Raw genomic sequence first — 56,370 nt, forward strand, 5'->3', positions numbered from 1 at the left:
AGGGCGGGGACGACGAGGCGATCCTCGTCGACCTCCAGCGGGTACCGGTGCACATCGACCAGATCGTCTTCACGGTGAACTCCTTCACCGGCCAGACGTTCCAGGAGGTGCAGAACGCGTTCTGCCGCATCGTCGACGAGACCAACGGCCAGGAGCTGGCCCGCTACACCCTCGACGGTGGCGGCCAGTACACCGCGCAGATCATGGCGAAGGTGTCCCGCGCGGGCACCGGCTGGCAGATGACGGCCCTCGGGAACCCGGCCAACGGCCGTACGTTCCAGGACCTGATGCCCTCGATCCTGCCGCACCTGTAGCAGGACCGGACAAGAGAAGAAGGCACGGGGGAGGGGCTGCACGATGACGGCCGAACTGGTCCGGGGGCAGAACCACCCCGTGTCCCGGAGTCGGGTGGAGATCAGGGTCTCGGCGGGCACACCCGTGCTCGCCCTGGCCTCGCTCGCCGACGAGCAGGGCCGGTTCTCCGGCTCCGAGGTACTGGCGCACCCGGGCGCCCCGTCCCTCCCCGGCGTGCGCGCGCCGGGGGAGCTCGCCGCCCGGCACACCTTCGCGGTGGACCTCGACGCCGTCGCGGCGGACGTCCACCGGGTCGCCGTGCTGCTGGTGCTGCCGCCCGGCGGCCCCGTCGGCTTCGGCGCGGTCCCGGCCTCCCACGTGGCCGTGGCCGACCCGGAGGGGGCCGAGCTCGCCGGGTACACCCTGACCGGGCTGGACGCCGAGACCGCCGTCGTGGCCATGGAGCTGTACCGGCGCCAGGGTGCCTGGAAGGTCCGCGCCGTGGGCCAGGGCTACGCGCGGGGCCTGGGCGCCCTGCTGGCCGACGGCGGACTTCCCGCCCCGGCCGCCACCGCGCTGGCCTCCGCCGTGCTGGCGGCGGCCGCCCCCGCAGCCGGGCGGGGCCACGGCACGCGCGCCGCCCTGCCTGCCCCGGTGGCCGACGTGCGCGCGCCGCAGGGCGGCGCCCGGCCGCCCGCACCGACCGGGCCGGACCCGGTGCCGGTCCCCGGCGTCCCGTACCCCGGCGCGCCCGGCCCCCTGCCCGCCGCGGACGGCGCGGACACCCCTGCCGACTCCGGCCCGGCCACCCTCAGCTACGTGCACCCGCGCCGCCGCCGGGCGAGCACCGAGCCGCCCGAGCCCGCGCCGCGCCCGGCGCCGCCCGCGCAGCCCGGCGAGACCCCGCGCCCGGTCGCGGGGGACGCCAGCGGCTGGTCCATGGAGGAGCGGCTCTACAACCAGGTCTGGGGCATGTTCGAGGACATGGCCCGCTCGGTCGCCGCCTACCGCAGCGCCGTCGACTTCGCCGACACCCGCCTGGACCGCGAGCTCGACGAGGCCCTGTCCGACCCGCGCCACCGGCTGGGCGGCTCCGGCAACGCGGCCCGCGACACCGCGCGGGCCCGCCGCGACGAGCTCGTGGCCCAGGCCCGCGCCGTCCTCGACCGGGACCTCGTCCAGCTGGCCGCCGAGTGCGACGTCGTCGAGCCCGCGCTGCCGGCCGCCTGCGCCCGCTGGGACAACCCCGTCTGGCAGGGGCACCGCGTGCCCGAGGAGGCCCCGCTGGCCCTGCGGCTGGGGGACCTGCACCTGCCCGAGCGGCCCGACCTGCGGATACCGATGCTGGTCCGGGTCCCGCTGGAGCGCGGCCTGTGGATCGACAACGGCCGCACCGGCTCCGAGGCCGCCATGGCCATGGACACCGACCGGCTGCGCCGCGCCGCCATGGACATGGCCGTGGCGCACGCCGTGCGGCTGCTGGCCGTCCACCCCGGTGGCCGCTTCTCCGTCCACGTCATCGACGCGGCCGGTGCCGGGTCCGCGGCCTTGGCGCCCCTCGTGCGCTCCGGGGTGCTGGCGGCTCCGCCCGCCGCCGGGGCCGCGGGGGTCACCCGGACCCTGGCGGACCTGACCCGCCGGGTGGACCTCGTGCAGATGGCGCTGCGGGCCGGCGCTCCGGAGGACCTGCCGCCGGACGTGGACACGGCGGACCAGCTGCTGATCGTGCACGACTTCCCGCACGGTTTCGACGACCGCTCGGTCACCCAGCTGCGGTACCTGGCGGACGAGGGTCCCGCGGTCGGCGTGCACCTGCTGATGGTCGCGGACCGTGACGAGGCCTCGGCGTACGGGCCGCTGCTGGATCCGCTGTGGCGGTCGCTGATGCGGTTGTCGCCCGTCCCGGACAACCACCTCGCCGATCCCTGGGTCCACCACGCCTGGACCTTCGAACCGGACCTCCCCCCGCAGGGCAGCCGGGTCCTCGACCAGGCACTGGACCGGGTGGCCGAGGGCCGTCGCTGACCAGCCGCTGACCAATCCTTGGGACTCCCTTTACCTTTACCGGCTCCGGCGGGTACCCTGGTGCGTGCGGAGGGGAGTATTCCTGCTTTCCTGCTACGACGTACCCGTCAATACGGACCACTCGGTTGCACAGCGCAGTCGGTCCCGGGGCGTCGGCCCACGGCCTCCAGGCCGCCCGGGTGGAAGAGACCTCCGGCAGCGATGACGCTGACGAAGTGCTGAGCCATCCGCCGGAGGCGTGTCAACCGTGGAAGTTTCCTGGAATCTGTGGGTCCTGACCATTCTCGGTCTGTCCCTGCTCATCGGCGCCGATTTCTTCATCGGCCGCAAACCGCACGACGTGTCCATCAAGGAAGCGGGCATCTGGTCGATCGTCTGGATCGTCCTCGCCGGACTGTTCGGCCTCGGCCTGTGGTACTTCGGCAACGGCCAGGCCTCCCAGGAGTTCTTCGCCGGCTTCATCACCGAGAAGTCCCTGAGCGTCGACAACCTCTTCGTCTTCGTCCTGATCATGGCGAAGTTCGCGGTGCCCTCCCACCTCCAGCAGCGCGTGCTGCTCGTGGGCGTACTGATCGCCCTGGTGCTGCGCGCGATCTTCATCGCGGCGGGCGCGGCGATCATCGCCAGCTTCTCCTGGGTGTTCTACATCTTCGGCGCGTTCCTGATCTACACCGCCTGGAAGCTGGTCCAGGAGGCCCGCAAGGACGAAGTGGACGAGGAGTTCGAGGAGAACCGGCTCCTCAAGTCCGTCGAGAAGAAGTTCGGCGTCGCGGACCGGTACCACGGCACCAAGCTCTTCATCGAGCAGAACGGCAAGCGCGTACTGACCCCCCTCATGGTCGTCATGCTCGCCATCGGCACCACCGACGTGCTGTTCGCCCTGGACTCCATCCCCGCGATCTTCGGCCTGACCCAGGACCCGTACATCGTCTTCACGGCCAACGCCTTCGCCCTCATGGGCCTGCGCCAGCTGTACTTCCTCATCGGCGGCCTGCTCAAGAAGCTGGTCCACCTCAGCTACGGCCTGTCGATCATCCTGGGCTTCATCGGCATCAAGCTGGTGCTCCACGCCCTGCACGAGTCCGGCGTCCACGTCCCGGTGATCTCGATCCCCGTCTCGCTCGGCGTCATCTGCGGTGTCCTGGTCATCACCACGATCACCAGCCTGATCGCCTCCAAGAAGCAGGCGGCGGCCGAGACCGCCGCCCGGTCGGAGAGCATCGACGCCTGAGCGCCTGAGCGCCTGAGCGCCTGAGCGCCTGAGCGCCTGAGCGACGGGCGCGGCGCTACGGGGCTACACGGGGGCGGCCGTTTCGGCCGCCCCCTTCTCCATGGCTCCGTCGGCCTCCGCCCGCGCCCGCACCACCTTGGGGCTGGTCTCCGGCAGCAGCGCGAAGCAGCCGAGGCTGACCAGGGCGATCCCGCTCAGGTACGCCGCCACGCCCCACGGCGGCCCGGACCCGTCCGCCAGCGCCGTCGCCACGATCGGGGTCAGCGCCCCGCCCAGCACCCCGCCCAGGTTGTATCCCACGGCCGCCCCCGTGCAGCGGATCCGCGGGGCGTACAGCTCCGGTAGGTACGCGCCGACCACCGCGAACATCGTCACCATCCCCAGCAGGGCTCCGACGAAGCCCGCGGTCATCAGCACCGGGTCCGCCGTACCGAGCAGCGCCACCAGCGGGAACATCCACACCGCGCACACCGCGCACCCCGCCAGGCACAGCGGACGGCGCCCGTAGTGGTCGCCGAGCACCGCCACCAGCGGGGTCACCAGGCCCTTGAGCGCGACCGCCGCCATGATGCAGGCCAGCATCACCGTGCGGCCCACACCGAGGTGCTCGGTGGCGTACGCGAGTGACCAGGTGGTGACCGCGTAGAAGACGGCGTACCCCACGGCGAGCGCCCCGCCGGTCAACAGCAGCAGCCGCCAGTGCCCGCGTACCACCTCCGCCAGCGGGGCCCGGGCCCGGCCGTCGGACTCGGTCAGCTCCCGGAACTGCGGGGTCTCCTCGACGGTGCGGCGCAGCCACAGCCCGGCCAGCGCCAGCACCCCGGCGGCCCAGAACGGCACCCGCCACCCCCACGAGGTGAACTGGGAGTCGGTCAGCAGCGCCGACAGGGCCAGGATCATGCCGTTGGCCAGCAGGAAGCCCACGGCCGGACCGGTCTGCGGGAAGCTCGACCACAGCCCCCGCCGCCCCTCGGGGGCGTGCTCGGCGGTGAGCAGCACCGCCCCGCCCCACTCGCCGCCGAGCCCGAGGCCCTGGAGGAAGCGCAGCAGGAGCAGCAGGACCGGCGCGGCCGTGCCGATCGACCCGTACGTGGGCACGCAGCCGACCGCCACGGTGGCGAGGCCGGTGAGCAGCAGCGAGCCGAGGAGCACCGGGCGGCGGCCGTAGCGGTCGCCGATGTGGCCGAAGACCGCCGAGCCGAGCGGGCGGGCGAGGAAGCCGACGCCGAAGGTGCCGAAGGCGGCGAGGGTGCCGGCGAGCGGGGAGAAGGACGGGAAGAAGAGCGGGCCGAGCACGAGGGCGGCGGCCGTGCCGTAGACGAAGAAGTCGTAGAACTCGATGGCGGTCCCGGCGAGGGAGGCCGTGGCCAGCCGCAGCATGGAGGGGGGCGGGGAGGGATCCTGGTGCATGGTGCAGCAGTTACCCCCTCCCCGGCCCCCACGGGGTGGGTTCGGTCGTCATCGACCGGAAGGAGTGCGCCCGGCGGCGAAGTTGACGGATTCGGTCGGCTACCAGCCGCGCTCGCGCCATTCGGCCAGGTGCGGCCGCTCCGCTCCCAGCATGGTGTCGTTGCCGTGCCCCGGGTACACCCAGGTCTCGTCCGGGAGCTGCTCGAAGAGCTTGTGCTGCACGTCGTCGACGAGCCGCTCGAAGGCCTTCGGGTCGCCCCAGGTGTTGCCGACGCCGCCCGGGAAGAGGCAGTCGCCGGTGAACACGTGCGGGTGCCCGTGCGGGTCGTCGTAGATCAGCGCGATCGAGCCGGGCGTGTGCCCGACCAGGTGCCGGGCCGTCAGCTCGACCCTGCCCACGCGCACGGTGTCCCCGTCCGCGACCGGTACCGCGGTCGGCACCGGGATGCCCTCGGCGTCGTGGACCCCCGCGTACGTGGTGGCGCCCGTCGCGTCGACCACCGCCTGGAGCGCGCCCCAGTGGTCGCCGTGCCGGTGGGTGGTGACGACGGACGCGATGCCGTCGTCCCCGATCAGGTTGAGCAGCGTGCCCGCCTCGGCGGCCGCGTCGATCAGCAGCTGCTCGCCCGTCGCCCGGCAGCGCAGCAGGTAGGCGTTGTTGTTCATCTCGCCCACCGCGACCTTGGAAATCATCAGGTCCGCGAGTTCGTGCACGTCGGCCGGACCGCCGACCTTGACCGCTCCGCTGTACGTCATGTCTCGATCCTAGAGGTGTGGCGTCCTAGAGCGGGGGGAGTGCGGGAAGGGGCCCGCCCGCCGTGGTCAGGGAGGCGCCCTTGTCGCCCCGGCCGGCCAGCCAGGCCAGCAGCCCGGCGGGGGTGCCGGACACGGTGACGACCGGGTCGCCGGCGGAGCCGGTGCGCCGGCGGGTCCCGTCGGTCGCCTCCAGGGCGGTCGGCGGCACCTCGGGGCGCCCGGACCAGCGGGCGGCGAGGAAGTCGATCTCGCGTCCGGTGAACTCGTCCGGGAGGTCGGAGAGCTCGTAGCCGATGTTCAGGTCGACGTGGTGCAGCTCCACCTCGACCAGGCGCCGGAAGGGAATGTTGGCGGCGAGGTCGGTGACGCCGTTGCGGAGCTCGACCGTGCGGGACCAGTCCCGGTCGCGGTCGCCGACGGCCAGGAAGCGGTCGGCGGAATCACGGACGTCCGCCAGTTGTTCTTCCAGAGGCCGACCGGAGTCGCGTGCGATGTCCGCGTCGCGCGCGGTGCCGCTCTCGTACATGGGGCGGCCCTCGAAAACGTTGACGAGGGCGTCCGCGTTGCGTGCGAGGTGGGCCAGGACGTGGCCGCGGGTCCAGCCGGGGAGGTGTGACTCCCCGGCGAGCGCGGCGTCGTCCAGTTTCGCCACGGCGGTCAGTAGCCGTTCCGTGGCCTCACGTACAGATCGCAGGTCGTGCACATGATCAGTCATGACGGCGAGCCTAGTGGCTCCCGGTCCCCGACCACACGATCGGGTGATGCGGTTGGCCGAGTGCCGTAAATCGAATGTGCGTGCTATACGCTCGGAAGTCCAGACTCCATCTCCACCGCAGAGGCGCCCCCCATACCCTGGGACGGGGGCCCGTGCCCCCGCTCTCTCAAGAAAGGTGCGGACCGGCGTGACCGACCGTCTCATCGTTCGTGGCGCTCGCGAGCACAACCTCAAGAACGTCTCGCTCGACCTGCCCCGCGACTCACTCATCGTCTTCACCGGACTCTCCGGGTCGGGCAAGTCCTCCCTGGCCTTCGACACGATCTTCGCCGAGGGCCAGCGCCGCTACGTCGAGTCGCTCTCGTCGTACGCCCGCCAGTTCCTCGGGCAGATGGACAAGCCCGACGTCGACTTCATCGAGGGCCTCTCCCCGGCCGTCTCGATCGACCAGAAGTCGACCTCGCGCAACCCGCGCTCGACCGTGGGCACCATCACCGAGGTCTACGACTACCTCCGCCTCCTCTTCGCGCGCATCGGCAAGCCGCACTGCCCCGAGTGCAGCCGCCCCATCTCGCGCCAGTCGCCGCAGGCGATCGTCGACAAGGTGCTCGCGCTCCCCGAGGGCAGCCGCTTCCAGGTGCTGTCCCCGCTCGTGCGCGAGCGCAAGGGCGAGTTCGTCGACCTCTTCTCCGACCTCCAGACCAAGGGGTACAGCCGGGCGCGGGTGGACGGGGAGACCATCCAGCTCTCCGAGCCGCCCGCGCTGAAGAAGCAGGAGAAGCACACCATCGAGGTGGTCATCGACCGCCTCACCGTCAAGGACAGCGCCAAGCGCCGGCTCACGGACTCCGTCGAGACCGCCCTCGGCCTCTCCGGCGGCATGGTCATCCTGGACTTCGTCGACCTCGCCGAGGACGACCCCGAGCGTGAGCGGATGTATTCCGAGCACCTCTACTGCCCGTACGACGACCTGTCCTTCGAGGAGCTGGAGCCGCGCTCCTTCTCCTTCAACTCCCCCTTCGGCGCCTGCCCCGAGTGCACCGGCATCGGCACGCGCATGGAGGTGGACCCGGATCTGATCATTCCGGACGAGGACAAGTCCCTGGACGAGGGCGCCGTATCGCCGTGGTCGCTGGGCCACACCAAGGACTACTTCCAGCGGCTGATCGGCGCGCTCGCCCAGGAACTGGGCTTCCGCACGGACATCGCGTGGGCGGGGCTCCCGCTGCGCGCGAAGAAGGCCCTGCTCTACGGGCACAAGACGCAGATCGAGGTCCGCTACCGCAACCGGTACGGGCGCGAGCGGGCGTACACGACCGCCTTCGAGGGCGCCGTGCCGTTCGTCAAGCGGCGGCACGCGGAGTCCGAGAGCGACGCCAGCCGCGAGCGCTTCGAGGGCTACATGCGCGAGGTGCCCTGTCCGACCTGTGAGGGGACCCGGCTCAAGCCGATCGTCCTCGCGGTGACGGTGATGGAGAAGTCCATCGCCGACGTCGCCGCCATGTCGATCAGCGAGTGCGCGGAGTTCCTCGGACGGATGCGGCTCGACGCCCGCGAGAAGAAGATCGCCGAGCGGGTCCTCAAGGAGGTCAACGAGCGGCTGCGCTTCCTCGTCGACGTCGGCCTGGACTACCTCTCGCTCAACCGCGCGGCCGGCACCCTCTCCGGCGGCGAGGCCCAGCGCATCCGGCTCGCCACGCAGATCGGCTCCGGCCTGGTCGGCGTGCTGTACGTCCTGGACGAGCCCTCGATCGGCCTGCACCAGCGGGACAACCACCGGCTGATCGAGACGCTGGTGCGGCTGCGCGACATGGGCAACACGCTCATCGTCGTCGAGCACGACGAGGACACCATCAAGGTGGCCGACTGGGTCGTCGACATCGGCCCGGGAGCGGGCGAGCACGGCGGCAAGGTCGTCCACAGCGGCTCGCTCAAGGATCTGCTGGAGAACACCGAGTCGGTGACGGGGCAGTACCTGTCGGGCAAGCGCTCCATCGCGATCCCTGACGTGCGCCGGCCCGTGAACGGCGAGCGGCAGCTGACCGTCCACGGCGCCAAGGAGAACAACCTGCGGGACATCGACGTGTCCTTCCCGCTGGGCGTGCTCACGGCGGTCACCGGCGTGTCGGGCTCGGGCAAGTCGACACTGGTCAACGACATCCTCTACACGCACCTGGCGCGCGAGCTGAACGGCGCCCGCTCGGTGCCGGGCCGGCACACCCGGGTGGAGGGGGACGACCTCGTCGACAAGGTCGTGCACGTCGACCAGTCGCCGATCGGCCGGACCCCCCGGTCGAACCCGGCCACGTACACCGGCGTCTTCGACCACGTGCGCAGGCTCTTCGCGGAGACCATGGAGGCGAAGGTGCGCGGCTACCTGCCGGGCCGCTTCTCCTTCAACGTGAAGGGCGGCCGGTGCGAGAACTGCTCCGGCGACGGCACGATCAAGATCGAGATGAACTTCCTGCCGGACGTCTACGTCCCGTGCGAGGTCTGCCACGGCGACCGGTACAACCGGGAGACGCTGGAGGTCCACTACAAGGGCAAGTCCATCGCGGAAGTCCTGAACATGCCGATCGAGGAGGCGCTGGGCTTCTTCGAAGCGGTGCCGACGATCGCTCGCCACCTCAAGACGCTCAACGAGGTCGGGCTGGGCTACGTCCGCCTCGGCCAGTCGGCGCCGACGCTGTCGGGCGGTGAGGCGCAGCGCGTGAAGCTCGCGTCCGAGCTGCAGAAGCGGTCGACGGGCCGCACGGTGTACGTGCTCGACGAGCCGACGACGGGCCTGCACTTCGAGGACATCTCGAAGCTGATCAAGGTGCTGTCGGGGCTGGTGGACAAGGGCAACTCGGTGATCGTCATCGAGCACAACCTGGACGTCGTCAAGACCGCGGACTGGGTCATCGACATGGGTCCGGAGGGCGGCTACGGCGGCGGCATCGTGGTCGCCGAGGGCACGCCCGAGCAGGTGGCCTCGGTCGGCGCGAGCCACACGGGCAAGTTCCTGCGGGACATCCTGGGAGCGGACCGGATCTCCGACGCCGGGTCGCCTCCGGCGCGGACGGTCAAGGCCGCGAAGAAGGCCCCGGCGAAGAAGGCCCCCGCGAAGAAGGCGGCGGCCGCGAAGAAGACCGCCGCCGCCCCGGCGAAGAAGGCGACACCCCGAGCCCGCAAGGCGTAGCCGCCGAGCGGAACCGGGTGCGGGAAGGGGTTCGGCCGCCGGGCCGGGCCCCTTCCCCGCCTCCGGGCGGAGGGTCCGGGCGGAGCCCCGGGTCTTTCGGCCGCGCCGGCGCACGGTGCGCGGGCGCGACCGCCGGCGGGCGCCGCCGGTCACAGCGCTAGGCGTCGAGCTCCGCCGCGTACGGCGGCTCGGCGCCGGCGCGGGTGCACGTCAGCGCGGCCGCGTGCGCGGCGTAGGACAGCACGTCCGGCCAGTCCACCGCCGGCCCCGGCGGGCCGACGGCCGCGAGCCGGTGCAGCAGCGCCGCGTTGACGGTGTCACCGGCGCCGATGGTGTCCGCCACGGCGACCCGGCGGGCCGCCACCGAGTGCTCCGCCCCGTCCCGCGTCCACACCGTCAGGCCCGCCGCGCCCCGGGTCAGCACCACCGCCGCGGGGCCCGCCGCGAGCCAGTCGCCGACCCGGCCGCCCAGCCAGGCCGCGTCCTCCTCCGACAGCTTGAGCACCGTCGTGTGCGGAAGCAGCCGCTCCCGGAACCGGGCCCGGTACGCCTCCGGGTCGGCGATCAGCGCCGGCCGGATGTTGGGGTCGAGCAGGGTCAGCACCCCGCGCCGCGACTCCCGCCGCAGCAGGGCCTCGTAGGCGCTCGCGCCCGGTTCCAGGACCAGCGAGCAGGTGCCGAGCGCGAGGGCCCGCACCGTGTCGGGAAAGGCGGGCGGGAGGGTGAACAGGCGGTCCGCCGTGCCCTCGACGTAGAAGCCGTACGAGGCCGAGCCGTCCGGGGCCAGCGACGGCACGGCGAGGGTGGTGGGCTCCGGCCCGCGCCGGACCAGCGACAGGTCCACCCCGGCCGCCCGCAGCCCGGCCAGCAGGCTCTCGCCGAAGCCGTCCGCCGAGACCCGCGAGCAGAAGGCGACCGGCGCGCCGAGCCGGCCCAGCGCGAGGGCGGTGTTGTACGGTCCGCCGCCCGGGCGGGGCAGCAGTGCGCCCGGGGGGTGGGCCACGGGCACCAGGTCGATGAGCGCTTCTCCGCCGACGACGATCACGCGGGGGAAGCTACCCCATCGGCCGCCGGTATCGTCGGGTGGGCCGGAGCCCCGCTCGGCACCGGCCCCGCTCGTCACCCAGGAGAGTTCCATGTCCGCGTCGCAGTCCTCCACCCGCCGTACCGTCCTCAAGGGCGCCGCCGCCCTCGTGGGGGCCGCCGGCGCCGGAGCGACCCTCGCGGCCTGCTCGACCGCGACGAACAGCGGCGGGAACACCCCGGCGACCCCCACCGCCCCGGTGGAGCTGGGCGCCGCGGCCGACGTCCCGGTGGGTGGCGCGAAGCTGTACCGGGAGCGGAAGCTGGTCGTCAGCTGCCCGGCCGAGGGCCAGTACAAGGCGTTCAGCGCCCAGTGCACGCACGCGGGCTGCGTCCTCGACGAGATCGTCGAGGGCGAGGGCAACTGCCCCTGCCACGGGAGCCGTTTCGACGTGACCACCGGCCGGGCCCTGCGCGGCCCGGCCACCGACCCGCTGCCCGCCGTCCCGGTCCGGGCGGAGAACGGCAGGCTCATCGCGGGCTGACCGGGCCCGGGCACCGGCCGGGGCGGATACCGCTCCCGGTCCTGGCCCTGGTCCCGCTCCCGGTCCTGGCCCTGGTCCCGCTCCCGGTCCCGGCCCTGGTCCCGGTCCCGTCCGTGTCCGCGGTCTAGTCCCAGTCCCAGGCGATCCCGAGGATGCCCCGCGACACCGTCTGCTCCACCAGGTGCACCGCCTGGTGCCGCCCGCTCGGCGTCAGGTCCGCGAGGGCCGTGCGCGGGGCCTGCGGGCCGGTACGGGCGAAGCGCCGGCAGCGCACGGGCAGGGCGGCGTCGTCGAACCGGACCTGGAGCATGTACTGGCCGCCCGCGTAGCTGAAGCCGCGCACGTACTCCCCGCTGCGCGCGCCGGTGCCGTCCTCGATGCCGTACCCGAAGACGTACGTGTCCCCGTGCCGCAGCCGGGCGTCGAAGAGCAGCTCCGCGACGACGACGCCGGCCGCCGGATGGTGCCGCACCCGGCCCGTGCGGCAGTTCTCCCGCGCCCGCACCCGCACCCGGGACGGGTCGCAGCCCGGATCGCCGTGGTGGACGGCGAGGTAGCGGTCGACCCCGTCGCGGTGGGCGCGGACGATCTGCTCCGAGTCCCGCGTCCGCAGTTCGCCGTCCGGCCCGATGCCGACCCGTTCGTGATGGCCGACCGAGTGCAGTCCGCCGTCGGTCGGCAGGTCCAGGCCGTCGAGCAGCTGCTCGACGGCCGCGCCCACGCTCACCAGGGCCCGGTACGAGCGGGCGGCCGGGCGGGAGGGTCCGGGCTCCGGCGTGCCCAGCAGCCGGACGAGCGCGCCGTCCGGCAGCTCCAGTATCTGCTCCAGGGCGCGGACGGCCCGGAGCGACTCCGCACGGCGCGGCCGCCGGGCGCCCTGCTGCCAGTAACTGAGGCTGGTGACACCCAGCTTGATGCCGCGCGCCGCGAGCCGGTGCTGCACCCGGTGCAGGGGGAGCCCGCGCGCGGCGAGGGCGGCGCGCAGGGCCAGGTGGAAGGGTCCGCCGCGCAGGAGCTGTCCGAGATCCGCCGTGTCTCCGGTCGGCCGCATGACGACTCCTCTGTGAACGTTCACTGGCGCCCGGGCGGGAGAGCGCTCCGACGGCTCACGGGGACCAGGTGAAACGACAGCAACCGTTCACACCGCAGCCTCACCGTTCACACCGCAATGTCAGGGCGTATTGAAGCGTGTTGACCTGATCGCGACAACACCCTGATGCTCCCCACAGCGTCCGGACGCGCTCCTCCACCCCCACTCTCCCCACCTCGGGAGGAACGCGATGCGCAACCGAAACCGGCGGCTTTCCCTGGCCGCCCTACTGACCGCCCTGCTCCTGGCCGTCCCCACGGCCACGGCCACGGCCACGGCCGCCTCCGGCACGGACACCGCCGTCCTCGCCTCCAAGCGGCTGAACATCACCATGCAGGCACAGCAGAAGACGAACTGGTGCTGGGCGGCCGGTGGCAACACCATCGCCACCTGGTTCGGCCGCACCTACAGCCAGAACCAGTTCTGCAACGCCGCCTTCAACCGCCAGCAGGGCTACGACTGCCCCAACAACCAGGCCACCCTCGGCAACGTCCAGACCGGACTGCGCTGGGCGGGCATCAACTCCGGCTCGTACGTCAACGGCTGGCTCCAGTACTCCACCGTGCAGAACGAGATCAACGCCAACCGCCCGATCGAGACCAGGATCCAGTGGTCCAACGGCGGCGGGCACATGCACGTGGTCTACGGCTACGACACCGCCAACAACTGGGTCTACTGGGGAGACCCGTGGCCGTCCAGCGACCGCTACAACTGGGCCTCCCACGCCTGGTACGTCAACAACAACACCTTCTCCTGGACCCACTCTCTCTACCGGATCGGGGCGTGACCGCCATGACCCTGCGCCCGCTGACCGCCGCCGGCGCGGTCCTCGCCGCCACCGTCCTCCTCGGCATCGCCCCGCAGGCGGCCGCGGCGGCGCCCGTGCCGCAGCCCCTGGCCGCCACCGCCGAGACCCGGGCCGAGGCCGGGCGGGCGGCCGCCGCCCCCGAGACCCTGGCCACGCTGTCCCGCTTCTTCGCCCGCGAGGGCAAGGTCTCGCCCGCCGCCGCGCAGCCGCGCATCGAGGGCGAGGCGCTGCCCGTGCACCACCTCTCGCCGGAGTTCGTCGCGGGCCGGGCGGGCGCGCCGGTGGCCCGCCTGGAGTTCCTCGCCAGCAAGGCGGTCTCCTCCGACGGCCAGCAGGCCGCGCTGTGGACCGCGAGGACCGAGGCCGGGTGGCAGGTCGTGAACATCGCGACCGGCGACGACGAGTTCCGCTACGCACGGCTCGGCGCGGCCGCGCTGCCCGGCGGCACCGTCTTCCGGGAACCGCAGATCGACGCGTGGTACGTGGCCGGTGACGGCAGGGTGCTGCCGCTGGACGAGGACGCCGCGCGGGCGGTGGGCGGCGGGGGCACCACGCTGGCCGGGTACCGGGCGCGCGTCGTGAAGGCGTACGGGGACAAGCTGGCCGGTTCCGCGTACGCGGAGGCAGGCATGGCGGGAGGCTTCGCCGATGGCTCCGCCGCGGGGCCGGTCGACATCGCCGCGCCGCCGCCGCCGGACTCCGGGGCCGGGACTCCGGTGGCGCCGGTGGCCGGCGGGGCGCTCGCGCTGACCGCAGCGGGAGCACTCCTCTTCCGCCGCCGCACCCCCGCCGCGTAACCCACCGCAGGGGGCCGGGCCCGTCGGGTCCGGTCCCCGGTGGGGTCCGGCTCCCGAGCGGGGGCCAGATTCAGCCCGCCGGCGTTGCCGAGGGAACCCGGCTCCGCCGGCACCGGGCTCTGCCCGGACCCGCGCCTCAATCGCCGGCGGGGCTGGAGGGGCGGTGGGCTGGAGGGGCCGGTGGGTCGCGGCGCCCCGGGGAGCCCGGCCGGGAGTGGCCGGTGGGGGGCGCCGGGAGCGGACGGGTACGGGGCGTTGTCAGTCGGCGCAAGTAGGGTGGCGGCATGGCCGACCCTTCCAGCTACCGCCCCAAGCCAGGGCAGGTCCCCGACTCCCCGGGGGTCTACAAGTTCCGCGACGAGCACCGCCGGGTGATCTACGTCGGGAAGGCCAAGAGCCTGCGCCAACGCCTGGCCAGCTACTTCCAGGACGTCGCCGGACTGCACCCCCGTACCGCCACCATGGTGACCACGGCCGCCTCCGTCGAGTGGACCGTCGTCTCCACCGAGGTCGAGGCGCTCCAGCTGGAGTACTCCTGGATCAAGGAGTTCGACCCCCGGTTCAACGTCAAGTACCGGGACGACAAGAGCTACCCCTCCCTCGCCGTCACCCTCAACGAGGAGTACCCGAGGGTCCAGGTCATGCGCGGGCCCAAGAAGAAGGGCGTGCGCTACTTCGGCCCCTACGGGCACGCCTGGGCCATCCGCGAGACCGTCGACCTGATGCTGCGGGTCTTCCCCGTCCGCACCTGCTCCGCCGGAGTGTTCAAGCGCTCCGCGCAGATCGGCCGCCCCTGCCTGCTCGGCTACATCGGCAAGTGCTCCGCGCCGTGCGTCGGCCGGGTCACCCCCGACGAGCACCGCGACCTCGCCGAGGACTTCTGCGACTTCATGGCCGGCCGCACCGGCACCTACCTCTCCCGCCTCGAACAGCAGATGCGTGAGGCCGCCGAGGAGATGGAGTACGAGAAGGCCGCCCGGCTGCGCGACGACATAGGGGCGCTGCGCCGCGCCATGGAGAAGAACGCCGTGGTGCTCGCCGATGCCACCGACGCCGACCTCGTCGCGGTCGCCGAGGACGAGCTCGAAGCCGCCGTGCAGATCTTCCACGTACGCGGCGGCCGGGTCCGCGGCCAGCGCGGCTGGGTCACCGACAAGGTCGAGGCCGTCGACACGGCCGGGCTCGTCGAGCACGCGCTCCAGCAGCTCTACGGGGAGGAGAAGGGCGAGGCGGTCCCCAAGGAGGTGCTGGTCCCGGCCCTCCCCGAGGACACCCCGGCCCTGAGCCAGTGGCTCGCCGAGCGCCGCGGGTCGAACGTCAGCCTGCGCATCCCGCAGCGCGGCGACAAGAAGGCCCTCATGGAGACCGTCCACCGCAACGCGCAGCAGTCCCTCATGCTGCACAAGACCAAGCGCGCCAGCGACCTGACCACCCGCTCGCGGGCCCTGGAGGAGATCGCCGAGGCCCTGGAGCTGGACAGCGCCCCGCTGCGCATCGAGTGCTACGACATCTCGCACCTCCAGGGCGACGACGTGGTGGCGTCGATGGTCGTCTTCGAGGACGGGCTCGCGCGCAAGAGCGAGTACCGGCGCTTCCAGGTCAAGTCCTTCGAGGGGCAGGACGACGTCCGCTCCATGCACGAGGTGGTGTCCCGCCGCTTCCGCCGCTACCTCCAGGAGAAGCTGAAGACGGGGGAGTGGGAGTCGGAGGAGTCCGGCGAGGTCGGGGAGGCGCCCGAGGACGACGGCCGGCCCAAGCGGTTCGCGTACCCGCCCCAGCTCGTGGTGGTCGACGGCGGCCGGCCTCAGGTCGCCGCCGCCAAGCGGGCGCTGGAGGAGCTCGGGGTCGACGACGTCGCCGTGTGCGGCCTGGCCAAGCGGCTGGAGGAGGTCTGGCTGCCCGGCGAGGACGACCCGGTGGTGCTGCCCCGCACCAGTGAGGGCCTCTACCTGCTCCAGCGGGTGCGTGACGAAGCGCACCGGTTCGCCATCCAGTACCAGCGCAACAAACGGGGCAAGCGCCTGCGGTCCGGCCCGCTGGACGACGTGCCCGGTCTCGGCGAGAGCCGCAAGCAGGCCCTGGTCAAACACTTCGGTTCGGTGAAAAAGCTGAGACAGGCGACAATCGACCAGATCTGCGAGGTCCCGGGCATAGGACGCAAGACGGCCGAGACCGTGGCCGCGGCCCTCGCCGGGGCCGTACCGGCCGGTCCCGCCGTCAACACGGCCACAGGAGAGATCATTGAGGACGAGACCCCCGCACCCGCGGGAGCAACGTCCGAACGGGGGACCGAGCAATGACCGAGCACGAGACCGCGCACGACCGAGACGGAGCACAGGTGAGTACGGGCACGACAGCGGAGCCCGGCGGCGAGACCGCCGAGGCGGCCATCCCCGAGCTGGTGATCATCTCCGGAATGTCCGGGGCCGGCCGCAGTACGGCGGCGAAGTGTCTGGAGGACCTCGGCTGGTTCGTCGTCGACAACCTGCCGCCCGCGCTGATCCCCACCATGGTGGAGCTCGGTGCCCGCTCGCAGGGCAATGTGGCGCGCATCGCCGTCGTCGTCGACGTCCGAGGCCGCCAGTTCTTCGACGCCCTGCGCGAGTCCCTCGCCGACCTCGACAGCAAGGGCGTCACCCGGCGCATCGTCTTCCTGGAGTCCTCCGACGACGCGCTGGTGCGCCGCTTCGAGTCGGTCCGCCGGCCGCACCCGCTGCAGGGCGACGGACGCATCACCGACGGCATCGCCGCCGAGCGCGACCTGCTGCGCGAGCTGCGCGGCGACGCCGACCTGGTGATCGACACCTCCAGCCTGAACGTGCACGAGCTGCGCGCCAAGATGGACGCCCAGTTCGCCGGGGACGAGGAGCCCGAGCTGCGGGCCACCGTCATGTCCTTCGGCTTCAAGTACGGCCTGCCCGTCGACGCCGACCTCGTCGTCGACTGCCGTTTCATCCCCAACCCGCACTGGGTCCCGGAGCTGCGCCCCTTCACCGGGCTCAACGAGGAGGTGTCGGGCTACGTCTTCAGCCAGCCCGGCGCCAAGGAGTTCCTCGACCGCTACACCGAGCTGCTCCAGCTCATCGCCGCCGGCTACCGCCGCGAGGGCAAGCGGTACGTGACCATCGCGGTCGGGTGCACGGGCGGCAAGCACCGCAGCGTGGCCATGTCCGAGAAGCTCGCCGCCCGCCTTGCCTCCGAAGGAGTCGAGACCGTCGTCGTCCACCGGGACATGGGGCGCGAGTGACCGCACGGACCCTGAGGCTGAGCCGCCTGCGGCGGCTCACCCCCGGCCGCGGCGACGGCGCCGGCGGCCGCAGCGGCCGCCGGCGCGCCGCCACGCCCAAGGTGGTGGCGCTCGGCGGCGGCCAGGGCCTGTCGGCCTCCCTCGCCGCCCTGCGCCGGATCACCGGTGACCTCACCGCCGTGGTCACCGTCGCCGACGACGGCGGTTCCAGCGGCCGGCTCCGCGAGGAGCTCGGCGTGCTGCCGCCCGGCGACCTGCGCAAGGCGCTGGCCGCGCTGTGCGGGGACGACGAGTGGGGCCAGACCTGGGCCCGCGTCATCCAGCACCGCTTCCAGTCGCGCGGCGACCTGCACGAGCACGCCGTCGGCAACCTGCTGATCGTCGCCCTGTGGGAGCAGCTCGGCGACCCGGTCCAGGCCCTCGACCTCGTCGGCAGGCTGCTCGGCGCGCAGGGCCGGGTGCTGCCCATGTCGGCGGTGCCGCTGGAGCTCCAGGCCCTGGTCAAGGGCCACGACCCGGCGCGTCCGGAGGACGTGGACACCGTACGGGGGCAGGCCACGGTGGCCCTCACCCCCGGTGAGGTGCTCTCCGTGCAGGTCGTGCCGAGCGACCCGCCGGCCGTGCCCGAGGCCGTCGCGGCGGTGCTGGACGCAGACTGGGTGGTCCTCGGCCCGGGGTCCTGGTTCTCCTCCGTGATCCCGCACCTGCTGGTGCCGGAACTGCTCGACGCGCTGAGCGGGACGAAGGCCCGCCGGGTCCTGTCGCTGAACCTCGCGCCGCAGCCCGGCGAAACCGAGGGCTTCTCTCCGCAGCGTCATTTGGAGGTTTTGGCCCGACACGCCCCTAAACTCGCCCTGGACGTGGTGCTGGCCGACGTGGCCGCCGTGCCCGACCGCGAGTCCCTCGCCGATGCCGCACAACGGTTCGGCGCCGCGGTCGAGCTGGCGCCGGTTGCCAGGCGGGACGGGTCTCCGAAGCATGATCCGGAGCTGCTCGCCGCCGCGTACGACCGTATTTTTCGGATGCATGGAAGGATCGGCCCATGGCGATGACGCCCGCGGTGAAGGATGAGATCTCCCGCCTGCCCGTCACCCGGACCTGCTGCAGAAAAGCGGAGGTCTCGGCGATTCTTCGGTTCGCGGGCGGGTTGCACCTGGTCAGCGGACGGATCGTCATCGAGGCGGAGCTGGACACGGGCATCGCCGCCCGCCGGCTGCGCAAGGACATCCTGGAGATCTTCGGCCATTCCTCGGACCTCGTGGTGATGGCCCCCGGCGGACTGCGCCGCGGAAGCCGCTACGTGGTCCGCGTCGTGGCCGGGGGCGACCAGCTGGCCCGCCAGACGGGCCTCGTGGACGGCCGGGGCCGACCGATCCGGGGTCTTCCCCCGCAGGTGGTCTCCGGGGCCACCTGCGATGCGGAGGCCGCCTGGCGCGGCGCCTTCCTGGCCCACGGCTCGCTCACCGAGCCGGGCCGGTCCTCCTCCCTGGAGGTCACCTGCCCCGGCCCGGAGGCCGCCCTGGCCCTGGTGGGCGCCGCCCGCAGGCTGTCCATCGCCGCCAAGGCCCGCGAGGTGCGGGGCGTGGACCGGGTCGTCGTCCGCGACGGCGACGCGATCGGAGCCCTGCTGACCCGCCTCGGCGCCCACGAGTCGGTGCTGGCCTGGGAGGAGCGGCGGATGCGGCGCGAGGTGCGCGCCACCGCCAACCGGCTCGCCAACTTCGACGACGCGAACCTGCGCCGCTCGGCCCGGGCGGCCGTGGCCGCGGGAGCCCGCGTACAGCGCGCGCTGGAGATCCTCGGCGAGGAGGTCCCCGAGCACCTCGCGGCGGCCGGCCGGCTGCGCATGGAGCACAAGCAGGCCTCGCTGGAGGAGCTCGGCGCGCTCGCCGACCCGCCGCTGACCAAGGACGCGGTCGCCGGCCGGATCCGCCGGCTGCTGGCGATGGCCGACAAGCGCGCCCAGGACCTCGGCATCCCGGGCACCGAGTCGAACCTCGACCTCAGCGAGGAGCTGGCCGACAACATGGCCGGCTGACCAGCCGGCGCCCGTACGCCGCGAGGGGCCCGCACGATCACCCGTGCGGGCCCCTCGCGGCACGCCCCATTGACATGACCATGGGCCGGTCTTGAGTCTGTCGTCCACAGCTTTCGTGGCAGACGACGCCCAGGGGGGCACATGAGGCACCGCGCGAGATCGATCCTCGCCGCAACCGCACTCGTCTTCGCAACCACATTCGCCGCGTTACCCGCCACGGCCCAGGCCCGGCCGGGCCCCGCCACCGCGGCCGGCTCCGCCGACGAGGAGATCCGGGTCTACGAGGCCGACATCACCCGGGAGCAGGTCCCGCTCGTCCTCGCCGCAGGCCAGGACGCCCACGAGCTCTCCGAGCGCGCTCCGGAGACCGGGACGGCCAGGGTCGAGCTCTTCCTCACGCCCGGCGGGGCCGGGGACCTCGCCGCCCAGGGCCTGCGGCTCACGGAACGCAAGGTCGGGGCCGAGGGCACGGCCCGGTCCAAGGCCGCCGGCGACGGAGTCTTCCGCCCGTACAGCGGCAAGGACGGCCTGCGGGAGGAGATCCTCGCGGCGGGCCGGGCGAACCCCGGCCTCACCAAGGTCGTCTCCCTCGGCAAGACCGTCCGGGGCCAGGACATCCTCGCCCTCAAGGTCAGCAAGAACGCCGCGAAGACCAAGGACGGCGACAAGCCCTCCGTGCTGTACATGTCCAACCAGCACGCCCGCGAGTGGATCACCCCGGAGATGACCCGGCGGCTGATGCACCACACGATCGACAGCTACGGCAAGGACCCGCGGATCACCGCCCTGGTGGACTCCACCGAGCTGTGGTTCCTGCTCTCCGCCAACCCCGACGGGTACGACTACACGCACGCCCCCGACGGCGAGCGGCTGTGGCGCAAGAACCTGCGCGACAACAACGGCGACGGCAGGACCACCGCGGTCGACGGCGTCGACCTCAACCGCAACTTCGCCTACAAGTGGGGCTACGACAACGAGGGCTCCTCACCCCATCGGGCGAGCGAGACCTACCGGGGCCCCCGGGCCTCCTCCGAGCCCGAGACCGTCGCCCTCGACCGGTTCCAGAAGCGCATCGGCTTCGAGTACGCCATCAACTACCACTCAGCCGCCGAGCTGCTGCTCTACGGCGTCGGCTGGCAGGTGGCCACGCCCACCCCGGACGACATCGCCTACCAGGCGCTGGCCGGCACCCCCGAGAACCCCGCCGTCCCGGGCTACTACCCGCAGGTCTCCTCCGAGCTGTACACCACCAACGGAGAGGCCGACGGACACGCGTCCAACGTCAACGGCATCATGATGTTCACACCGGAGATGACCACCTGCCAGACGGCCTCCGAGATCGATCCAAACGACCGGTGGAAGCCCGAGGACTGCGCCTCCGGCTTCAACTTCCCGGACGACGAGAAGCTCGTCCAGGCCGAGTTCGCGAAGAACGTCTCGTTCGCCCTCTCGGTCGGCGAGAGCGCCGCGCACCCGGACCGCCCGGCTTCCGCCGTGGGCCTGACCGCCGCCGACTTCACCCTCGACCCCTTCACCACCTCCTACGCGGCCCGCGGCGAGGAGCAGGCGGTCTCGGTCACGGCCCGCAAGGCGCTGCGGGACAAGGAGCTCAACTACCGCGTCAACGGCGGCCGTACGCACGACGAGGACCTCAAGCCCTGGAAGGGCGGCGACGTCTACGGCGGCGAGGACAACAACTGGTTCGACGAGTACCGGGCCGAGGTCGACGGGACGAAGCCGGGCGACCGGGTCGAGGTCTGGTTCACCGGCCGCGACCGCTCCGGCGAGCAGGTGTCCAGTGAGCGCTTCACCTACACGGTGGCCGAGCGGCCGCGCGCGGACGTGCTGGTCGTCGCCGAGGAGGGCGCCCCGGCGCAGCACGCCCGGACCTACGTCGACGCCCTGCGCGCCAACGGCAGGTCCGCGGCGGTGTGGGACGTCGCGGTGCAGGGCGCCCCGCACCACCTCGGGGTCCTCTCCCACTTCCGGACGGCCGTGCACCACACCGGCGCCAAGACACCGGGCGGTGACACGCAGCTCGCGATCCGCGACTTCCTGAACGAGGGCGGCAAGCTGATCGAGGCCGGTGAACTGGCCGGCGGCAACGCCCGGGTCGGCCGGGCCGTGACCAACGACTTCAGCCAGTACTGGCTCGGGGCCTACGGCCGTACGGGCGTGCGCGGCGCCACCGGGTTCGCCGGGGCGGGGACCCTCGCCGGCGCGGCGGGCGGCCTCGGCGACGCCGCGGGCAACCCGCTGGACGCGCCCGGGTCCTACACGGTGACCTCCGAGACCCTGGCGCCGGAACTCTTCCCGCAGTTCAAGAGCGCGCAGGCGGGGCAGTTCGGCGGGGTCGTGAACCCGTACGCCCCCTATGCCGGCGCCACGATGGCCTCGGCCCTGCACGAGGACAGCGACTGGAAGCGGCTGGTCACCGCCATCGACCTGACGCAGGTCGCCGCCGCCGACAAGCCGCAGCTCAAGCTCGCGCTGAACTGGAACACCGAGGAGGGCTACGACCACGCCCTCCTGGAGGCGCGCACGGCCGGCGGCGACGACTGGACCACGCTGCCCGACACGGGCGGCCTGAGCGGCACCGCCGTCCCACAGGAGTGCGCGGCCGGGTTCTTCATGAACGACCACCCGTTCCTGCGCCGCTACCTCACCCTGGCCGGCGGCGGCTGCACCCCGCAGGGAAGCAGCGGGGCCTGGAACAGCTTCACCGGCTCCTCCGGCGGCTGGAAGCAGGTCTCCTTCGACCTGAGCGCCTACGCGGGCAGGACCGTCGAGGTCTCGCTCTCCTACGTCACCGACCCGGGCTCCGGCGGCCGCGGCGTCTTCGCGGACGAGGCGCGCCTGAACGTGGGCGGCACCGATCGCCCCGCGGAGGGATTCGAGACCTCCCTGGGCGCGTGGACCGCCGGGGGCGCACCTGCCGGAAGCCCCGAAGTTCCGGGCGATTGGACCCGGTCGGGAGAGCTGTTCAGGTCCTACGCGGCCGTCACTACGCGTGACACCGTCCTGCTCGGCTTCGGCCTCGAACACCTGCCGGCCGCGAAGGACCGCGCCCTACTCGTCGGTAAGGCGCTGCATGCGCTGAACCGCTGATCAGCGGCCCTCCCGTCACTCACCCTGTGTGACGGGGCGCAAAGTCCCCGGGGTCCCGCCGGGAGCTTCCCGTACGGGGTCCGGGGGCGTGTCAGGTCCCCGCCGATGTCACTCGAAAGCTCACAGAGAGGTAGGGTCGTAAGCGGTCGGGGACATCCCATACAGCTCGCCGGCGCACTGACCGGCGCACCAACGAGGAGATCGGTTCGTGACGATCCGCGTAGGCATCAACGGTTTTGGCCGAATTGGCCGCAACTACTTTCGGGCGCTCCTGGAGCAGGGAGCGGACATCGAGATCGTCGGTGTCAACGACCTGACTGACAACGCCACCCTGGTGCACCTTCTCAAGTACGACACCATCCTGGGCCGCCTCAAGCACGAGGTCACCCACACCGCCGACACCATCACGGTCGGTGGCAACACCTTCAAGACCTTCGCCGAGCGCGACCCCGCGAACCTCCCCTGGGGCGAACTGGGTGCCGACATCGTCATCGAGTCGACCGGCATCTTCACCAAGAAGGCCGACGCCGCCAAGCACATCGCCGCCGGCGCGAAGAAGGTCCTCATCTCGGCTCCGGCCAAGGACGAGGACATCACGATCGTGATGGGCGTCAACCAGGACAAGTACGAGGCGGCCAACCACCACGTCATCTCCAACGCCTCCTGCACCACCAACTGCGTGGCGCCGATGGCCAAGGTCCTCCTGGAGAACTTCGGCATCGTCAAGGGCATGATGACGACGGTCCACGCCTACACGAACGACCAGCGCATCCTGGACTTCCCGCACTCGGACCTGCGCCGCGCCCGCGCCGCCGCCGAGAACATCATCCCGACCACCACCGGTGCCGCCAAGGCCACCGCGCTGGTGATCCCGGAGCTGGCGGGCAAGCTCGACGGCATCGCGATGCGCGTCCCGGTCCCGACCGGCTCCGTGACCGACCTGGTCATCGAGCTGGAGCGCGAGGTCACCAAGGACGAGGTCAACACCGCCTTCCAGAAGGCCGCGGAGGGCCAGCTGAAGGGCATCCTCGACTACACCGAGGACGCGATCGTCTCTTCCGACATCGTGAACTGGCCCGCGTCCTGCACCTTCGACTCCTCCCTGACGATGGTCCAGGGCAAGAACGTCAAGGTCATCGGCTGGTACGACAACGAGTGGGGCTACTCCAACCGTCTCGTGGACCTTACGGTCTTCGTCGGTGGCCAGCTCTAAGGTCGCCCCGGTACCAAGGCAAGGCACCACGATGTGAGCACAGGGTCCGGGCAGCGCGACGAAGCGCCGCACGGGCCCTGTCGCTTGCCTCGTTCTCCCTTCCTCGCCCTCCGGGTGAAGGGCTCACAAGGAGTAGGAACACATGAAGACGATCGACGAACTGCTCGCCGAAGGCGTCAAGGGCAAGCGGGTCTTCGTCCGCGCGGACCTGAACGTCCCGCTCGCCGAGGGCGTTATCACCGACGACGGCCGCATCCGCGCCGTGCAGCCCACGATCGCGAAGCTCGCCGAAGCCGGCGCCCGCGTCGTCGTGGCCTCGCACCTGGGCCGCCCCAAGGGCGCTCCGGACCCTGCCTTCTCGCTCGCCCCGGCCGCGAAGCGCCTGGGCGAACTGCTCGGCGCGGACGTCGCGTTCGCCACCGACACCGTCGGCGACTCCGCCCGCGCGACCGTCGCCGCCCTCACCGACGGCCGGGTCGCCGTCATCGAGAACCTGCGCTTCAACGCCGGTGAGACCGCGAAGGACGACGCCGAGCGCGGCGCCTTCGCGGACCAGCTCGCGGAGCTCGCCGACATCTACGTCGGCGACGGCTTCGGCGCCGTCCACCGCAAGCACGCCTCGGTCTTCGACCTCCCCGCCCGCCTGCCGCACGCGGCCGGCTCCCTCATCGCCACCGAGGTCGGCGTCCTGAAGAAGCTGACCGCCGAGGTCAAGCGCCCGTACGTGGTCGTCCTCGGCGGCGCCAAGGTCTCCGACAAGCTCGCCGTCATCGACGAGCTGCTCGGCAAGGCCGACCGCATCCTCATCGGCGGTGGCATGGCCTACACCTTCCTCAAGGCCCTCGGCCACGAGGTCGGCATCTCCCTGCTCCAGGAGGACCAGCTGGAGAAGGTCACCGAGTACATGCAGCGGGCCAAGGACACCGGCGTCGAGCTGGTGCTCCCCGTCGACGTCCTGGTCTCCCCCGAGTTCCCGAACCTGAAGACCAAGGCTCCCGCCGACTTCGAGACCGTCGCCGCGGACGCGATCCCGAAGACCAAGGAAGGCCTGGACATCGGCCCGAAGACGCGCGAGCTCTACGCGTCCAAGATCGCCGACGCCGAGACCGTCTTCTGGAACGGCCCGGTCGGCGTCTTCGAACACCCCGACTACGCGGGCGGCACCACCGCCATCGCGCAGGCTCTCGTCGACAGCAACGCCTTCACCGTCGTCGGCGGCGGCGACAGCGCTGCCGCGGTCCGCATCCTGGGCTTCGACGAAAACGCTTTCGGCCACATTTCCACCGGTGGCGGCGCCTCCCTCGAATACCTTGAGGGCAAGACGCTCCCCGGTCTCGCCGCCCTGGAGGGCTGACACTTCATGACCACGCGCACCCCGCTCATGGCGGGCAACTGGAAGATGAACCTCAACCACCTGGAGGCCATCGCCCACGTCCAGAAGCTCGCCTTCGCACTGACCGACAAGGACTTCGACGCCGTCGAGGTCGCCGTGCTGCCGCCCTTCATCGACCTGCGCTCCGTGCAGACCCTGGTCGACGGCGACAAGTTGAAGATCAAGTACGGCGCCCAGGACCTGTCGGCGCACGACTCCGGTGCCTACACCGGTGAGATCTCCGGATCGATGCTGTCGAAGCTGAAGTGCTCGTACGTGGCCGTAGGCCACAGTGAGCGCCGCCAGTACCACGGTGAGAACGACGAGATCTGCAACGCCAAGGTCAAGGCCGCGTACCGGCACGGGATCACCCCGATCCTGTGCGTCGGCGAGGGCCTGGACGTCCGCAAGGCCGGCGAGCAGGTCGCGTACACGCTGGCCCAGCTCGACGGCGGCCTCAAGGACGTCCCGGCCGAGCAGGTCGAGTCCATCGTGATCGCGTACGAGCCCGTGTGGGCCATCGGGACCGGCGAGGTCGCCACCCCCGAGGACGCCCAGGAGGTCTGCGGAGCGATCCGCGGCCGTCTCGCCGAGCTCTACTCGCAGGAGCTGGCCGACAAGGTCCGCATCCAGTACGGCGGCTCGGTGAAGTCCGGGAACATCGCGGCGATCATGGCCCAGCCCGACGTCGACGGCGCCCTGATCGGCGGCGCGGCGCTGGACGCGGAGGAGTTCGTCAAGATCGTCCGCTTCCGCGACCAGTGAAGTTCGCTGTGAGTATGCGGTAGGACGGATCCGTCGTACCCTTGCGGGGGCCAGGAGGCTGAACAGCAGCCACTGGCCCCCGCGCACGTACCAGCAGAGCCGGAAAGCCAGAAAAGCCAGAAAGTAGGAATCAGCCGTGATTATGGGGTTCTCGATCGCCCTGATCGTCTTCAGCGCCCTGCTGATGCTGCTCGTGCTGATGCACAAGGGCAAGGGCGGCGGCCTTTCCGACATGTTCGGCGGCGGCATGCAGTCGTCGGTCGGCGGTTCCTCCGTCGCGGAGCGCAACCTGGACCGGATCACCGTCGTCGTCGGTCTGCTGTGGTTCGCCTGCATCATGGCGCTCGGTCTCCTGATGAAGTCGAGCAGCTGACCGTTCTCGCCATTCCGGCAGTCCGGTCGGCCCCGCCCGGCCTACTATGGGACCCGGCGTCCATGACATGGAACGAGTAACTCCGTTCGCGGGACGCGCGTTGGGCCTTACGTAGACTTGGGCGCCCGCGGCGGACATTTCCCTCACGCTCCGCGGCACCATCACGCAGGGAGTTACGACCGTGGCAAGTGGCAACGCGATCCGTGGCAGTCGGGTCGGAGCGGGGCCGATGGGTGAGGCCGAGCGCGGCGAGTCCGCGCCCCGCCTGCGCATCTCCTTCTGGTGCTCGAACGGGCACGAGACGCAGCCGAGCTTCGCCAGCGACGCGCAGGTGCCGGACACCTGGGACTGCCCGCGCTGCGGGTTCCCGGCCGGCCAGGACCGGGACAACCCGCCGGCGCCGCCGCGCACCGAGCCGTACAAGACGCACCTGGCGTACGTACGGGAGCGACGCACGGACGCCGACGGCGAGGCGATCCTCGCCGAGGCGCTCGCCAAGCTCCGCGGCGAGATCTGAGACCGCACGGCATCGTGAGTCATGGGGCCCGGCCCCGCAGGAACCATCCCTGCGGCGCCGGGCCCTTCGCGTGCGCCCGCCCCGAAGGCGCCTGTCCGTTACGCCGCCGCATATCCCTTAAGTTGGAGACCGGCGGGGCACGACAGGACGGAAGAAGTGGGTTGATGTCCGAGATGAACGCAGACAGCCGTACGAAGCTCAACCGGATGCCGGAGTGGCTCGCACTCGGCAAGCACCGGGAGGAGTTCGGGCAGACGCATCTGCGGGAGCTGTTCGAGGAGAATCCGGGACGCGGCTCCGGCTACACCCTGCGCGCCGGGGACCTGCACGTCGACTACTCGAAGCACCTCGTGACCGACGAGACGCTGGCACTGCTCCGCGAGCTCGCCGCGGCGACGGGCGTGGCCGAGCTGCGCGAAGCGATGTTCAGCGGCGAGAAGATCAACACGACCGAGGACCGGGCGGTGCTGCACACCGCACTGCGCGCGCCCGCGGACGCCGTGGTCGAGGTGGACGGCGAGAACGTCGTCCCCGCCGTGCACGCCGTACTCGACAAGATGGCGGCCTTCAGCGACCGGGTCCGGTCGGGGGAGTGGACCGGCTCCACCGGCAAGCGCATCAAGAACGTCGTCAACATCGGCATCGGCGGCTCCGACCTCGGCCCGGCGATGGCGTACGAGGCGCTGCGCGCCTTCGCCGACCGGGGCCTGACGCTGCGTTTCGTCTCCAACGTCGACGGCGCGGACCTGCACGAGGCCGTACGCGACCTGGACCCGGCCGAGACGCTGTTCATCATCGCCTCCAAGACCTTCACGACCATCGAGACCATCACCAACGCCGAATCGGCGCGCGACTGGCTGCTCGCGGGGCTGGGCGGCGACCGGGCCGCCGTGGCACGCCACTTCGTGGCCCTGTCGACCAACGCGGAGAAGGTCACCGGCTTCGGTATCGACCCGGACAACATGTTCGAGTTCTGGGACTGGGTCGGCGGCCGCTACTCCTTCGACTCCGCCATCGGCCTCTCGCTGATGATCGCGATCGGCCCGGACAACTTCCGCGAGCTGCTCGGCGGCTTCCACACCATGGACCGGCACTTCCGCACGGCGCCGCCCGAGGAGAACGTCCCGCTGCTGCTGGGGCTGTTGGGGATTTGGTACGGGGCCTTCTTCGACGCCCAGGCGCACGCGGTGCTCCCCTACAGCCACTACCTCTCGCGTTTCACGGCGTACTTGCAGCAGCTGGACATGGAGTCCAACGGCAAGTCCGTGGACCGGCAGGGCGATCCGGTGGAGTGGCAGACCGGCCCGGTGGTGTGGGGTACGCCCGGCACCAACGGGCAGCACGCCTACTACCAGCTGATCCACCAGGGGACGAAGACCATCCCCGCCGACTTCATCGGCTTCGCTCGGCCGGTGGCGGAGCTGTCGCCGGAGCTGGCGGCCCAGCACGACCTGCTGATGGCGAACTTCTTCGCGCAGACCCAGGCGCTCGCCTTCGGCAAGACCCCCGACGAGGTGCGGGCGGAGGGTGTCCCCGAGCCGCTCGTCGCGCACAAGACCTTCCGGGGCAACCACCCCACGACCACCGTCCTGGCGGCCGAACTCACCCCGGCGGTGCTGGGGCAGCTGATCGCGCTCTACGAGCACAAGGTGTTCGTCCAGGGCGCGGTGTGGAACATCGACTCCTTCGACCAGTGGGGCGTGGAGCTCGGCAAGGTCCTCGCCAAGCGGATCGAGCCGGCCCTGACCGACGGCGCCGAGGTGGCGGGGCTGGACGCCTCGACGAAGGCCCTGGTGGCGACGTACCGGCGGCTGCGCGGCCGGAGCTGACCCGCACGGCGAAGCGCCCCGCACCGGAAGGTGCGGGGCGCTTCGCCGTACGTCAGGAGGAGGCCCGCGGGTACAGGTCCGCCGGCAGCTTGGCGGCCGCCGCGCGGTCCAGGAGCCACAGGGTGCGCGAGCGGCCGTACGCGGCCGCGGCCGGTGCCTGGACCTGGCCCGCGCCCCCGAGGGCGATGGCCACCGCGCCCGCCTTGTCCTCGCCCGCCGCCAGCAGCCAGACCTCCCGGGCCGACCGGATCGCCGGGAGCGTCAGGGAGATCCGGGTGGGCGGGGGCTTCGGGGCGCCGTGGACGCCGACCACCGTGCGCTCGCTCTCGCGGGCGGCCGGGTGCTCAGGGAAGAGGGAGGCCACGTGCGTGTCCGGGCCCACGCCCAGCATCAGCACGTCGAAGCGGGGGACCGGGCCGTGGTCCTCCGGTCCGGCCGCGCGCGCCAGCTCGGCCGCGTACGAGGCGGCCGCCGCGTCCACGTCGGCCCCGTACGGGCCGTCCGAAGCCGGCATGACGTGCACGCGGGCCGGGTCCAGCGGGACGGCGTCCAGCAGGGCCTCACGGGCCTGCGTGTGGTTGCGCTCGGGGTCGTCGGCGGGAACGTAGCGCTCGTCGCCCCACCACAGGTCCAGCCGCGACCAGTCGATCGCGTCCCGGGCCGGGGCGGCCGCGAGGGCCGCGAGCAGGCCGTTGCCGTTGCGGCCGCCGGTGAGGACCACGGACGCCGCGCCGCGGGCGGACTGCGCGTCCACGACCGTCGTGATGAGCCGGGCCGCCGTGGCCTGCGCCATCAGCTCCTTGTCCCGGTGGACGACGACCTGGGGAGTCGTCATACCCATGTGCTGCCGCCTTGTCGGTAGTTCGGGGTCGACGGGGCTCCGCCCCGGACTCCGCGACCCGATCGCCGGCGGGCTGGATTCCTCCAGCCCGCCGGCGTCCGAGGACCGGGTCCGGGCGGAACCCGCTTACTTGGCCGCGGGCTTCTTCGCCGGCTTGGCCGCCGGCTTCGGGGCCGGGGCCTCCGCCGGAGCCGCGGCCCCGGCGGCCTCGGTCGCGGGCGCCCTGTCCTTCGGCGGAGCCGCCTGCGCGGCGTCCAGCTTCGCCACGCCGAACTTCAGCGAGGACTCGTACGTGTTGTCCGGGTCCAGCCGGCGCAGCTCCTCCGCGAGGAGCTCGGCCGTCTCGCGGCGCTTGAGCGCCACCGCACGGTCGGGCTGCCCCGGCATGCACAGCGTGGCCAGCGCCCCGTCCGCCCGGTCCAGGACGATGTCGCCGTCCTTGGTCTCCAGGCGTACGGACGTCAGGCCGGGTCCCGACGACAGGGTGCGCCGGACGGGGACCTGGAGCCGGTCCGCCAGCCACATGGCCAGCAACTCGCAGCTCGGGTTGTCGTCCTCGCCCTCGACGGTCGCGGAGACGACCGCGAGGTTCTGCTGGTCCAGCGCGGCCGCCAGCATGGAGCGCCACGGGGTGATCCGGGTCCAGGACAGGTCCGTGTCCCCGGGCGCGTAGGCCGCCGCGCGGGTCGCGAGCGTTCCGGTCGGGTCCTCGCAGGAGTACGTGTCCGTGATCCGGCGCTGGCCCAGCACCCCCAGCGGGTCGCCCGCCAGGTCCGCCGGAGCGCCGTGCGGCCACCAGACGACCACGGGGGCGTCCGGCAGCAGCAGCGGGAGCACCACGGACTGGGCGTGGTCGACCAGTTCGCCGTGCAGGCGCAGTACCACCGTCTCGCCGCTGCCGGAGTCCGCCCCGACGCGCACTTCCGCGTCGAGACGGGCGTCGCGGCGGCTGCGCGGCGAGCGGCTGACCCGCTTGATGACGACGACGATCCGCGAGGGGTGCTCGTGGGACGCGTCGTTCGCCGACTTGAGCGCGTCGTACGCGTTCTCCTCGTCGGTCACGATCACCAGCGTGAGCACCATGCCGATGGCCGGCGTGCCGATGTCCCGGCGCGCCTGCACCATCGCGGCGTTGATCTTGCTGGAGTTGGTCTCCGTGAGGTCGATCTTCATGGCCGGCGCCAGCTCCGTCCGTCTCGTGCGAGCATCTCGTCCGCCTCGACCGGTCCCCAGGTGCCCGACGGGTACTGGGCGGGCTTGCCGTGCTTGTCCCAGTACTCCTCGATCGGGTCGAGGATGTTCCAGGACAGCTCGACCTCCTGGTGACGCGGGAAGAGGTTCGCGTCGCCGAGGAGCACGTCGAGGATGAGCCGCTCGTACGCCTCGGGGCTCGACTCCGTGAAGGACTCGCCGTAGGCGAAGTCCATCGTGACGTCCCGGACCTCCATCGAGGTGCCCGGAACCTTGGAGCCGAAGCGCACCGTCACGCCCTCGTCCGGCTGGACCCGGATGACCAGGGCGTTCTGCCCCAGTTCCTCGGTCGCGCCCGACTCGAACGGCAGGTACGGGGCCCGCTTGAAGACGACCGCGATCTCGGTCACCCGGCGGCCGAGCCGCTTGCCGGTCCGCAAGTAGAACGGCACTCCCGCCCAGCGGCGGTTGTTGATCTCCAGGCGGACGGCCGCGTAGGTGTCGGTCTTCGACTTGGGGTCGATGCCGTCCTCTTCGAGGTACCCGACGACCTTCTCGCCGCCCTGCCATGCCGCCGAGTACTGGCCGCGCACGGTGTACTTGCCCAGGTCCTCGGGCAGCTCCACCGCGGTCAGCACCTTGAGCTTCTCGGCCACGAGCGCCTTGGGGTGGAAGGAGCCGGGCTCCTCCATCGCCGTGAGCGCCAGCAGTTGGAGCAGGTGGTTCTGGATGACGTCGCGGGCCGCGCCGATGCCGTCGTAGTACCCGGCCCGGCCGCCGATGCCGATGTCCTCGGCCATGGTGATCTGCACGTGGTCGACGTACGACCGGTTCCAGATCGGCTCGAACATGGTGTTGGCGAAGCGGAGCGCCAGGATGTTCTGGACGGTCTCCTTGCCGAGGTAGTGGTCGATCCGGAAGACCTCGTCCCGCGGGAAGACCTCGTGGACGACCTTGTTGAGCTCCTCGGCGCTCTTCAGGTCGTGCCCGAAGGGCTTCTCGATGACGGCGCGCCGCCAGGAGCCCTCCTTCTGGGCCAGCCCGTGGTCCTTGAGCTGCTGGACCACCTTGGGGAAGAACTTGGGCGGGACGGACAGGTAGAAGGCGAAGTTGCCGCCCGTGCCCTGCGCCTTGTCCAGTTCCTCGATGGTGGCCTTGAGGGTCTCGAAGGCCGCGTCGTCGTCGAAGTCGCCCTGGACGAACCGGCAGCCCTGCACCAGTTGCTGCCAGACCTCCTCGCGGAACGGCGTGCGCGAGTGCTCCTTGACGGCCTCGTACACCTCCGTCGCGAAGTCCTCGTGCTCCCACTCCCGGCGGGCGAAGCCGATCAGCGAGAAGCCCGGCGGGAGCAGGCCCCGGTTCGCCAGGTCGTAGACGGCGGGCATCAGCTTCTTGCGCGACAGGTCACCCGTAACGCCGAAAATGACCAGGCCGGACGGCCCCGCGATGCGCGGGAGCCGCCGGTCCTGTGCGTCACGAAGCGGGTTCGCTCCGTTCACAGTCAAAGTGTTCAGGCCTCCGTGGGGGCGAGGCGCTGGAGCTCCGCCTCGGTCGACTTCAGCAGGTCGTTCCAGGACGCCTCGAACTTGTCGACGCCCTCGTCCTCGAGCAGCTGCACCACATCGTCGTACGAAACGCCCACCTTCGCGACCGCGTCGAGCTCGGCGCGGGCCTGCGCGTAGGTGCCGCGCACGGTGTCACCCGTGATCCGGCCGTGGTCGGCGGCGGCCTCCAGGGTGGCCTCCGGCATGGTGTTCACCGTGTTCGGTGCGACCAGGTCGTCCACGTACAGGGTGTCCTTGTACGCCGGGTCCTTGACGCCCGTCGAGGCCCACAGCGCGCGCTGCTTGTTGGCTCCGAGGCGCTCCAGGGCGCTCCAGCGGTCCGAGGAGAAGACCTCCTCGTACGCCTCGTAGGCCAGACGGGCGTTGGCGAGCGCCGCCTTGCCCTTGAGGGCCTTGGCCTCGTCGGTGCCGACGGCGTCCAGGCGCTTGTCGATCTCGGTGTCCACGCGGGACACGAAGAAGGAGGCGACCGAGTGGATCAGGGACAGGTCCAGGCCCGCGGACCTGGCCTTCTCCAGACCCGCCAGGTACGCGTCCATGACCTCGCGGTAGCGCTCCAGCGAGAAGATCAGCGTGACGTTGACGCTGATGCCCCGGCCGATGACCTCGGTGATCGCCGGCAGGCCGGCCTTGGTCGCCGGGATCTTGATCAGCGTGTTCGGGCGGTCCACCAGCCAGGCCAGCTGCTTGGCCTCGGCGACGGTCGCCGCGGTGTCGTGCGCCAGGCGCGGGTCGACCTCGATCGACACGCGGCCGTCCTGGCCGTCGGTGCGGTCGTAGACCGGGCGCAGGATGTCGGCGGCGTCGCGGACGTCCGCCGTCGTGATCATGCGCAGGGCCTCTTCCACGGTGACCCTGCGGGTGGCGAGGTCGGCGAGCTGCTGCTCGTAGCCCTCACCGCTGCTGATGGCCTTCTGGAAGATCGCCGGGTTGGTGGTGACACCGACCACGTGCGACTGGTCGATGAGCTCGGCCAGGTTGCCGGACGTGATGCGCCGGCGGGACAGGTCGTCCAGCCAGATCGCGACACCCTCGTCGGAGAGGCGCTTGAGTGCGTCTGTCATGGGAATTGCACCTCCTACTTGGTTCTCGTACGGCGTCAGCGCGCGGCGGCGAGGGACTCGTGGGCAGCGGCGGCCACGCGCTCGGGAGTGAAGCCGAACTCGCGGAACAGCACCTTCGCGTCGGCGGAGGCGCCGAAGTGCTCCAGCGAGACGATCCGGCCCGCGTCACCGACGTAGCGGTGCCAGGTCAGGCCGATGCCCGCCTCGACCGCGACGCGTGCCCGGACGGAGGGCGGCAGGACGCTGTCCTTGTAGGCCTGGTCCTGCTCCTCGAACCACTCGACGGACGGCATCGAGACGACGCGGGTGGGAATGCCCTGGGCCTGGAGCTGCTCGCGGGCCTCCACGGCCAGGTGCACCTCGGAGCCGGTGCCGATCAGGACGACCTGCGGCTCGCCGCCGGTGGCCTCGAACAGCACGTAGCCGCCCTTGGCCGCGTCCTCGTTGCGCTCGTAGGTCGGCACGCCCTGGCGGGTCAGTGCCAGACCGTGCGGGGCGCCCTTGCCGAACACCTTGGTGTGGCGGCGCAGGATCTCGCGCCAGGCGACGGCGGTCTCGTTCGCGTCGGCCGGGCGGACGACGTTCAGGCCCGGGATGGCGCGCAGCGAGGCGAGGTGCTCGACCGGCTGGTGCGTGGGGCCGTCCTCGCCGAGGCCGATGGAGTCGTGCGTCCACACGTAGGTGACCGGCACGTGCATCAGCGCGGAGAGGCGGACGGCGTTGCGCATGTAGTCGGAGAACACCAGGAAGGTGCCGCCGTAGATACGGGTGTGGCCGTGCAGCGCGATGCCGTTCATGGCCGCGGCCATGGCGTGCTCGCGGATGCCGAAGTGGATGGTGCGGCCGTACGGGTCGGCCTCCGGCAGCGGGTTGCCCACCGGCAGGAACGAGGATTCCTTGTCGATGGTGGTGTTGTTGGAGCCGGCCAGGTCGGCCGAGCCGCCCCACAGCTCCGGGATGACCGCGCCGAGGGCCGCGAGCACCTTGCCGGAGGCGGCCCGGGTGGCGACGCCCTTGCCGGCCTCGAAGAGGGGGAGCTCCTCCTCCCAGCCCGCGGGCAGCTCGTTGGCCTGGATCCGGTCGAACTCGGCGGCGCGCTCCGGGTTGGCGGTGCGCCAGGCGGAGAAGTCCTTCTCCCAGGCGGCCTTGGCCTCGCGGCCCCGGTCCAGCGCCTTGCGGGTGTGCGCGATGACCTCGTCGGAGACCTCGAAGGTCTGCTCCGGGTCGAAGCCGAGGACGCGCTTGGTGGCGGCGACCTCGTCGTCACCGAGCGCGGAGCCGTGCGAGGCCTCGGTGCCCTGGGCGTGCGGGGCGGGCCAGGCGATGATCGAGCGGGCCGCGATGAACGACGGCCGGCCGGTCTCGGCCTTGGCGGCCTGGAGCGCGGCGAACAGCGCCTTGGGGTCGAGGTCGCCGTTCTCCTGCTGCTCGACGCGCTGGACGTGCCAGCCGTACGCCGCGTAGCGCTCCAGGGTGTCCTCGGAGACGGCCGTCTCCGTGTCGCCCTCGATGGAGATGTGGTTGTCGTCCCACAGCAGCACCAGGTTGCCGAGCTTCTGGTGGCCGGCCAGGGCGGACGCCTCGTGGGAGATGCCCTCCTGGAGGCAGCCGTCGCCCGCGATCGCGTAGATCATGTGGTCGAAGGGGGAGGTGCCCTCCGCCGCCTCGGGGTCGAACAGACCGCGCTCGTAGCGGGAGGCCATGGCCATGCCCACCGCGTTCGCGATGCCCTGGCCGAGCGGGCCGGTGGTGGTCTCGACGCCGGCGGTGTGGCCGTACTCCGGGTGACCGGGGGTCTTGGAGCCCCAGGTGCGGAAGGCCTTGAGGTCGTCCAGCTCCAGCCCGAACCCGCCGAGGTACAGCTGGGTGTAAAGGGTGAGCGACGAATGCCCGGCGGAGAGGACGAAGCGGTCGCGGCCGACCCACTCGGGGTCCGCCGGGTCGTGCCGCATCACCTTCTGGAAGAGGGTGTACGCGGCGGGGGCCAGGCTCATCGCCGTACCGGGGTGGCCGTTCCCGACCTTCTGGACCGCGTCCGCGGCCAGGATGCGGGCGGTGTCGACGGCCCGCTGGTCCAGTTCGGTCCACTCGAGCTCTGTGGTGGTCGGCTTGGTGCTCACCGTGGGTCAGGGCTCCTCTCCACATGTCTGTTCCCGGTGACGAACGGTGCACCGGCGCGATTCCGAGCCTACCCCCGTCACGGCGTGCAACTATTCGAGTGTCCGCACTCCGTCACCTCCCCGGCAGCGCCTGTTCACCTGGCCGTCGGTGCCCGGCGGGGGCCGCCGGGGTGCCCCTCGTGCATCCGTCCGACGTCCGTCGGACGCCCCGCGGACGTCCGCCCGGCCGCTCCGATCGGCCCAACACGAGGCGACCCCCGCGCGGGGCGACGTAAGGGCAACGTCTAGAGTGGCGTGGTACGCGCAAGCCCTTACCGGCCCTTCATGTCTTGAACGGTCCGAACCGGGGCTTGCTGGATTCTCTCTCAGGGGTGCGTGTGACGGCCGTCGAATCCCGTCCAGCGGGGGTGCTCGGGACGAGCCCCGGTCACCGGCCGTTCGGGGCCCGGGTCATGGCTTTCGTGGCATTGACCAAGCCGCGGATCATCGAACTTCTGCTGATCACCACAGTGCCGGTGATGTTCCTCGCCGAGCAGGGCGTGCCCTCCCTCTGGCTGGTCCTCGCGACCTGCTTCGGCGGCTACTTGTCCGCGGGCGGCGCCAACGCCCTGAACATGTACATCGACCGCGACATCGACGCCCTGATGGACCGGACCTCGCAGCGCCCGCTCGTGACCGGCATGGTCAGCCCGCGGGAGTGCCTGGTCTTCGGCATCACCCTCGGCGTGGTCTCCACCCTGTTCTTCGGTCTGCTGATCAACTGGCTGTCGGCCGCCCTCGCGCTCGGCGCCCTCCTCTTCTACGTCGTGGTCTACACGATGCTGCTGAAGCGGCGCACGGCGCAGAACATCGTCTGGGGCGGCATCGCGGGCTGCATGCCGGTGCTCATCGGCTGGTCGGCCGTCAAGGACGAGGTCTCCTGGGCCGCGGTCATCCTCTTCCTCGTCATCTTCTTCTGGACGCCGCCGCACTACTGGCCGCTGTCGATGAAGGTCAAGGACGACTACGCGCGGGTCGGCGTGCCGATGCTGCCGGTGGTGGCGGGCAACCGGGTCGTGGCGCGCCAGATCGTCTTCTACAGCTGGGTGATGGTGGCGGTCTCGCTGCTGCTGACCCCGCTGGGGTACACCGGCTGGTTCTACACCTCGGTCGCGCTGGTGGCCGGCGGCTGGTGGCTGTGGGAGGCGCACGCGCTGCACGCGCGGGCCAAGGCCGGGGTGACGGGCCCGAAGCTCAAGGAGATGCGGCTGTTCCACTGGTCGATCACGTACGTGTCGCTGCTCTTCGTGGCGGTGGCCGTGGATCCCTTCCTCCGCTGATTACTCGCCGGTAGCATGCTGTACATGGCAGACACCGCAGACACCGCAGGCCCGGCGGACACCGCAGGCAGCGCGGACAAGAAGCAGGACCGTACGGCCGCGAAGCTGGCCAAGCAGATCGGCGCGTTCGCCAAGCAGCACGGCGGCGCCGAGGGCCACCTCGCCCACATCGGCCAGGCCGGCACCCGCATCGTGCTCGTCGGCACGGACGGGGGCTGGGGCGACCTGGTGGCCCCGACCTACGAGGCGGCCCGGCTGGCCGCACAGAAGGCCGGGCTGACCCTCCAGGAGGAGTTCGACGGCGAGTTCGCCGCGCGGGTGCGGACGGGCCCGTACGAATGGACCCGCATGGCCGGCATCCAGCTCGGCGGGCCGGCGAACCCGGCGGCCTGAGCCCCTGCTCCGGGCCCGTCCCGCGACCCGCTCGTCCCGGCTTGCTCCGTACGGGTGAGCCGCTCGGTCAACAGCGCGAGCAACACCTCGCACCCCGCTCACCCGTTAGGACGTGTGGAAGCCCCTTCCTCACGTCCGCAAACGGGATGCCCGGATGATCGAAACGCCGCCCCTGGTGGACCAGTACTGCCACGGAGTACTCCGTGCGGAGCTGGGCCTGGGCACCTTCGAGGCCCAGCTGTTCCCCTCGGCGGGCCCGCCCGCCCCCGGCACCACGTCCTTCGACACCCAGACCGGATTCGCCGTGCGCCGCTGGTGCCCGCCGCTGCTCGGCCTGGAGCCGCACGCCACCCCCGTCCGGTACCTGGCGAGGCGGCGCGAGCTGGGCGTCACCGAGTCGGCGCGGCTGCTGCTGAGGGGGTCCGGGGTCGCGGCCTACCTGGTCGACACCGGGGAGGCCGGGGACCTCACCGGACCCAAGGAACTGGCGCTGGCCGGGGACGCCGATGCCTTCGAGGTGGTCCGGCTGGAGCTGCTCGCCGAGCAGGCGGCCGACACCTCCGGCACCGTGGGTGCCTTCCTCGCCAACCTCGCCGGGGCCGTGCACCACGCCGCCACCGGGGCGGTGGCCTTCTCCGCCCGGGCCGGCGCCGCCGTCCTGGCCTCCGGGCCCGAGGCGCCCGCCCCCGGCGAGGTGCGCGCGGCGGCCGGACGCTGGCTGGCCGGCCGGCCCCGGGGAGGGCCGGTCCGGGATCCCGCACTGCGGAGGCACCTGCTGTGGAGCGCGGTGGCCTCGGGGCTCCCGCTCCAGCTCCGGCTTCCCGCGGACGGCGCCGGGCGCGTACTGGACCCGGCGCCGCTGACCGGCTTCGTACGGGCCACCGCCGGGCTCGGTACCCGGCTGGTGCTGCTCGGGGGGTACCCGGACCACCGGCACGCGGCGCGCCTGGCGGCGCAGTTCCCGCACGTCTACGCCGACGCCGGGGCAGCCCTCGGGCGGACCGGGGCCCGGGCCGAGGCGGTGCTCGGCGAGCTGCTGGAGCTGGCGCCGTTCGGGAAGCTGCTGTTCTCCAGCGGCGGGGGCCGGCTGCCGGAACTGCACGCGGTGGGCGCCCTGGTGTTCCGGGAGGCGCTGGGGCGGGTGCTGGGCCGCTGGGCCCGCGACGGGGCCTGGTCCTGGCGGGACGCGGAGCGGGTGGCGGCCATGATCGCGGCGGGCAACGCCCGCCGCGTCTACCGGCTGGACGAGCGGGGCTAGCGCTGTGACCGGCTAGGTCCACCGGGTTGCGACGCCCGGCACGGCACCAGCCGCTCCGGACCGCTCAGACGGTGGAGAGGCGGGACTCGTCCCGGGCCCCGGTGCCGGCCTGGTCCGTCGGCCGTTCGCGCAGGCTCAGCGCGACCCGCAGCGTGGCGATCCAGACCAGGCAGGAGCCGAGCATGTGGGCGGCGACGAGCAGCTCCGGCAGTTCGGTGAAGAACTGGACGTAGCCGACGGCGCCCTGGGCGAGCAGCACGATCAGCAGGTCGCGGGCGCGGGCCCGGGTGTCGGCGGGAGCGTCGACCACCCGCAGGACCAGCCACATGGCGACGGCCAGCAGGCACACCACCCAGGCGGCGACGGCGTGCACGTGCGCGGTGGCCGCCCAGTCGAACGGCATCCGCTCGATCTCGCTGCTGTCGCCGGCGTGGGGTCCGGAGCCGGTGACCACCGTGCCCGCCGCGATGAGCACGAAGGTGGTCGCGAGCATCGCCCAGGACAGCTTGCGCACCGGGCCCGGCACGCGGGGCCGGGTCGGGGTGTCGCCCTCGCCGGTGCGCTGCCAGGTGACCGTCGTGACGGTGATCAGCGCGGTGGCGAGCAGGAAGTGCCCGGCCACGCTGTACGGGTTGAGGCCCGTCATGACGGTGATCCCGCCGAGCACGGCGTTGGCCAGCACGATGAGGAACTGCAGCCAGCCGAGCCGGGTCAGCGCGTGGCGCCACGGCTTGGCGGAACGGGCCGCGAGGATGGCCCAGCCGACCGCCGCGGAGAGCACGTACGTCAGCAGCCGGTTGCCGAACTCGACGGCGCCGTGGAAGCCCTGGGCCGGTGTCGCCAGCAGGCTCTCGTCCGTGCACTTGGGCCAGGTGTCGCAGCCGAGGCCGGAACCGGTCAGCCGCACCGCGCCGCCGGTGACGACGATGGCCACGCTCATCAGGAGCGCGGCGAACGCGGCCCGACGGACGATCCGGGGTGACGGAGTCCAGCGGTTGGCGATGTATGCGAGGGGGTTGAACACGGCACCTATCGTAGGCGGCGTCTTGTGCAAAGTTTCACGAGGGGGTGGCTACGGGAGCGTCGGGGCCGACGGTCAGCCGGAACCGGGCCCCCGCCGGGTCGCCCTCCTCGTGCCACCACAGCCGGACGCGCCAGTGCGCGCTGTCGCCCGGGTAGTCCGCCGAGCCCACGAAGCCGCGTACCACTTCGGACGCCACGTCCTCGGCTGTCCGGTTCCGCACTTCCGTGGCGCTGTGCCAGGGATGGTCCTGTACGTTCCACAGCCCGTCGGGGCCGCGCACCTCGACGCGCCACACCGCGAGCCAGGGTGTGACCTCCAGCATCGTGCGCACCTGCTCGCCGTCGAGGCGCAGCCGTGCGGCGATCGCGGACTCCGCCACGCCCTGGATGCGGGCGGCCACCACGGCCTGCGGCAGCAGCCGTCCGGGCAGCAGGCCCTCCGCGCGCAGGTTCACCAGGGAGTCGAAGGACAGGAAGCGCAGGCGCAGTTCCAGCTGGCGGTCGATGTGGTCGAGTGCCTCCTCGGCCTCCTCCGCCGCCTCCGCGCCGGGGCCCGCGAGGAGCAGGTGCCGGAAGTCCGCCTCCGCGGCCACCGCCCAGGCCACCGCCTCCTCGGCGAGGCCCAGCTCCGCGAGCCGGTCCCCGAGGAACACCTTGGCCTGCGCGAGACCCCGCCGGTTGACCGGCTCCCGCTGGTCCAGGCCCGTCCACACCTCGACCGCCGTCCGGGTCAGGTCGCGGGCGCGTTCGCCGGCCGCCCGTTCCATGGGGCTCGGGCCGTCGGTGGCGCCGGGGCCCAGCGGATGCCTCGGCAGCCGGTCCGCGTCGCTCAGCGGCCAGGCCAGCCAGACCCCGTGGTTGATCAGCCCGCGGGCGTACCAGCGGGCGTACTCGGGGGAGTACGGGGCCGCCCGCTCGGAGCTGCGCAGCCCCTCCTCGATCGTGGCGAGGGCCGCGGCGCGGTCGCCCTCGGCGAAGCGCAGGGCGGCCCGGTCGGCGAGGCGCAGCCCCAGCAGGGCCACGCAGTGGGGGTCGTCCTGGAGCGTCCGCAGCGCACTGATCAGGTCGTCGAGGAGCCGTTCGCGTTCCGGCGGGGGTGCCTGCGGGGCTCCCGTCCGCATCCGTGCCCACTGCTCGTCCAGCCGTAGAACGGCCTCTCGCTCCGCCATGTCCGCCCCCCGGCGTCGTGGTCCGCGCACCTCATGGGTGAAGGCGTCCATAGTCGCGGGAAGGCCGACCGCGGCGAAAGGGTTTCATTCCCAGCGGAAGAACCGCGCGGCGGCGCCCAGGCCGAGCACGGCCCAGACCGCCAGCACGGCGGCGTGGCCCCACGGCAGCGCGGCCCCGCCCTGGAGCACCTCGCGCAGCCCCTGGGACAGGGCCGAGATGGGCAGCAGCTCCAGCGCGGACCGCACCGCGCCGGGGAACTTCTCCAGCGGCACGATCACCCCGCCGCCGACCAGTAGCAGCAGGAACACCAGGTTGGCGGCGGCCAGGGTCATCTCGGCCTTGAGGGTGCCCGCCATCAGCAGGCCCAACCCGGAGAACGCGGCGGTGCCCAGCAGGAGCAGCGCGGCGACCGACAGCGGGTTCCCCTGCGGGGACCAGCCCAGCCCGAGGGCGATCACCGTCAGCAGGGCGACCTGGAGCACCTCGGTGACGAGCACCGACAGGGTCTTGGCGGCCATCAGCGCCCAGCGCGGCAGAGGAGAGGCCCCGAGCCGCTTGAGGACCCCGTAGCGGCGGTCGAATCCGGTGGCGATGGCCTGTCCGGTGAAGGCGGTGGACATCACGGCGAGGGCCAGGACCCCGGGGGCGAGGAAGTCCACGGACTTCCCGGCGCCGGTGTCCACGATGTCGACGACGGAGAACAGGGTCAGCAGCAGGGCCGGGATGATCACGGTGAGCAGCAGCTGCTCCCCGTTGCGCAGCAGCATCCGGGTCTCCAGGGCCGTCTGCGCGAGGATCATGCGGGAGACGGGGGCCGCTCCCGGGCCGGGGACGAACGTACCGGCGCTCATGCGCGCAGCTCCTTGCCCGTGAGTTCGAGGAAGACGTCTTCGAGGGTGTGCCGCTCGACCGAGAGGCTGTCCGGCATCACCCCGTGCTGCGCGCACCAGGAGGCGACCGTGGCCAGCAGCCGGGGGTGGACGTCGCCGGTGACCCGGTAGACGCCCGGGGTGAGCTCGGCGGCCTCGGTGCCGTCGGGCAGCGCCTTCAGCAGCGACGCGAGGTCGAGGGAAGGGCGGCCGGTGAAGCGCAGGGTGTTCTCGGCGCCGCCCCGGCACAGCCGCTCCGGGCTGCCGTGGGCGATGACGCGGCCCGTGTCCACGATGGCGATCTCGTCGGCGAGCTGCTCGGCCTCGTCCATGTGGTGGGTGGTGAGGACGACGGTGACCCCGTCGGCGCGCAGTTCCCGTACGAGGTCCCAGGTCGCTCGGCGGGCCTGCGGATCGAGGCCGGCGGTGGGCTCGTCGAGGAAGACCAGCTCCGGGCGGCCGACCACGGCCATGGCCAGGGAGAGGCGCTGCTGCTGGCCGCCGGAGAGCCGGCGGTAGGCGGTGCGGCCGCACCCGCCGAGCCCGAGGCGTTCCACCAGGAGGTCCACGTCGAGCGGGTCGGCGTACAGCTTGGCCATGTGGCGCAGCATCTCGACGGCGCGGGCTCCGGAGTACACGCCTCCGGACTGGAGCATCACGCCGATCCGCGGGCGCAGGGCCGCGGCCTGCGCGATCGGGTCGAGGCCGAGGACGCGGACGGTTCCGGCGTCGGGGCGGCGGTAGCCCTCGCAGGTCTCCACCGTGGTCGTCTTGCCCGCGCCGTTGGGGCCGAGGACCGCCGTGACGGAGGCCCTGGGGACGGTGAGGTCCAGGCCGTTCACGGCGGTCCTGGGGCCGTACCGCTTCACCAGACCGCGGATCTCCACGGCGGGGTCGTTGCTCATGGGGGTTGAGTCTACGGAGCCGTGCGGGGGGTCCCGGGTCCCGGGGTGCGGGGGTGACGGGCCCCTTCGGCCCGCCGCCTTTTCGCGAGCTTCCCGCCCGCGGGTTCGGATATCGCGACTTTTTTCGTCCGGCGGATCCCGGACGGCCCAGCGGGTTTCCGTGATCTTTTCCGGCACCCGGTCGTTACCTTGCCGGAGCCCGCCGTGGGCGCGTACGTGCTGGTGGGAGCCGTGCGGCGATATGTCAGAGGGGTCCGCGGTGAATGCGGAGTGTTCGGCTCCGAATAACTCTCCGTCGATAAATAAGGTGACCCTTAGTGATGGAGGCCACCATGCGTGGCCTCCATCACGGCTTGTCGCGGCTCGCTTATTTACGCAACAATGGCGTTGTGAAATACGGCGAACGGAAGCACGAGACCCCCCAGGGGGAGCTCGCGACCGGGGAGCGGTCCACCCGCAACCGGGTCGCGCGGTCCATCCTGGACCACGGTCCGTCCACCGTCGCCGACCTCGCCCAGCGACTCGGCCTCACCCAGGCGGCCGTCCGCCGCCACCTCGACACGCTCGTGGCGGACGACGTGGTGGAGGCCCGCGAGCAGCGCGTCTACGGCGCGCGCACCCGGGGTCGGCCCGCGAAGGTGTTCGCGCTGACCGACTGCGGGCGCGACGCCTTCGACCAGTCCTACGACGCGCTCGCCGCGGACGCCCTGCGCTGGATCGCGCAGTCCGTCGGCGGCGGCGAGCAGGGCGAGGCGGCCGTCGCCGCCTTCGCCAGGGCGCGGATGGAAGCACAGGCGGCTCCCTACCGGGAGGCCGTCGAGGCGGCGGACCCCGTGGACCGCACGGAGGCCCTTGCCCGGGCGTTGACCAAGGACGGGTACGCTGCTGCGGCGAAGAGCGCTCCCGGTCCGCACAGCGGTGAACAGCTCTGCCAGCACCACTGCCCGGTCGCACACGTCGCCGAGCAGTTCCCGCAGCTCTGCGAGGCGGAGACCGAGGTCTTCTCCCGACTGCTCGGGACACACGTACAGCGCCTCGCCACGATCGCCCACGGCGACGGAGTGTGCACGACGTTCATTCCGCGCAGCGCGAGCGCCGCACAGACCGACACATCAGTATCTGCAAGTACGGCCGGGAGGAACCCCGCATGACCACGGAGACTGCTCACCCTGAGCTCGATGGCCTGGGCACCTACGAATACGGCTGGGCCGACTCCGACGCGGCCGGCGCGGCTGCCAAGCGGGGTCTGTCCGAAGAGGTCGTCCGCGACATCTCGGCGAAGAAGTCCGAGCCGGAGTGGATGCTGAACCTCCGCCTCAAGGGCCTCAAGCTCTTCGACCGCAAGCCCATGCCGAACTGGGGTTCCGACCTCTCGGGCATCGACTTCGACAACATCAAGTACTTCGTGCGTTCCACCGAGAAGCAGGCCGCTTCCTGGGAGGACCTGCCGGAGGACATCAAGAACACGTACGACAAGCTCGGCATCCCCGAGGCGGAGAAGCAGCGCCTCGTCGCCGGTGTCGCGGCCCAGTACGAGTCCGAGGTCGTCTACCACCAGATCCGCGAGGACCTGGAGGAGCAGGGCGTCATCTTCCTCGACACGGACACCGCGCTCAAGGAGCACCCGGAGCTCTTCCAGGAGTACTTCGGCACCGTCATCCCGGTCGGCGACAACAAGTTCGCGTCGCTGAACACCGCGGTGTGGTCCGGCGGATCGTTCATCTACGTCCCCAAGGGCGTCCAGGTGGACATCCCGCTCCAGGCCTACTTCCGTATCAACACGGAGAACATGGGCCAGTTCGAGCGGACGCTGATCATCGTCGACGAGGACGCGTACGTCCACTACGTCGAGGGCTGCACCGCCCCGATCTACTCCTCGGACTCGCTGCACAGCGCCGTGGTCGAGATCATCGTCAAGAAGGGCGGCCGCTGCCGCTACACGACGATCCAGAACTGGTCGAACAACGTCTACAACCTGGTCACCAAGCGCGCCGTGGCGTACGAGGGCGCGACCATGGAGTGGGTCGACGGCAACATCGGTTCCAAGGTCACCATGAAGTACCCGGCCGTCTACCTGATGGGCGAGCACGCGAAGGGCGAGACCCTGTCCATCGCCTTCGCGGGCGAGGGCCAGCACCAGGACGCCGGTTCCAAGATGGTCCACATGGCGCCGAACACCTCCTCGAACATCGTCTCCAAGTCGGTGGCCCGGGGCGGCGGCCGCACCTCGTACCGCGGCCTCGTCGAGATCGGCGAGGGCGCCCACGGCTCGAAGTCCAACGTGCTGTGCGACGCGCTCCTGGTCGACACGATCTCCCGCTCGGACACGTACCCCTACGTGGACGTCCGCGAGGACGACGTCTCGATGGGCCACGAGGCGACCGTCTCCAAGGTCTCCGACGACCAGCTCTTCTACCTGATGAGCCGCGGTCTGACCGAGTTCGAGGCCATGGCCATGATCGTGCGCGGCTTCGTCGAGCCGATCGCGCGGGAGCTGCCGATGGAGTACGCGCTGGAGCTGAACCGGCTGATCGAGCTGCAGATGGAGGGCTCGGTCGGCTAGTCCCGACCGCCCCGCGCGTTCCGCAGCGGATTCTTTGACGCAGGCAGTGCCTGACGCAGGCAGCGCTTTACAAGAGAGTGAGCAAGACGACAGCCATGGCTGAGGCTCAGAACATTCCGGCGGGTTCCACCACCGCCGGCGCGATCGCGGTGGCCGCCGAGTCCACCGTCGCCACCCGGATGAGCGCGCCCCCGTCCTTCGACGTGGCGGACTTCCCGATCCCGAACGGCCGCGAGGAGGAGTGGCGCTTCACGCCGCTCGCCCGCATGCGCGGTCTGCACAACGGCACCGCGGTCGCCGACGGCACCTTGAAGGCCCAGATCGACGCGCCCGAGGGCGTCACCGTCGAGTCGGTCGAGCGCGGCGACGCGCGCATCGGCAAGGCGGGCACCCCGGTGGACCGGATCGCCGCCCAGGCGTTCTCGTCCTTCGCCAAGGCCACGGTCGTCACCGTGCCCAAGGAGGCCGTCCTGACCGAGCCGGTGCGCGTCACCCTGCACGGCGAGGGCGGTACCACCTTCGGCCACACCGTGTTCGACGTGCAGGCCTTCGCCGAGGCCGTCGTGGTCATCGACCACACCGGTGACGGCGTGCGCGCCGCCAACGTCGACTTCCTCGTCGGCGACGGCGCCAAGCTGACCGTCGTGTCCGTGCAGGACTGGGACGACACCGCCGTCCACGTCTCCCAGCACAACGCGCTGGTCGGCCGCGACGCGACCTTCAAGTCGATCGTGGTCACCTTCGGCGGCGACCTCGTCCGCCTGCACCCGCGCGTGACCTACGCCGGCCCCGGCGGCGAGGCCGAGCTCTTCGGCCTGTACTTCACCGACGCCGGCCAGCACCAGGAGCACCGCCTCCTCGTCGACCACGCCGCCCCGCACTGCAAGTCGAACGTGGTCTACAAGGGTGCGCTCCAGGGCCAGGACGCCCACGCGGTCTGGATCGGTGACGTGCTCATCCAGAAGACCGCCGAGGGCACCGACACCTACGAGATGAACCGCAACCTCGTCCTGACGGACGGTGCGCGCGTCGACTCGGTCCCGAACCTGGAGATCGAGACCGGCGAGATCGTCGGCGCCGGCCACGCCTCCGCGACCGGCCGCTTCGACGACGAGCAGCTCTTCTACCTCCAGGCCCGCGGCATCCCGGCCGACGAGGCCCGCCGACTGGTCGTGCGCGGCTTCTTCGCCGAGCTCGTCCAGCAGATCGGTGTCGCGGACATCGAGGAGCGCCTGCTCTCCAAGATCGAGACCGAGCTCCAGGGCTCCGTCTGATGACGTACGTCAAGGCCTGTGCGCTGAGCGAGCTGGAGGAGGACACCCCGAAGCGGGTGGAACTCGACGGCACGCCGGTGTCCATCGTCTCCACCGCGGGGGAGGTGTTCGCGATCAACGACATCTGCTCGCACGCGAACGTCTCGCTCTCGGAGGGCGAGGTCGAGGACTGCATGATCGAGTGCTGGCTGCACGGATCGGCCTTCGACCTGCGCACCGGCAAGCCCTCGGGCCTGCCCGCGACGCGTCCCGTACCCGTTTACCCCGTAAAGATCGAAGGGGACGACGTGCTCGTCTCCCTCACCCAGGAGTCCTGAGGTATCCATGGCAACGCTTGAAATCCACGACCTGCACGTCACCGTCGAGACCGGCGACTCGGCGAGTGGCTCCCGCGAGATCCTCAAGGGCGTCGACCTCACCGTCAAGCAGGGTGAGACGCACGCCATCATGGGTCCGAACGGCTCCGGCAAGTCCACCCTGGCGTACTCGCTGGCCGGTCACCCGAAGTACACCATCACCGGTGGCACCGTGACCCTCGACGGCGAAGACGTCCTGGAGATGTCCGTCGACGAGCGCGCCCGCGCCGGTCTCTTCCTCGCCATGCAGTACCCGGTCGAGGTCCCCGGCGTCTCGGTCTCCAACTTCCTGCGCACGTCGGCCACCGCCATCCGCGGCGAGGCGCCGAAGCTGCGCACCTGGGTGAAGGAGGTCAGGTCCGCGATGGAGCAGCTCCAGATGGACCCGGCCTTCGCCGAGCGCAACGTCAACGAGGGCTTCTCCGGCGGTGAGAAGAAGCGCCACGAGATCCTGCAGCTGGAGCTCCTCAAGCCGAAGATCGCGATCCTCGACGAGACCGACTCCGGCCTGGACGTCGACGCGCTGCGCGTCGTCTCGGAGGGCGTCAACCGCTTCCGCGAGACGGGCGAGGTCGGCACCCTGCTGATCACCCACTACACGCGCATCCTGCGCTACATCAAGCCCGACTTCGTGCACGTGTTCGCGAACGGCCGTATCGCCGAGTCGGGCGGCGCCGAGCTCGCCGACCAGCTGGAGGCCGAGGGCTACGACAAGTACGTGAAGGGTGGCGCGACCGCGTGACACAGCTGCCTGGCCTCCTCGACATCGAGGCGATCCGCAAGGACTTCCCCCTGCTGGATCGTGTGGTCCACGACGGGAAGAAGATCGTTTACCTGGACAACGCGGCGACCTCGCAGAAGCCGCGCCAGGTGCTCGACGCGCTGAACGAGTACTACGAGCAGCACAACGCCAACGTCCACCGCGGCGTGCACGTGCTCGCCGAGGAGGCCACGGCGCTGTACGAGGGCGCTCGCGACAAGGTCGCCGCCTTCATCAACGCACCGAGCCGCGACGAGGTGATCTTCACCAAGAACGCCTCGGAGTCGCTCAACCTGGTCGCGAACATGCTCGGCTGGGCGGACGAGCCCTACCGGGTGGACCGCGAGACCGAGATCGCGATCACGGAGATGGAGCACCACTCCAACATCGTGCCGTGGCAGCTGCTCTCGCAGCGCACGGGTGCGAAGCTGAAGTGGTTCGGCCTCACCGACGACGGCCGGCTGGACCTGTCCAACATCGAAGAGGTCATCACGGAGAAGACGAAGATCGTCTCCTTCACGCTGGTCTCCAACATCATGGGCACGGTCAACCCGGTCGACGCGATCGTCCGGCGCGCGCAGGAGGTCGGCGCGCTGGTGCTGATCGACGCCTCGCAGGCCGCTCCGCACATGCCGCTGGACGTGCAGGCGCTCGGCGCCGACTTCGTGGCCTTCACCGGCCACAAGATGTGCGGCCCGACCGGCATCGGCGTGCTCTGGGGTCGCCAGGAGCTGCTGGAGGACCTGCCCCCGTTCCTCGGTGGTGGCGAGATGATCGAGACCGTGTCGATGCACTCGTCGACGTACGCCCCGGCGCCGCACAAGTTCGAGGCGGGTACGCCCCCGATCGCCCAGGCCGTCGGCCTCGGCGCGGCCGTGGACTACCTGAGCGCGATCGGCATGGACAAGATCGCCGCCCATGAGCACGTGATCACCGAGTACGCGATCAAGCGCCTCGCCGAGGTGCCGGACCTGCGGATCATCGGCCCCACCACGGCCGAGGACCGCGGAGCCGCGATCTCGTTCACGCTCGGTGACATCCACCCGCACGACGTCGGCCAGGTACTGGACGAACAGGGCATCGCCGTGCGCGTGGGACACCACTGCGCGCGCCCGGTCTGCCTGCGGTACGGAATTCCGGCGACGACGCGAGCGTCTTTCTATCTGTACTCCTCTCCGGCCGAGGTCGACGCACTGATCGACGGGCTGGAGCACGTACGGAACTTCTTCGGCTGACGGGGGAGACGAGGGTGACGAAGACGACGGAGTCGCTGTGAAGCTGGATTCGATGTACCAGGAACTGATCCTGGACCACTACAAGCACCCGCACGGGCGTGGTCTGCGTGACGGCGACGCCGAGGTGCACCACGTCAACCCGACCTGCGGTGACGAGATCACGCTGCGCGTGAAGTACGACGGCGAGACGCTCACCGACGTCTCGTACGAGGGCCAGGGCTGCTCCATCAGCCAGGCCAGCGCGTCCGTACTGAACGAGCTCCTCGTCGGCAAGGACCTGGCCGAGGCGCAGAAGATCCAGGGAGTGTTCCTGGAGCTGATGCAGTCCAAGGGCAAGGTCGAGCCCGACGAGGCGATGGAGGAGGTGCTGGAGGACGCGATCGCGTTCGCCGGCGTCTCCAAGTACCCGGCGCGCGTGAAGTGTGCTCTGCTGAGCTGGATGGCGTGGAAGGACGCGACCGCCCAGGCACTGGGCGACGCGGAGAGGAAGACGGCATGACCGAGAACGCGACGCCCGAGGCGTCGATCAAGCCGGCCACCGAGGAAGAGGTCCGCGAGGCCCTCTACGACGTGGTCGACCCCGAGCTGGGCATCGATGTCGTCAACCTGGGCCTGATCTACGGCATCCACGTCGACGACGCGAACATCGCCACGCTCGACATGACGCTGACCTCGGCGGCCTGCCCGCTCACGGACGTCATCGAGGACCAGGCGAAGTCGGCCACCGACGGCATCGTGAACGAGCTGCGCATCAACTGGGTCTGGATGCCCCCGTGGGGCCCGGACAAGATCACGGACGATGGTCGCGAGCAGCTCCGCGCACTCGGCTTCAACGTCTGACCGACGCATGCGCGTGAGGGCCCCCGGCACGGTCGTGCCGGGGGCCCTCCCTGCTCTGCGGGGTTCTGTGGCCGCCCGCCGTGCACGGCTCCGCCGCCCGGGAGCGGCCGGGGCCGCCGGCGCCCTGCTCGTGGCGGGTCCGGGCGCTTTCCCGCAGGCGGCCTGACGGCTCAGTGGTCGCCCGTGTGCGGGCGCACTGGACGTGGCAGTGGCTGACGCCAGTCGCCCAGCCTCGTGAGGAGAACCTGGCGGGCGAGAGCGCGTATGTCGTCCCACGCCGAATCCTTGGTCAGGGCGTCGTTCCAGAGGCCGACGCGGCAGGTGGCATCGATCTCGCCGAGGCGGCGGTCGACGGCTCGAAGATCGCGCAGATCCTCGGGCTCGAAGGCTCCGCGCTCCGCGAGCCCTTCGGAGACGCGGCAGAGGAGCTCCACCTCTTCGACGACGTCCTTCGTCTCCAGTTCACGCTCGCCCAGCCAGGCAAGTTGGTCCTGGGTGTCGGCTGCCAGGAGAGCCATGAAGCGCAGCGTCCAGGTGCGCAGGTGCGCGTCACCGAGGGGGTTCATCCGTGCAGGATCGCACACAGCTCCCGCGCGCAACCGTGTTCGATGGCGCCGAGGGTGGCAACGGCCGGTGCGGCGGCCGCGGAGGTTGAAGCGCGATTGCTGCGGCTGCAGTCGAACAGGAAGTCCTGGGCGGCCCGGTCCACCCTGAGGTGACTGAAAGCGATGTGTACAGGCGTACGCAACGCTGTGTACGCTCGTACGCATGCCCTATGTACTGCTTGCCGCGGCCATCGCCGCCGAGGTCGCCGGCACCACCGCCATGAAGTACAGCGACGGCTTCACGAAGCTCTGGCCCTCGCTCGGCACCGCGGTGGGGTACCTGATCGCCTTCACCCTGCTCGCGCAGACCCTCAAGACGATGTCGGTCGGCACCGCCTACGCGATCTGGGCCGGGGTGGGCACGGGCGCCATCGCCGCCATCGGCATGATCTTCATGGGTGAGGCGGCCACCGCCGCGAAGATCGCCGGCATCGCGCTGGTGATCGCCGGCGTGGTCCTGCTGAACCTCGGCGGAGCGGCGCACTGATGGCGGCGGGCGTCCGCAGGTACGACCCCGAGCGGCGGCAGCGGATCATCGACGCGGCGATCCGGGTGGTGGGCGCCAAGGGCATCGCGGGGCTGAGCCACCGCAGCGCGGCGGCCGAGGCCGACGTGCCCCTCGGCTCGACGACCTACCACTTCAAGACGCTCGACGACCTGCTGGTCGCGGCCCTGCGGCAGGCCAACGAGGGCTTCGCGGCGCTGATGTCCGCCTCTCCGGCGCCGGCCGACCCGATGGAGGACCTCGCGACGTCCCTGGCCCGTCTGCTGGGCGAGTTCCTGGCGGCGGACCGGGGGCGGGTCGAGCTGGAGTACGAGCTCTACCTGGCCGCACTGCGCCGGCCGGCGCTGCGCCCGGTGGCCGCCGAGTGGTGCGAGGCGGCCGCCGAGGCCCTCGCGGGGCGGACCGACCCGGTGACGGCCCGCGCGCTGGTGGCCGTCATGGACGGCATCGGCCTCCAGGTGCTGCTCACGGACGCGCCGTACGACGAGCCGTACGCCCGGGAGGTCCTCGGGCGGGTGCTGGCCGGCGCCTGAGACCCGGCGGCCGCCGGCCCGGCCCCGAGGGCCACCACCGGTGGTTTCGTAGGGGCACCGCCGGCGACACGCTGTGCGACCGGCACATGAGACCGGTTCGCGACCGACGGCCGTCGCCGGTTAGGTTTCGGGCATGACTGCTACGCGTACCACCGGCGCCGTCGCCGCCGGACTTGCCACCATCACCGCCGACGGCACCGTCCTCGACACCTGGTTCCCCTCCCCCGAGCTGGTCGCCGAGCCCGGCCCGGCCGGCACCGAGCGCCTGACCGCCGAGCGGGCCGTGGAACTGCTCGGCGCCACCGCGCCGAAGGCGATCCGCTCGGACGCGGTCCGCGGCGTCGAGGTCGTAGCCGTCCGCACCGTCATCGCCTCCCTCGACGACAAGCCGCTCGACGCGCACGACGCGTACCTGCGCCTGCACCTGCTCAGCCACCGCCTGGTCAAGCCGCACGGCCAGAACCTCGACGGCGTCTTCGGCCTGCTGACCAACGTGGCGTGGACCTCGCTGGGCCCGGTCGCGGTGGACCAGGTCGAGACCGTCCGGCTGAACGCGCGTGCCGAGGGCCTTCACCTCCAGGTCACCTCGATCGACAAGTTCCCGCGCATGACGGACTACGTCGCCCCCAAGGGCGTGCGCATCGCCGACGCGGACCGCGTCCGCCTCGGCGCGCACCTCGCCGAGGGCACCACCGTCATGCACGAGGGCTTCGTCAACTTCAACGCCGGCACGCTGGGCACCTCCATGGTCGAGGGCCGCATCTCCGCGGGCGTCGTGGTCGGCGACGGCTCCGACATCGGCGGCGGCGCCTCCACGATGGGCACCCTCTCCGGTGGCGGCAAGCAGATCATCTCGATCGGCGAGCGCACCCTGGTCGGCGCCGAGGCCGGCGTCGGTATCGCGCTGGGCGACGAGTGCATCGTCGAGGCGGGCCTCTACGTGACCGCGGGCACCCGCGTGACCCTCCCGGACGGCCAGATCGTCAAGGCTCTGGAGCTGTCGGGGGCCAGCAACATCCTCTTCCGCCGCAACTCGGTCACCGGCGCCGTCGAGGCCCGCCCGAACAACGCGGTCTGGGGCGGCCTGAACGAGGTCCTCCACAGCCACAACTGACGCCCCGCCGCCATCGGCCCGCCACCGGGCGGGTGCGGGCGGCCGGTCGTTCGCAGAGCGCCCTTCCGGGATCCGGGAGGGCGCTCGGTGCCGGTACCGGTGCGGGTCAGTGCAGGGGGATGGTGCGGACCAGGCCGGCGAAGGCCTGCTGCTCCGCCTCGGTCAGTTCGACCGTCTCCATCGGGTGCGCCGCCGAGGTGCGCTGGGCCGGGATCACCGGCAGGCCTTCGGGAGCGCCCCGTTCGGGGTGGTGGAAGCGGCTGTTCCACAGCATGCGGCCGGCAGCGGCGACCGAGACGAGGGCGGCCGCGAGCAGGACGGCGAGGCCGATCTCCTGGGCGAGGGAGATGGAGGGGAGCACACGGTCCTCCAGAGGTCCGGCGGTGCAAGGCGGTGCAAGCTCGGGCGTGCAGACACTCAACACCACAACCGGCCGATTGGGTAGGGATGTGGCGAGCGTCACGCCAGGGTCGAAAGTCCCCCTTCTCACCCCGCAGCGGCCCGCCGCCGCTTCACCGGCCCCCTGCCCCGCCGCGCGTGCGGCGGAGGGCCCGGCCGGGACGGCGGCCGGGCCCTCCGCGTTCGTGAGGATCCCCCGGGAGGACCGGGAGATCCCGCGCGGGTTACGGACGGAAACGCAGCACCTGCGGGTCGTGGTCGCTGTTCTGGGCCGCGAACTCCGCGTTGATGTGCACGCTGTCGTACGTGAAGTTCTTGATCGACGGGCTCGTCAGGATCTGGTCCAGCACCTGGGCGTTGCCCTGGTAGACGTACGAGTACCGCTCCGCCTTCGGCAGCGACTTGATCGCCGGGTACAGCGCCCCGCCGTCGGCCAGCGCGTTCGTCGTCGCCGAGAACTCGAAGTCGTTGATGTCACCGACGACGAGGACGTTCGCGTTCTTCTCGGCCGCCAGGATCTCCTTCACGAAGCCGTTCACGGACTGCGCCTGGAGCAGCCGCTTGGCCTCCGAGGAGCGCACCGGCGGCTGGTGGTGGGAGGTCAGACCCTCGTCGCCGCCCTTGGAGCCGAAGTGGTTGGCGATCACGAAGACCGACTTGCCGCGGAAGCTGAACTGGCCCGCCAGCGGCTTGCGGCTGTCCGCCCACGCCGGGTTCGCCGGGTCGATCCGGCCGGGGGAGCGGGTGAGGGCGGCCTTGCCGTTCTCCTTCACCACGCCGGTCGCCGTCACCGCGTCGCCCGGGGCGCGCTCGACGAAGGAGACCCGCTCCGGGTTGAAGAGGAACACCTGGCGGATGTTGCCGCCGGGCTCGCCGCCGTCCTTCTTGTCCTCCGGGTCGATGGTCCGCCACTGGTAGGCGGGCCCGCCCGCCGCCGCGATGGCCGCGGTGAACTTCGCGAGCGTCTGCCCGGCCGAGACGGTGCCGTCGTTCTTGGCGCCGTTGTCGTCCTGGATCTCCTCCAGAGCGAGGATGTCGGGGGCGGCCAGGTTCTCCACGACGGCCTTCGCCAGCGCGTCGAACTTCTCCTGCGGGTCCGTCGGGTCGAGGTTCTCGACGTTGTACGTGGCCACCGCGAGCTCGTTCGCGGCCTGCGCCTTGGTCTTCTCGGGGGCGAGGGTGCCCGCCTTGACCGTACCGAGCGTGCGGGCCACCAGGGTGTAGCCGCCGAACTGGTTGAAGTCCAGCGGGCCTTCGGTGGTGCCGGTCAGCTTGTCGCCGACGTTGGCCACCGGGAAGGGCTGCTGCGCGGCCGGCGCGAGCTGCTGGATCTGGAGCCGGCCGGTGTTCTGGGACTCGTAGGAGCCGTAGACGGTGCCGCCGCGCTTGGCGGCGTTCTCCCAGCCCTTCACGGTGACCCACAGCTCCGAGTACGGGTCGGTGGCGCCGACCACGCGCGAGGTGCCGATGCGGACGTTCATGCCCTCCAGCGACTCGTAGAAGTCCAGCGCGTAGCGAGAGGGCTCCAGGGCCAGGCCGTTGATGCTGCCGCCGGCGGCCGGGTCGCCGAGCGGGGCGTACTCGCCGGGCACCGTGTACTCGTTGATCGAGGAGGCCTCCGGCAGCGCGTTGCCGGACGAGACCACGGTCACCGTCGGCTTGGAGATCTGGGTCACCGACTGGTTGCCGGAGTTCAGGCCGCCGGGCACGTACTCACCGACCGTGCCGGAGACCTTGACCGCGTCGCCCACGGCGACGGTCGGGACCGAGCCGGTGAAGACGAACACGCCCTCACTGGTGGCGTCGTCGCCGTCGCCGTCCGGGTCCTGGATCCAGAAGCCGCGGGAGCCGTACGTGCGCACACCCGTCACGACGCCCTGGACGTCGGCGACCTGCTGACCGCTGAGGGGGGATATCCGGGTGGTGCCCTGGATGTCGTGGATGCGTATCGGATCGGCGGCCGCGGCGCCTTCGGCCGCGTCGGCGGAGCCCGCGAGGAGGCCGGTGGCCAGTGCGCTGGCGACGAGGGCCGCGACGGCGGCGGAACGGGGATGCGAGGAACGCATGGGCGGGAACTCCGGTGTGAGGTGAGGGAAACGGAGAGACGGCGAAAAGGTGAGGCAGTGAGATCTGCGGGCGACTGACGGCCCGCGATACATCTACGCGCGTCAATTTCCTGGGTTGCCAGCAAAGTTGTCAAGCCCTCCAGGGAATACGACAGCTGACTGTGGGATGAACCAAGGGCGATGACCCGCCGGGCACGCCCGAAATGCGTCTACGCTGGGTCGCCGTACGACGGCCACGACTGTCCCGGCCCCGGCCTTCCGGCCCGTACGGCCCGACCCGCCGAACCGGCCCCGGGGCCGACGGGCCCACCGGGCCGGACGGACCCGCCGGCCACATCCGCCGACGGGCTGTCACCGCCCGCCCCACCGCGTCCGCGAGGAGAACCGCCCCATGTCCGCAGAGCCGCACCCCACGCTGCCGCCGGTACGGCTGCACTCCGATGCGGAACTGGCCCGCGAGGCCCTCACAGCCCCGCTGTTCGCCCGTGCCGTACGGCTGGCCCGGTGGGCCGGACCCGCGACGCGCGTCGACGTCGGCGGTGAGCTCGTCGCGGCGCAACTGTCCGAAGCCGCCGCGGCGCTCGGCCTCGACACCGAGGACCCCGACGCACCGATGTACGCGAGCCAGGCCTGGCGGGTGGCCGTGGACACCGGTCTGGTCGACGTGACCGAGCCGGAGGAGGACCGGGGCGCCGACGCGGGCGGCGCGGAGGCGGACTTCGGCACCGCGGCGCCCGGCGAGGACCTGGCACTGGTGACGGGCGGCGCACCCGGCGACGTGCTCGACCTGTGGCTGACCGCCCTGGAGGCCGTGATCGCGGACGCGGCCGTGCCGGACCTCGACGACCTCGTCGACGCGCTGGACGAGGGCGGCGAGATCGACTTCGACCGGCTGGACTGGAACCCGCGCCACGAGGCGGACTTCCTCGACGGGGTGCTCGCCAACCTCTACCTCCTCACCGCCACCGAGGGCGGGGCGGCGGACGGACCCGTTCCGCTGCCCGTGCTCGCCGCGTCGATGGTGGTGCCCGACGGCATGGGGGAGCCGACCGACGCCGTGCTGGAGCAGGTCTCGGACGCGATGATGCGGCTCGACGACCAGTTCAGGCAGTTGGAGCCGATCGGGCTCGTGGAGTTCCGGCCCGTCGACGAGGAGCTGATGGCCGAGGCCGAGGAGCCGCACCCCGCCGCGCAGCCCGACGAGGAGCCGCTCGGCCCGGGCCGGGCCCGGGCCGACCTCGACGACGAGGACGTCTCGCGCTACGGAATGGTCCGGCTGACCCCGCTCGGCCTCTACGGCATCCGCGCCCGGATGCTGGAGGCCGGGGTCGAGGCGCCGGCCGTCGGCGACCTGGCAGACAAGGGCGCGGACGCGCTGCTCGACGGGGTGTCCCGCTACCCCGGGGCCGCCGCCCAGGCCGAGATCGAGCAGTGGCTGGCCGGCCGGGACCCGGCCGCCGCCGTGCCCGAGCTGCTCGCGGCCGCCCGGGGCGACGACGAGGGCGCGCCGCTGCGCCGGCTGCGCTGCCAGCAGGCCCTGGCGTCGACCGGTCCGGAGGCCGAGCCGGCGGTCCGCTCGGTGCTGGACGACGCGGAGCTCGGCGGGCTCGCCCGGGTGTGGCTGGCCGAACGCGGCGCGGGCGGCGTACCGGCGCCGGACCCGACGATGGTGTACTGGCTGACCGTCGACACGATCGCCGCGCAGCTCGCCGCCGGCGGCGAGACGGAGGAGCTGCCGCTCCTGATGGAGTCCCTGACCGCCCATCACGCCGGGTTCTTCGACCAGGTGTGGCGGGTGGAGCACCCCGCGACGGCCTACGTCCTGGAGGTGATGGGGCGCCTGCACCCGGACAAGAAGGCGGCGAAGGAGGCCCGTAAGGCCGCGTTCAAGGCGCGCTCGCACCGGCCCTGAACGGCGCTGTACGGCCCTGAACGGCTCGGGGCGGTGGACGGCAGGCGGTGACAACGCGCCGATCCTGGGCCGGACTTGGCCATTCACGGCACCGGCAAGGGGTCGACTCGGCTTCGTGGGTAGTTCAGCCGCCGTTCACGTGCGGGCGGGAGC

50 protein-coding genes (1 of these 50 cut by a window edge) are annotated in these 56,370 nt (G+C 71.6%); 33 read left to right on the top strand and 17 right to left on the bottom strand.

Annotated elements, in window-relative coordinates:
* The 3 genes from ACWFQ8_RS15710 to ACWFQ8_RS15720 form a co-directional block, all read left to right on the top strand.
* Window positions 1-314: the 3' portion of a TerD family protein gene (locus ACWFQ8_RS15710; protein ID WP_362878708.1), read on the top strand. 265 nt of this gene lie to the left of the window's left edge; 314 of the gene's 579 nt are visible here — the last part of the coding sequence; its start codon lies off the left edge, out of view; it ends in the stop codon at window positions 312-314.
* A 43-nt stretch (window positions 315-357) separates the two neighbouring features.
* Window positions 358-2,319 carry a TerD family protein gene (locus ACWFQ8_RS15715; protein ID WP_453786775.1) on the top strand — a complete coding sequence of 654 codons (1,962 nt, stop codon included), beginning with the start codon at window positions 358-360 and terminating at the stop codon, window positions 2,317-2,319.
* A 247-nt stretch (window positions 2,320-2,566) separates the two neighbouring features.
* On the top strand, window positions 2,567-3,550 hold the full coding sequence (locus ACWFQ8_RS15720; RefSeq protein ID WP_453786776.1) for a TerC family protein: 984 nt from the start codon (window positions 2,567-2,569) through the stop codon (window positions 3,548-3,550).
* Between the two features lie 63 nt (window positions 3,551-3,613).
* On the opposite strand, the gene ACWFQ8_RS15725 is transcribed toward ACWFQ8_RS15720, so the two are convergent.
* The 3 genes from ACWFQ8_RS15725 to ACWFQ8_RS15735 all read right to left on the bottom strand — a co-directional run bounded on the left by ACWFQ8_RS15725 (window position 3,614) and on the right by ACWFQ8_RS15735 (window position 6,431).
* Window positions 3,614-4,930 (bottom strand): MFS transporter, encoded by a 1,317-nt coding sequence (locus tag ACWFQ8_RS15725; RefSeq protein WP_453786862.1) that lies wholly within the window; start codon window positions 4,928-4,930, stop codon window positions 3,614-3,616.
* A gap of 129 nt (window positions 4,931-5,059) precedes the next feature.
* Window positions 5,060-5,716, bottom strand: a complete 657-nt coding sequence (locus ACWFQ8_RS15730) for an MBL fold metallo-hydrolase (protein WP_453786777.1) — start codon at window positions 5,714-5,716, stop codon at window positions 5,060-5,062.
* Between the two features lie 25 nt (window positions 5,717-5,741).
* Complete coding sequence (locus ACWFQ8_RS15735) at window positions 5,742-6,431, bottom strand: maleylpyruvate isomerase family mycothiol-dependent enzyme (RefSeq protein WP_453786778.1); 690 nt, start codon at window positions 6,429-6,431, stop codon at window positions 5,742-5,744.
* A 187-nt stretch (window positions 6,432-6,618) separates the two neighbouring features.
* Here ACWFQ8_RS15735 and uvrA point away from each other — a divergent pair, with 187 nt between their 5' ends.
* Entirely contained in the window at window positions 6,619-9,612 is a 2,994-nt protein-coding gene (uvrA, locus tag ACWFQ8_RS15740) for an excinuclease ABC subunit UvrA (RefSeq protein WP_453786779.1), read from the top strand.
* Window positions 9,613-9,769: 157 nt separating this feature from the next.
* Here uvrA and ACWFQ8_RS15745 read toward each other — a convergent pair whose 3' ends face one another.
* Window positions 9,770-10,657, bottom strand: a complete 888-nt coding sequence (locus ACWFQ8_RS15745; RefSeq protein ID WP_453786780.1) for a carbohydrate kinase family protein — start codon at window positions 10,655-10,657, stop codon at window positions 9,770-9,772.
* Window positions 10,658-10,748: 91 nt separating this feature from the next.
* Between ACWFQ8_RS15745 and ACWFQ8_RS15750 the strand changes: the two genes are divergently transcribed.
* Entirely contained in the window at window positions 10,749-11,180 is a 432-nt protein-coding gene (locus ACWFQ8_RS15750; protein ID WP_453786781.1) for a Rieske (2Fe-2S) protein, read from the top strand.
* Window positions 11,181-11,304: 124 nt separating this feature from the next.
* On the opposite strand, the gene ACWFQ8_RS15755 is transcribed toward ACWFQ8_RS15750, so the two are convergent.
* Window positions 11,305-12,231 (bottom strand): hypothetical protein, encoded by a 927-nt coding sequence (locus ACWFQ8_RS15755; RefSeq protein WP_453786782.1) that lies wholly within the window; start codon window positions 12,229-12,231, stop codon window positions 11,305-11,307.
* A gap of 229 nt (window positions 12,232-12,460) precedes the next feature.
* On the opposite strand from ACWFQ8_RS15755, the gene ACWFQ8_RS15760 reads away from it, so the two are divergent.
* The 13 genes from ACWFQ8_RS15760 (at window position 12,461) to pgi (ending at window position 28,337) form a co-directional block, all read left to right on the top strand.
* Window positions 12,461-13,057: a papain-like cysteine protease family protein gene (locus tag ACWFQ8_RS15760; RefSeq protein WP_453786783.1), complete on the top strand. Its 597-nt coding sequence runs from the start codon at window positions 12,461-12,463 to the stop codon at window positions 13,055-13,057.
* Window positions 13,058-13,062: 5 nt separating this feature from the next.
* The gene (locus tag ACWFQ8_RS15765; RefSeq protein ID WP_453786863.1) at window positions 13,063-13,875 is read left to right on the top strand and encodes a hypothetical protein; all 813 of its coding nucleotides are present in this window, start codon (window positions 13,063-13,065) and stop codon (window positions 13,873-13,875) included.
* Between the two features lie 284 nt (window positions 13,876-14,159).
* Window positions 14,160-16,175: an excinuclease ABC subunit UvrC gene (uvrC, locus tag ACWFQ8_RS15770; RefSeq protein ID WP_453786784.1), complete on the top strand. Its 2,016-nt coding sequence runs from the start codon at window positions 14,160-14,162 to the stop codon at window positions 16,173-16,175.
* Entirely contained in the window at window positions 16,172-17,122 is a 951-nt protein-coding gene (rapZ, locus tag ACWFQ8_RS15775) for an RNase adapter RapZ (protein WP_453786785.1), read from the top strand. Before uvrC ends, rapZ begins: the two co-directional genes overlap by 4 nt.
* Entirely contained in the window at window positions 17,119-18,174 is a 1,056-nt protein-coding gene (locus tag ACWFQ8_RS15780) for a gluconeogenesis factor YvcK family protein (protein ID WP_453786786.1), read from the top strand. Before rapZ ends, ACWFQ8_RS15780 begins: the two co-directional genes overlap by 4 nt.
* On the top strand, window positions 18,165-19,160 hold the full coding sequence (whiA, locus tag ACWFQ8_RS15785; RefSeq protein WP_037792880.1) for a DNA-binding protein WhiA: 996 nt from the start codon (window positions 18,165-18,167) through the stop codon (window positions 19,158-19,160). Before ACWFQ8_RS15780 ends, whiA begins: the two co-directional genes overlap by 10 nt.
* Before the next feature lie 141 nt (window positions 19,161-19,301).
* Window positions 19,302-22,268, top strand: a complete 2,967-nt coding sequence (locus ACWFQ8_RS15790) for a M14 family zinc carboxypeptidase (RefSeq protein ID WP_453786787.1) — start codon at window positions 19,302-19,304, stop codon at window positions 22,266-22,268.
* Between the two features lie 208 nt (window positions 22,269-22,476).
* Window positions 22,477-23,481, top strand: coding sequence for a type I glyceraldehyde-3-phosphate dehydrogenase (gap, locus tag ACWFQ8_RS15795; RefSeq protein ID WP_453786788.1), 1,005 nt, complete (start codon window positions 22,477-22,479; stop codon window positions 23,479-23,481).
* Window positions 23,482-23,623: 142 nt separating this feature from the next.
* A complete protein-coding gene (locus ACWFQ8_RS15800) occupies window positions 23,624-24,835 on the top strand; it encodes a phosphoglycerate kinase (RefSeq protein WP_453786789.1) in 1,212 nt (403 codons plus the stop codon).
* Window positions 24,836-24,841: 6 nt separating this feature from the next.
* Window positions 24,842-25,618: a triose-phosphate isomerase gene (gene tpiA / locus ACWFQ8_RS15805; RefSeq protein ID WP_453786790.1), complete on the top strand. Its 777-nt coding sequence runs from the start codon at window positions 24,842-24,844 to the stop codon at window positions 25,616-25,618.
* A gap of 142 nt (window positions 25,619-25,760) precedes the next feature.
* Window positions 25,761-25,991, top strand: coding sequence for a preprotein translocase subunit SecG (secG, locus tag ACWFQ8_RS15810; protein ID WP_150522109.1), 231 nt, complete (start codon window positions 25,761-25,763; stop codon window positions 25,989-25,991).
* A gap of 181 nt (window positions 25,992-26,172) precedes the next feature.
* The gene (locus ACWFQ8_RS15815; RefSeq protein WP_007263454.1) at window positions 26,173-26,508 is read left to right on the top strand and encodes an RNA polymerase-binding protein RbpA; all 336 of its coding nucleotides are present in this window, start codon (window positions 26,173-26,175) and stop codon (window positions 26,506-26,508) included.
* Window positions 26,509-26,681: 173 nt separating this feature from the next.
* Window positions 26,682-28,337, top strand: coding sequence for a glucose-6-phosphate isomerase (gene pgi / locus ACWFQ8_RS15820; RefSeq protein WP_453786864.1), 1,656 nt, complete (start codon window positions 26,682-26,684; stop codon window positions 28,335-28,337).
* A 52-nt stretch (window positions 28,338-28,389) separates the two neighbouring features.
* On the opposite strand, the gene pgl is transcribed toward pgi, so the two are convergent.
* The 5 genes from pgl to tkt form a co-directional block, all read right to left on the bottom strand.
* The gene (pgl, locus tag ACWFQ8_RS15825; protein ID WP_453786791.1) at window positions 28,390-29,172 is read right to left on the bottom strand and encodes a 6-phosphogluconolactonase; all 783 of its coding nucleotides are present in this window, start codon (window positions 29,170-29,172) and stop codon (window positions 28,390-28,392) included.
* A 132-nt stretch (window positions 29,173-29,304) separates the two neighbouring features.
* Window positions 29,305-30,351 (bottom strand): glucose-6-phosphate dehydrogenase assembly protein OpcA, encoded by a 1,047-nt coding sequence (gene opcA, locus ACWFQ8_RS15830; RefSeq protein WP_453786792.1) that lies wholly within the window; start codon window positions 30,349-30,351, stop codon window positions 29,305-29,307.
* Entirely contained in the window at window positions 30,348-31,874 is a 1,527-nt protein-coding gene (gene zwf, locus ACWFQ8_RS15835) for a glucose-6-phosphate dehydrogenase (protein WP_453786793.1), read from the bottom strand. Before zwf ends, opcA begins: the two co-directional genes overlap by 4 nt.
* Window positions 31,875-31,879: 5 nt before the next feature.
* On the bottom strand, window positions 31,880-32,998 hold the full coding sequence (gene tal / locus ACWFQ8_RS15840; protein ID WP_453786794.1) for a transaldolase: 1,119 nt from the start codon (window positions 32,996-32,998) through the stop codon (window positions 31,880-31,882).
* Window positions 32,999-33,033: 35 nt separating this feature from the next.
* The gene (gene tkt / locus ACWFQ8_RS15845) at window positions 33,034-35,118 is read right to left on the bottom strand and encodes a transketolase (protein ID WP_453786795.1); all 2,085 of its coding nucleotides are present in this window, start codon (window positions 35,116-35,118) and stop codon (window positions 33,034-33,036) included.
* 377 nt (window positions 35,119-35,495) lie between these two features.
* Between tkt and ACWFQ8_RS15850 the strand changes: the two genes are divergently transcribed.
* From ACWFQ8_RS15850 to ACWFQ8_RS15860, 3 genes are all read left to right on the top strand, one after another.
* Window positions 35,496-36,437, top strand: a complete 942-nt coding sequence (locus ACWFQ8_RS15850; RefSeq protein WP_453786796.1) for a heme o synthase — start codon at window positions 35,496-35,498, stop codon at window positions 36,435-36,437.
* 24 nt (window positions 36,438-36,461) lie between these two features.
* The gene (locus tag ACWFQ8_RS15855) at window positions 36,462-36,830 is read left to right on the top strand and encodes a hypothetical protein (RefSeq protein WP_453786797.1); all 369 of its coding nucleotides are present in this window, start codon (window positions 36,462-36,464) and stop codon (window positions 36,828-36,830) included.
* A 154-nt stretch (window positions 36,831-36,984) separates the two neighbouring features.
* Window positions 36,985-38,088, top strand: a complete 1,104-nt coding sequence (locus tag ACWFQ8_RS15860) for an amidohydrolase (RefSeq protein WP_453786798.1) — start codon at window positions 36,985-36,987, stop codon at window positions 38,086-38,088.
* Window positions 38,089-38,152: 64 nt separating this feature from the next.
* On the opposite strand, the gene ACWFQ8_RS15865 is transcribed toward ACWFQ8_RS15860, so the two are convergent.
* The 4 genes from ACWFQ8_RS15865 to ACWFQ8_RS15880 form a co-directional block, all read right to left on the bottom strand.
* Window positions 38,153-39,142, bottom strand: coding sequence for a COX15/CtaA family protein (locus ACWFQ8_RS15865; RefSeq protein ID WP_453786799.1), 990 nt, complete (start codon window positions 39,140-39,142; stop codon window positions 38,153-38,155).
* 4 nt (window positions 39,143-39,146) lie between these two features.
* Window positions 39,147-40,280, bottom strand: a complete 1,134-nt coding sequence (locus ACWFQ8_RS15870; RefSeq protein ID WP_453786800.1) for a hypothetical protein — start codon at window positions 40,278-40,280, stop codon at window positions 39,147-39,149.
* 84 nt (window positions 40,281-40,364) lie between these two features.
* A complete protein-coding gene (locus tag ACWFQ8_RS15875) occupies window positions 40,365-41,132 on the bottom strand; it encodes an ABC transporter permease (protein WP_453786801.1) in 768 nt (255 codons plus the stop codon).
* Complete coding sequence (locus ACWFQ8_RS15880; protein WP_453786802.1) at window positions 41,129-42,055, bottom strand: ABC transporter ATP-binding protein; 927 nt, start codon at window positions 42,053-42,055, stop codon at window positions 41,129-41,131. The genes ACWFQ8_RS15875 and ACWFQ8_RS15880 overlap by 4 nt, the downstream gene beginning before the upstream one ends.
* Before the next feature lie 332 nt (window positions 42,056-42,387).
* Here ACWFQ8_RS15880 and ACWFQ8_RS15885 point away from each other — a divergent pair, with 332 nt between their 5' ends.
* From ACWFQ8_RS15885 to ACWFQ8_RS15920, 8 genes are all read left to right on the top strand, one after another.
* Window positions 42,388-43,206, top strand: a complete 819-nt coding sequence (locus ACWFQ8_RS15885) for a helix-turn-helix transcriptional regulator (RefSeq protein ID WP_453786865.1) — start codon at window positions 42,388-42,390, stop codon at window positions 43,204-43,206.
* Window positions 43,203-44,618 carry a Fe-S cluster assembly protein SufB gene (sufB, locus tag ACWFQ8_RS15890; RefSeq protein WP_453786803.1) on the top strand — a complete coding sequence of 472 codons (1,416 nt, stop codon included), beginning with the start codon at window positions 43,203-43,205 and terminating at the stop codon, window positions 44,616-44,618. The genes ACWFQ8_RS15885 and sufB overlap by 4 nt, the downstream gene beginning before the upstream one ends.
* 95 nt (window positions 44,619-44,713) lie before the next feature.
* Window positions 44,714-45,892: a Fe-S cluster assembly protein SufD gene (sufD, locus tag ACWFQ8_RS15895; protein WP_453786804.1), complete on the top strand. Its 1,179-nt coding sequence runs from the start codon at window positions 44,714-44,716 to the stop codon at window positions 45,890-45,892.
* Complete coding sequence (locus ACWFQ8_RS15900; RefSeq protein ID WP_453786805.1) at window positions 45,892-46,209, top strand: bifunctional 3-phenylpropionate/cinnamic acid dioxygenase ferredoxin subunit; 318 nt, start codon at window positions 45,892-45,894, stop codon at window positions 46,207-46,209. Before sufD ends, ACWFQ8_RS15900 begins: the two co-directional genes overlap by 1 nt.
* A gap of 7 nt (window positions 46,210-46,216) precedes the next feature.
* Window positions 46,217-46,990: a Fe-S cluster assembly ATPase SufC gene (sufC, locus tag ACWFQ8_RS15905; protein WP_453786806.1), complete on the top strand. Its 774-nt coding sequence runs from the start codon at window positions 46,217-46,219 to the stop codon at window positions 46,988-46,990.
* Window positions 46,987-48,243 carry a cysteine desulfurase gene (locus tag ACWFQ8_RS15910; RefSeq protein ID WP_453786807.1) on the top strand — a complete coding sequence of 419 codons (1,257 nt, stop codon included), beginning with the start codon at window positions 46,987-46,989 and terminating at the stop codon, window positions 48,241-48,243. The genes sufC and ACWFQ8_RS15910 overlap by 4 nt, the downstream gene beginning before the upstream one ends.
* 37 nt (window positions 48,244-48,280) lie before the next feature.
* Window positions 48,281-48,742 carry a Fe-S cluster assembly sulfur transfer protein SufU gene (sufU, locus tag ACWFQ8_RS15915; RefSeq protein WP_453786808.1) on the top strand — a complete coding sequence of 154 codons (462 nt, stop codon included), beginning with the start codon at window positions 48,281-48,283 and terminating at the stop codon, window positions 48,740-48,742.
* Window positions 48,739-49,083 (top strand): metal-sulfur cluster assembly factor, encoded by a 345-nt coding sequence (locus ACWFQ8_RS15920; RefSeq protein WP_215020285.1) that lies wholly within the window; start codon window positions 48,739-48,741, stop codon window positions 49,081-49,083. The genes sufU and ACWFQ8_RS15920 overlap by 4 nt, the downstream gene beginning before the upstream one ends.
* A 170-nt stretch (window positions 49,084-49,253) precedes the next feature.
* On the opposite strand, the gene ACWFQ8_RS15925 is transcribed toward ACWFQ8_RS15920, so the two are convergent.
* On the bottom strand, window positions 49,254-49,649 hold the full coding sequence (locus ACWFQ8_RS15925; RefSeq protein WP_453786809.1) for a hypothetical protein: 396 nt from the start codon (window positions 49,647-49,649) through the stop codon (window positions 49,254-49,256).
* 202 nt (window positions 49,650-49,851) lie between these two features.
* Between ACWFQ8_RS15925 and ACWFQ8_RS15930 the strand changes: the two genes are divergently transcribed.
* The 3 genes from ACWFQ8_RS15930 to dapD all read left to right on the top strand — a co-directional run bounded on the left by ACWFQ8_RS15930 (window position 49,852) and on the right by dapD (window position 51,840).
* Window positions 49,852-50,175, top strand: a complete 324-nt coding sequence (locus tag ACWFQ8_RS15930) for a DMT family transporter (protein ID WP_453786810.1) — start codon at window positions 49,852-49,854, stop codon at window positions 50,173-50,175.
* Entirely contained in the window at window positions 50,175-50,726 is a 552-nt protein-coding gene (locus ACWFQ8_RS15935; RefSeq protein WP_453786811.1) for a TetR/AcrR family transcriptional regulator, read from the top strand. Before ACWFQ8_RS15930 ends, ACWFQ8_RS15935 begins: the two co-directional genes overlap by 1 nt.
* Before the next feature lie 133 nt (window positions 50,727-50,859).
* A complete protein-coding gene (gene dapD, locus ACWFQ8_RS15940; RefSeq protein ID WP_453786812.1) occupies window positions 50,860-51,840 on the top strand; it encodes a 2,3,4,5-tetrahydropyridine-2,6-dicarboxylate N-succinyltransferase in 981 nt (326 codons plus the stop codon).
* A gap of 106 nt (window positions 51,841-51,946) precedes the next feature.
* Here the strand turns inward: dapD and ACWFQ8_RS15945 are convergent, their stop codons facing one another.
* A complete protein-coding gene (locus ACWFQ8_RS15945) occupies window positions 51,947-52,201 on the bottom strand; it encodes a hypothetical protein (protein ID WP_453786813.1) in 255 nt (84 codons plus the stop codon).
* A 262-nt stretch (window positions 52,202-52,463) separates the two neighbouring features.
* On the bottom strand, window positions 52,464-54,305 hold the full coding sequence (locus ACWFQ8_RS15950; protein ID WP_453786814.1) for an endonuclease/exonuclease/phosphatase family protein: 1,842 nt from the start codon (window positions 54,303-54,305) through the stop codon (window positions 52,464-52,466).
* 391 nt (window positions 54,306-54,696) lie between these two features.
* On the opposite strand from ACWFQ8_RS15950, the gene ACWFQ8_RS15955 reads away from it, so the two are divergent.
* Window positions 54,697-56,217, top strand: a complete 1,521-nt coding sequence (locus tag ACWFQ8_RS15955) for a hypothetical protein (protein WP_453786815.1) — start codon at window positions 54,697-54,699, stop codon at window positions 56,215-56,217.
* The last annotated feature ends 153 nt before the right edge of the window (window positions 56,218-56,370 follow it).

The organism is Streptomyces sp. NPDC055254 (genome assembly GCF_053606025.1).

What these genes read in the sequence shown, in the direction of transcription:
- ACWFQ8_RS15715 (WP_453786775.1), top strand. Translation starts at nt 358, where the DNA reads ATGACGGCCGAACTGGTCCGGGGGCAGAACCACCCCGTGTCCCGGAGT.
- ACWFQ8_RS15725 (WP_453786862.1), bottom strand. Translation starts at nt 4,930, where the DNA reads ATGCTGCGGCTGGCCACGGCCTCCCTCGCCGGGACCGCCATCGAGTTC.
- ACWFQ8_RS15730 (WP_453786777.1), bottom strand. Translation starts at nt 5,716, where the DNA reads ATGACGTACAGCGGAGCGGTCAAGGTCGGCGGTCCGGCCGACGTGCAC.
- ACWFQ8_RS15735 (WP_453786778.1), bottom strand. Translation starts at nt 6,431, where the DNA reads ATGACTGATCATGTGCACGACCTGCGATCTGTACGTGAGGCCACGGAA.
- ACWFQ8_RS15750 (WP_453786781.1), top strand. Translation starts at nt 10,749, where the DNA reads ATGTCCGCGTCGCAGTCCTCCACCCGCCGTACCGTCCTCAAGGGCGCC.
- ACWFQ8_RS15755 (WP_453786782.1), bottom strand. Translation starts at nt 12,231, where the DNA reads ATGCGGCCGACCGGAGACACGGCGGATCTCGGACAGCTCCTGCGCGGC.
- ACWFQ8_RS15760 (WP_453786783.1), top strand. Translation starts at nt 12,461, where the DNA reads ATGCGCAACCGAAACCGGCGGCTTTCCCTGGCCGCCCTACTGACCGCC.
- ACWFQ8_RS15765 (WP_453786863.1), top strand. Translation starts at nt 13,063, where the DNA reads ATGACCCTGCGCCCGCTGACCGCCGCCGGCGCGGTCCTCGCCGCCACC.
- uvrC (WP_453786784.1), top strand. Translation starts at nt 14,160, where the DNA reads ATGGCCGACCCTTCCAGCTACCGCCCCAAGCCAGGGCAGGTCCCCGAC.
- rapZ (WP_453786785.1), top strand. Translation starts at nt 16,172, where the DNA reads ATGACCGAGCACGAGACCGCGCACGACCGAGACGGAGCACAGGTGAGT.
- whiA (WP_037792880.1), top strand. Translation starts at nt 18,165, where the DNA reads ATGGCGATGACGCCCGCGGTGAAGGATGAGATCTCCCGCCTGCCCGTC.
- ACWFQ8_RS15790 (WP_453786787.1), top strand. Translation starts at nt 19,302, where the DNA reads ATGAGGCACCGCGCGAGATCGATCCTCGCCGCAACCGCACTCGTCTTC.
- ACWFQ8_RS15800 (WP_453786789.1), top strand. Translation starts at nt 23,624, where the DNA reads ATGAAGACGATCGACGAACTGCTCGCCGAAGGCGTCAAGGGCAAGCGG.
- tpiA (WP_453786790.1), top strand. Translation starts at nt 24,842, where the DNA reads ATGACCACGCGCACCCCGCTCATGGCGGGCAACTGGAAGATGAACCTC.
- secG (WP_150522109.1), top strand. Translation starts at nt 25,761, where the DNA reads ATGGGGTTCTCGATCGCCCTGATCGTCTTCAGCGCCCTGCTGATGCTG.
- pgi (WP_453786864.1), top strand. Translation starts at nt 26,682, where the DNA reads ATGAACGCAGACAGCCGTACGAAGCTCAACCGGATGCCGGAGTGGCTC.
- pgl (WP_453786791.1), bottom strand. Translation starts at nt 29,172, where the DNA reads ATGACGACTCCCCAGGTCGTCGTCCACCGGGACAAGGAGCTGATGGCG.
- opcA (WP_453786792.1), bottom strand. Translation starts at nt 30,351, where the DNA reads ATGAAGATCGACCTCACGGAGACCAACTCCAGCAAGATCAACGCCGCG.
- tal (WP_453786794.1), bottom strand. Translation starts at nt 32,998, where the DNA reads ATGACAGACGCACTCAAGCGCCTCTCCGACGAGGGTGTCGCGATCTGG.
- ACWFQ8_RS15855 (WP_453786797.1), top strand. Translation starts at nt 36,462, where the DNA reads ATGGCAGACACCGCAGACACCGCAGGCCCGGCGGACACCGCAGGCAGC.
- ACWFQ8_RS15860 (WP_453786798.1), top strand. Translation starts at nt 36,985, where the DNA reads ATGATCGAAACGCCGCCCCTGGTGGACCAGTACTGCCACGGAGTACTC.
- ACWFQ8_RS15870 (WP_453786800.1), bottom strand. Translation starts at nt 40,280, where the DNA reads ATGGCGGAGCGAGAGGCCGTTCTACGGCTGGACGAGCAGTGGGCACGG.
- ACWFQ8_RS15875 (WP_453786801.1), bottom strand. Translation starts at nt 41,132, where the DNA reads ATGAGCGCCGGTACGTTCGTCCCCGGCCCGGGAGCGGCCCCCGTCTCC.
- ACWFQ8_RS15880 (WP_453786802.1), bottom strand. Translation starts at nt 42,055, where the DNA reads ATGAGCAACGACCCCGCCGTGGAGATCCGCGGTCTGGTGAAGCGGTAC.
- ACWFQ8_RS15885 (WP_453786865.1), top strand. Translation starts at nt 42,388, where the DNA reads ATGCGTGGCCTCCATCACGGCTTGTCGCGGCTCGCTTATTTACGCAAC.
- sufB (WP_453786803.1), top strand. Translation starts at nt 43,203, where the DNA reads ATGACCACGGAGACTGCTCACCCTGAGCTCGATGGCCTGGGCACCTAC.
- sufD (WP_453786804.1), top strand. Translation starts at nt 44,714, where the DNA reads ATGGCTGAGGCTCAGAACATTCCGGCGGGTTCCACCACCGCCGGCGCG.
- ACWFQ8_RS15900 (WP_453786805.1), top strand. Translation starts at nt 45,892, where the DNA reads ATGACGTACGTCAAGGCCTGTGCGCTGAGCGAGCTGGAGGAGGACACC.
- sufC (WP_453786806.1), top strand. Translation starts at nt 46,217, where the DNA reads ATGGCAACGCTTGAAATCCACGACCTGCACGTCACCGTCGAGACCGGC.
- ACWFQ8_RS15920 (WP_215020285.1), top strand. Translation starts at nt 48,739, where the DNA reads ATGACCGAGAACGCGACGCCCGAGGCGTCGATCAAGCCGGCCACCGAG.
- ACWFQ8_RS15925 (WP_453786809.1), bottom strand. Translation starts at nt 49,649, where the DNA reads ATGAACCCCCTCGGTGACGCGCACCTGCGCACCTGGACGCTGCGCTTC.
- ACWFQ8_RS15930 (WP_453786810.1), top strand. Translation starts at nt 49,852, where the DNA reads ATGCCCTATGTACTGCTTGCCGCGGCCATCGCCGCCGAGGTCGCCGGC.
- ACWFQ8_RS15935 (WP_453786811.1), top strand. Translation starts at nt 50,175, where the DNA reads ATGGCGGCGGGCGTCCGCAGGTACGACCCCGAGCGGCGGCAGCGGATC.
- dapD (WP_453786812.1), top strand. Translation starts at nt 50,860, where the DNA reads ATGACTGCTACGCGTACCACCGGCGCCGTCGCCGCCGGACTTGCCACC.
- ACWFQ8_RS15950 (WP_453786814.1), bottom strand. Translation starts at nt 54,305, where the DNA reads ATGCGTTCCTCGCATCCCCGTTCCGCCGCCGTCGCGGCCCTCGTCGCC.
- ACWFQ8_RS15955 (WP_453786815.1), top strand. Translation starts at nt 54,697, where the DNA reads ATGTCCGCAGAGCCGCACCCCACGCTGCCGCCGGTACGGCTGCACTCC.